Genomic DNA, 57,671 nt, shown 5'->3' with positions numbered 1-57,671 from the left:
GCGGTCCCGCCACCGTGGCCGCCGTTGAAGTGGAACACCGAGGCGCGGGGTGCGCGGTGACGGGCCAGTCGGACGAGGCGCTCGCGGCTCCAGGCGGCCAGGGCCGGCTCGTGCGGACCCCACCCGGTCGGATGCGCCCCGGCCAGATGTTCGGCGAGGATCTCCGCGGCCCTGCCCAGGGGCGGGGCGAAGGAGGCCCGGTGCGTCACCGACAGGTCCAGGACCAGCTGTGCGCCCATGGGTGAGTCGTCGAGGAAGCCGGGAGCGGGTTCGGGGGCGGACTCCGCGGGCGGGACGGGGATGTAGGCGTGGCGGGGATGCCAGGTGAGCGGCAGGCCGCTGATGCCGTCGAAGTGGCTTCCGTCCAAGGCTCTGACCACCCACCGGGCGAGCGGTTGGGCAAGCAGGGTGCGCAAGGGGTAGGTGATGCGTGCCTCTGCCGGGGTGAGCAACTGGAGCGCGTGTCCCTGGGCGCCATGGGCGGAGACCGCGTCGGTCAGCCAGGAGGAGAGGGAGGCGACCTCGCGGTCCTGCGCCACGACGAAGGCCTCTTCCGCGACGGTCTCCACGGCCGGGTGGGAGGTCTCGGTCCACAGGCCGAACTCGGCCCGGCCCGAGGTCCACACACTGCTGCCCGAAGCGGTGGCCAGGGCGTCGGCGACGCTGTGCGCGACTCGGCGCCCCTCCGCATCGGGGCGGGCCCGCAGTTCCACCCACCAGCAGGTTTCCGGCAGGCCCAGAGCCGCGTCCGAACCCAGCAGACGTGCGACCTCGTCACGGTCCTCCACCAGCTGTGCGGGTTCCGCGGTGAGCAGTACCTGCCGCTGTGCGTCGCGCAGCTGCACGACCGCGCCGCCTTCGAGGGAGCGCACCAAGAGGTCGGGGCCGGCGCTGTGCAGCGCGCGGGCCAGCACGAGCGCATCGGGTTCCTGGGCCACGAGTGCCACCACGTCGTAGCTCAACGCTTCTCCTCGTCGGGTGGGGGGTGAGGCGGGAGGCAGGTTCGGGGAAGACCTGAGCCACGGCACGATCCGGCCACAGCTCTTCGAGCCAACCACATCTGTCGCAGGAAGGCGTGCCGTGTCAAGCCCTCCCGTGCACACTCGGTGACCGAATGTCGCCAGATGTCGGCATAATGCGCGCAAAAGGTGAGAAGCCGCTTAAGCCCGTGGAGGGCTTCCCATAAGGGGGCCGGATGAAGTTCGAGCTGGTGGAACCCAGTTCCTGGCCGGAGCACGCACCGGAACAGGAAGAGGCCGCGGTCGCCCGACCCGCTCCGCCACGGCAGGCGCCCCCGGTGCTGTTCGAGGACGACACCGAACGCCTGCGCAGCCGCAGCGAAGACCTGGGCAAGCGCCTGACCAGGACTCTTGCCGCGCTGCAGCCGACCCTCGACCGGATGCACGCCGCGATCGCCCGCTCCGAGCAGGACCACATGGCCGGAACCGGCCATGAGACACGAGCCACAGCGCCCGAGAACTTCCGGGCCAACCGCTTCAGACAGTCAACCTCCGAAACAGTCACGCCTGGAGGCAGCAGATGAGCAGCTGGGACATCGACGCACCCTCTGTCGGAGGCGTACTCAACACCGTGATGGGACTGCTCGGTGACGGGAGCGGCGATGCCCTGGACGGATCCCTGACCACCGCAGGAAACGGGATCGTGACGGCCGCGTCCGCCTCCTGCAGCGGTCCCGTGCAGAGCGAGCTCTACGTGTTCCTGGAGAACTACGGCCTGCTCGCCGAGGAGATGGTCAACCGCGCCGGGTCGGCGCTGGAGGGCTGCGCCCTGGCAGTGGACGCCTACCTCACCGGCGATCTGGAGATGGCCGAGGAGGCGCAGAACAGCGCCACCGCCGGCGAGGTCGACCCCCTCAACGTTCCGGTCTGACCCCTCCCCCGTTCCCACCCCCTGCTTCCCACACGGAGTCGACGTGCCCCCCATCGATGTCATCCGTCCCGTGGACGACCCCCGCAGCCAGCAGGCACTGCCCATGGACTTCATGGTCCTGATCGTCCCCGACTGCATCCCCATACCCGGGACCTCGGTGGAGATCCTTCAGGGGGCCGCAGCGGACATGCGCACCGCAGGAGAGGAGATCTGCGAGGGCGGCGAGGGTATCGAGGCCACCTGGCAGGGGCTGCAACCCCACTACACGGCCCCCGAGTCCGAGGACCTGTTCGCCGCGATGGGCCCGGTGGCCACCAAGGGCGGCACCATCCAGGACGACTTCACCGCCGTCGCCGACGCCCTGGACACCTTCGCCGACGAGGCCGACACCGCCAAGACGAAGCTGCGATCCCTCAAGGAGGACGCCCGCGCCTTCGTGGAGGAGGTCGGCGACGACGAGAAGTGGAACGCCGACCTGGAGAACTTCCATCGGAACCGCCAGCTGATCCTGGAGGTGAACCGGGTCTGGGGCGCCTTCCAAGAGGCCGAGCGAGCCTGCGCCAACGCCATCGCAGCGGTGACCGGATCGGGCAACACCTACGTGGCCGCGGGTGAGGAGCCGCCGGACACAGGCGAGATCGCCTACGGCATCGACCCTGCCGACATCCCCGATTCCGTCTACGACCTGACCACCTTCGAGGGCTGGAAACAGGGTTTGGGAGACAGCTGGGAGCACCTGACCCACGCCGACTTCCCCTGGCCCGTGGACTGGGCCCGTGACGCCTACATGGTCCAGTGGGACTACTTCGGCCCCGGCATGCTCTGGGACACGGGCGTGGGCGCCGTGGCCGGCATCGGGCTGTGGCGTGAGGGCAGCGGCTGGGCGAGCAGTGTCGGCGAGGCGGCCGACAACTTCGTCGCTCACAAGACCGAGACCCTTCAGGGTTACGGAGCCCTCGCCGGCTTCTACGGCGAGGAAGGGTGGATGAACCCCTTCGACGCCGACGAGCGCTCGTGGGACACGTGGAAGGCGAACGCCGGACCGGTCTGGACAGAGGTCGCCCACGACCTTGTTCCTTGGCGTGAATGGGACGAGCGCCCGGCCTACACAGTCACGGCAGCGGCAGGAAACGTTGCCCTCACGGTCGTCGGCCTTCCTGTCCGAGGGGGCATGCTCGCGGCGAAGATCGGCAACCTGGCGAGCGGCGGTATCGACACGGGCGGCGCCGATCTCGGCGCACTCGAGATGCGGGGCCTGGACGGCGGAGGGCAGCGCCCGGTCACGTTCTGGGGTAACGGGACCGCAGCCGATCCGGGCTTCGACCTGTCCGGATACATCAGCCGGGCCCAGAGCGGCTTCGGCGGAACCATGTCGGAGATCAACGGCCGCCTGGGCGAGATCGACACCGGCGCGCTTGCGAACATCTCTGAGTGGTCCGCGAACAGGGGCCTCACCGGCGCGGGCACAGACAGCAGAGGTCCGGCACCGGAACCGGCCGGCGAAAGCTCCGTCTTCAACCCGACGCCGGGCAGGCAGGACGCTTCAGCTGGTTCCGGGGGTCGGGAGGACGAGCCCGCCTGGAGAGAAACGTCGTCCGTCACAGGTGAACGTTCCGAGCAGAACGCCGAACCGCAGGACTCCGGCAACGACATGGACCGCGGACTGGCCGAGCTCCTGGATTCCGAGAACGGGTCGTCCGCGCCCCTGGACGCACTCCCGCCGCGCGATGTGGCCGCTTCGGAGGTCAACGCCCCGGGTCGGCCCATCGAACTGTCCGAGGAAGCGATGGAGCGCACCACCCAGGAACTCCTGGAGGAGGTCGAGGCCTTCAAGGCCGACGCCCCCGAGCTGTGGGAACAGCTGCACCGGCATCAGGAAGCCCTGGTCGGCAGCGACGGCATGGAGATCAACGCGAGCGACAGCAACCGCGTCGATGCCCGCAGCAATCTCGACATCACCAACAGCGTCGGCGACGACAACACCAGCGCGGAAGTTCGCAGCACTACCCAACGGACCAACATTCCAGCAGATCGAGTCAGTGGTTCCGACAACCCAATACTTGGAAGACGCCATCTAACATTATCCGAGGCCGCTCAAACTGAACTCATAGATGCCGGAAGAACTGGACAAGACACACCACCTTTCAGTGGACTTGACCCTGAAACAATGGAACCGACCACTTTGGAGGATGGGAAAAAACCAGGAGAGGTCCAATTCGGACACACCGATGCATCGAGGCGCTGGTTTGACGACACAGGACTTGCACACATCGAAGGACCTGACCAAGCCGAGCATGCCCGCATCTATAATAGAATCCGGTCTACAGAGGGAGACACCCAGAAAATTGCTGATTACACAGGAATCAGACTCGAAGTTATAGATAGAATCAAAAATCATATATTTCTACGCGACCACGAGATCACAGTTTCCCCTGGCGACACCAGAATAGGAAGATTTACCCCGATGCCGCATATCGCCAAGTGGTGGCTAGAAGCCCAGGAGGGAAAAATTCCAGAAAACGAGAAAGGTGCATTTTTGAGATGGCTCACCCACGAGTCGGTCGAAAGTAAACTCATGGAATGGGGAATGCCATACCGATCAAGCAACAGCGCCGCTTTCGAATGGGATGAAATATGGGAGGAGGAAGTGCCCAAACCAACACCTGATCACTATGGCGCGCATGATTTATCTCCGTCTGAAAATCAGCAAGATCCCTACGGTCACTACCTCCCCGAATGGCGAGCCCCAGACATCTCACCAAATGCCGACCTATCAAACTCCGAAGAGATCGCTCAGATAATATTCGAAAGGTTCAATAAATGAGAGAATGGCATACAGGAATCGCAGAGAAGCTCAGCCGAGTCGAGTGGAGCAGCAGGAGCCAGCGCCGCCGCTCTCAGGCTCGCCTAGTCCAGGAATACCTAAGAAGGTCCGCCTTGTGGTCGCTGGAAATCGGAGGCGGGGGGTGGCCTTTCTTTGACATTGCTGAATCAATAGACCCTGGAATTAGGGCCACAGACGAAGCAATATCAGAGGCACTTGACATCCTTCCAAGTCTTTCTACCTTCTACGTTCGGCGCACGGTAGAGTGGTCGATACATTTTTCCGTTCTCCGAGACTCAAAGAAGGACATGCCGAACCTTCCTTGCCCATTCGAACCCCTACTAACAGTCTACTATAGAGGAGATTTTATAAACTACACCCCAGATGGGCTAATTGAAGTGGACGGCATCAATGTGCCCAGGGGAAACAAAAATCGATATGCGAAGATTAAGCCTTTCGAGCACATCTCCCCTGAGGCGCTTGAAAAGTTTGACAAGGAATACGAAGAGCGAAAATCACAGTGAGGCGGCTTCAGCAACTGAGAGGCGAAAGGAAATTGGTGGTAAATACGAAAAACTCGCCCATGGATGCACTTCTCGTCTTTATTGCCGATTTTCTTCTGGTTCCCGGCCGCTGAGATCAACTCAATATATTCATCTTTCGCAAAAAAGTCAACATAACACCCTACTTCCCTAGCTGCACTTCCCTCATCCCAGATACTAAAAATCCTGTTGCCGGGCGCAGGATCAAAGCGGCGCAGGGGCTGGACCAGGAAATTAAGTACGACGACTGGCGCAAACCAGGTGAACGAAGAAGGCCTTGACTATAACTACGACGAAAACTTGACCCTTTACAAGGGATCCCCCTTCACAGGACAAGCAGTGGAAAGGAATTCCAAAGGAAATATAGTAGAGCTGGCCACATACAAAAAAGGAATAGAGCACGGCCTCCAGAAGTCATGGCACCCTGAGGGGGACATCAAGTCCGAGGGTTTCACCAATTCTGGTATTGCTTGCGGAGTGTGGAAAAGCTGGTTCCCCAATGGGCAGATATCCGAAGAGACGGAGTTCGACGCATCGGGAAACAGGATCTACCTGAGGCAGTGGAACATCAGCGGTGAGATCACGAGAGAAGAGTACTTCCATGAACGCCTCGCTCCGCCCATCACCCCGGAGGAACAGTAGGATGACGCCAGCAAACCTTTGTCGATCAGGGCGTCCAAATTCCAATTTCCATTAAAACATCCGTGCAAATAGAGAAAAACAACATACAATGTTGGCAGACATCCCCAGACATGACCTGAGTATGCCTCACTACAGAAGTCGCATGGCCGAATTTCCCGAAGAGATCGAGGAACAGGTCTCCTGGTTGGTCAACAAACCGATGATGGCCGACATGGCTCTGCACAGCATCGGCCTGGAGGCACGCATCTGCCTGTCGGTGGACCCGACCGCTGGTGAATGGCTCACCTGGGAGGCCTGGACCACCTGGATGCAGGTCGCCGAGGCGCCCTTCGCGATGTGCTCCATCCCACCGGGCGAGACCGTCGAACGCATCATCAACCAGAAGCGCCGCACGCTGCGCTACCTGCCTCCGGGCCCCGAGTGCGACGCGGGCACCTGGCTGACCGCATTCTCCCTGGCTGTCACCTGCCGTGACGAGGACCGCGTCGCGTCCCTGTGCCAGATCACCCCCGCCTTCCTCAAGGAGGCAAGCGAGAAACGTGGAGGGGCCTACGACGAGTACATCTACTTCTTGATCGCGGCTGTCCAGGACTTTATCCTCAACCGGCCCACGCTGGGTGACAACCTCTACCAGGCCATAGATCTGTCCAGGCCCGAGAACGCCTCCATCAACGACGCGGAGGGGCTCAACTGCCTGGTCTTCCCGGTTATCGAGAGCCTCTATCGGCTCGCCCAAAAGGACACCGAGAAGTTCAACGAGGCCATGGAACAGGGCATCCGCCTCTTCCGTACCTACTACACCGCCAACGAAGAACGCTCCAAGGACAAGCAAGGGACCGTGCCCCTCCATCTGTTCGGGATAGCGTGCATGGCCTACGACCTCGCCCAGATCTTCCCCGACTTCAACCCCGATCTGGAATCCGGCTACCTGCCCAAGCACATCCTCAAACGATCCCGGCATGGAGAACTCGAGATCTGACCAGCCGATCAAGGGCGCTAAGACCAGCCACTTCTGAGCCAGGGCTATACCCCAGAACACACTGAAGTGATGTCGGTAATTATTCGCCGAGCAAGACGCCCCAATACGAACCCCCATAGAACTAAAGAAAGTACTACAAGATGCTGGCAGACATCCCCAGACATGACCTGAGTATGCCTCACTACAGAAGTCGCATGGCCAAATTCCCCGAGAAGATCGAAAAACAGGTCTCCTGGTTGGTCAACAAACCGATGATGGCCGACATGGCTCTGCACAGCATCGGCCTGGAGGCACGCATCTGCCTATCAGTGGACCCGACCGCTGGTGAATGGCTCACCTGGGAGGCCTGGACCACCTGGATGCAGGTCGCCGAAGCGCCCTTCGCGATGTGCTCCATCGCACCGGGTGAGACCGTCGAACGCATCATCAACCAGAAACGCCGCACGCTGCGCCACCTGCCCCCGGGCCCCGAGTGCGACGCGGGCACCTGGCTGACCGCATTCTCCCTGGCTGTCACCTGCCGTGACGAGAACCGCGTCGCGTCCCTGTGCCAGATCACCCCCGCCTTCCTCAAGGAAGCCAGCGAGAAACGTGGAGGGGCTTACGACGAATACATCTACCCCTTGATCGCGGCCGTCCAGGACTTCATCCTCAACCGGCCCACCCTGGGTGACAACCTCTACCAGGCCATGGACCTGTCCCGGCCCGAGAACGCCTCCATCAGCGACGCCGAGAGGCTCAACTGCCTGATCTTCCCGGTCATCGAAAGCCTCTATCGGCTCGCCCAAAAGGACACCGAGAAGTTCAACGAGGCCATGGAACAGGGCATCCGCCTCTTCCGTACCTACTACACCGCTGACGAAGAGCGTTCCAGGGACAAGCAAGGGGTCGTGCCCCTCCATCTGTTCGGGATAGCGTGCATGGCCTACGACCTGGCCCAGATCTTCCCCGACTTCAACCCCGACCTGGATTCCGGCTACCTGCCCAAGCACATCCTCAAACGATCCCGGCATGGAGAACTCGAAATCTGACCAGCCGACAGACGGAAGAAGAAGACCATGAACGCGCGCTTTCATCCGCTGTCCCGAACCACGGGAGAACGATGCCAGCGAGTCTTTTCCGAGCAGCACACTCGAATTGGGATTCCACTAAAAAGTCCGTGCAACCAGAGAAAAATATCGCAAGATGCCAGCATCCATTCCCAGACATGATGTAAGCCTTCCACACTACAGAAGGCGTTCGGAGAAATACCCGGAGGAGATCGAAAAGCAGGTCACCCGACTTGCCAAGATGCCGCCGACCGCCGGCATGGTCTTCGACAACATCGCGCTCATGACCAAGATTTATCTCGCTGTGGACCCCAGTGGCGCGCACCTGTACACCTGGGAGGCCTGGACGACGTGGATGCAGGTCGCCGAGGCGCCCTTCGCGATGTGCTCCATCGCGCCGGGTGAGACCGTCGAACGCATCATCAACCAGAAGCGCCGCACGCTGCGCCACCTGCCCCCGGGCCACACTTGCGATGCCGGTACCTGGCTGACCGCATTCTCCCTGGCTGTCTCCTGCCGTGACGAGAACCGCGTCGCGTCCCTCTGCCAGATCACCCCCGCCTTCCTCAGGGAAGCCAGCGAGAAACACGGCGGAGCCTACGACGAATACATCTACCCCTGGATCGCGGCCCTCCAGGACTTCATCCTCAACCGGCCCACGCTGGGTGACAACCTCTACCAGGCCATGGACCTGTCCAGGCCCGAGAACGCCTCCATCAGCGACGCCGAGAGCCTTAACCTTCTGGTCTTCCCGGTCATCGAAAGCCTCTATCGGCTCGCCCAACAGGACACCGAGAAGTTCAACGAGGCCATGGAACAGGGCACCCGCCTCTTCCGCGCCTACTACACCGCTGACGAAGAACGCTCCAGGGACACCAACGGTGCTGTGCCCCTTCAGCTGTTCGGGATAGCGTGCATGGCCTACGACCTGGCCCAGGTCGTCCCCGGCTTCAACCCCGACCTGGAATCCGGATACCTGCCCAAGCACATCCTCGAAAGGTCCCGGTACAGCGAAACCGAACTCTGACCATGTCTGCCCGGGTCCGGAAGTTCTTGGCCCCGAACGGGGCCTGTAGGGCCCCGCCGACACCAACCGGCCTCTAGGGTCGCAGGCATGGCCGGTACAGGAAGCGCGAGTACGCGCCTGGTGGTGATCCGGGGGAACTCCGGTTCGGGCAAGAGCAGCATCGCCCGAGCGCTGCGTGAAGCCTACGGCCGTGGCCTGGCCGTCATCGAACAGGACTATGTGCGCCGCGTCGTCCTCAAGGAGAAGGACCGGCCCGGAGCGGCCAACATCGGGCTCATCGACCTGATGGCCCGCCATGCTCTGGACGCCGGCTTCCATGTGGTGGTCGAAGGAATCCTGTACGCCGATCGGTACGGCGACATGCTCACCTCATTGATGCGCGACCACCGCGGCCTCTCGCGCTGCTACTACCTGGACATCCCCTTCGCGGTGACGTTGGAGCGGCACGCGACCAAGCCCGTGGCCGACGAGTTCGGGGAGGCGCAGATGCGCGAGTGGTGGCGTCCTCGTGACCTGCTTCCCGGAGGAGCCGAGACGGTGATCGACGAGCACAGCAGCATCGCCCAGGCTGTCGCGCGGATCCTCGACGACTGCTGCCTCACCGCGCTGCCTCCGGGGCAGAGCGGATAGTTCCGGCTCCTTGTGCCGCCCCCGCTGGAGGAGCAGGGTCGGTACGGGCTGAGGTGCCCCGGCGCAGGAAGCCGCGAACCGCCTCGTCCGGTGCTCACTCCTCCAGATCGGCCAGGGGGCGGCCGTTGCTCCGGGGCAGATCGACATCCTGGGAAGGGGACGGGGGCGGGATGACTGTCAGCTCCTCCAGGGTCTCGGGCACTTCCCCGTTGCGTGTGTCGCCGCCGGTGACCATCCTCTGCAGCCGCTCCACCTGGAGGCTCAGGTCGGCCAGGCGTGCCATGACGGCCTCGTGCTGGACCGCCTCCAGCTCCTGGTCCTCGTTCCAGCGCAGCTCGTTGACCTCCTGCTCCATGGAGGTCACGATCACGCCGATGACGAGGTTGAGCATGACGAACGTCGTCAGCGCGATGTAGCCGACGAAGAAGATCCATCCCATGGGGTAGTGCACCAGGACCGCGTCGGAGACGTCCGGCCAGTTCTCCGTGGTCAGGAGCAGGAACATCGTGTAGAGCGAGGTACCCAGGTCACCGAAGAACTCGGGGACGGCCCGGCCGAAGAGCTGGTGCGAGATGATCGCCGCCGTGTAGATGACCACGAGGAACAGTCCGACCACGGCCCCCATCCCCGGGACGGACCTGAACAGCGCCGTGATGATCATCCGCATCTGCGGGACGGCCGTCACTATGCGGAGCACCCGCAGTACCCGGAGGATCCTCAGCACCGAGAACTGCTCCGTCACGGGGATCACCGAGACGAGGACCACCAGGAAGTCGAACCAGTTCCAGGGGCTGCGGAAGAAGTCTCCCCTCTCCGCGTAGATCTTGAGGGTCATTTCGACTACGAAGATCCCGACGATCACGTGTTCCGCCATCAACAGATACGGAAGTGCGGAACCACCATAAGTAGCCCAACCTAAAACAACCGCATTGATCAGAATCACCGTGAGCATTCCGTTGGAGAACCAGTTGCTCTCCACCACCCGCTTGACTTGCTCACGCCCCAATTGCCCGAACACCTCCAGGTATGTACTTGTGATTCGGGCAGCAAGCACCCGAAGACACCGGAAACCGGCCTCCCCCCAGCGGCGCACAAGCCTTTCACAGAGGCTGCACAGGACCGCTGACCGCCCCCGCAGGAACCGCCGACCCCGGGCCGCAACACCCTGAAGAGGGCGTTTCCCCTGCCCCGGAACAGGAGCCCGATACAGCCGCGCGGAAGGCGACCGACTTCGTCCGTTCACTTCCTTTTTCGGATGGAGCCCGGCCTCTTTGCCTACGGTCCAAAAACCGCCCCCTCGGCAGGAATACCGCGCCCCATCGGCGTACAGAGTCTCTCAAGAAGTGGGATGCGGGCATCCGGGCGGGGGTTCGAGGGAGGCGCCGCGACGCTGGTATGTTCTCTGCTGGCCAGGCGGCCGACCGCCCGAGCCGTCGACAGCACCGGAGCCCGCGACCGAGGAAGAGGCAATGGCGGAGCTGAAGTACTTCACCGGGGCGATGAACTCGGGCAAGAGCACCATGGCGCTCCAGGAGCACCACTCCCGAGGCAGCGAGGGCGTGCTGTACACCAAGCAGGACCGGGCGGGCTCGGGGATCATCTCGTCCCGGTTGGGGCTGAAGTCGCCCGCCGTCGAGGTGACCGACCACCTGGACCTGTACGACGACGTCGCCGCCCGCAAAGCGCCGTACGTGATCTGCGACGAGGCCCAGTTCCTGTCACCGAAACAGGTGGGGCAGCTGGCCGGGGTCGTGGACGGCATGGGGATCGACGTGTACTGCTACGGGATCCTCACCGACTTCCAGGGAAGGCTGTTCCCGGGGTCGCAGAGGCTGGTGGAGCTGGCGGACAAGATCGAGGTCCTGCCGGTGTCGGCGCGGTGCTGGTGCGGGGGACGTGCGACGCACAACGCGCGGGTGGTGGACGGTGTGATGATCTACGAGGGCGAACAGGTCCACATCGGGGGCAACGAGTCGTACGCCACGCTGTGCCGCCACCACTTCATGGCCGGGGTTGCGTGAGTCCTAGCAGGAACCAATTATTTCCCTTTAAAACAGGCCACAAGATCAACGCGGAATGAGTCGGTAGAACCGACCATGAAGTCTTTCAATCAAGTCTCTTGACTGCCTTTCAAAGTCGATCTCAGGAACCATGCCCCCTTCAACATCCTCAGAGGATCCAGAGAAAGAGACAGAATAGACAGCGCTCCTTGTTTGCGCAACCACCATGTACCGACTCACAGAACCCTGAGCCACACCGTAGAAGTAATGAGCAGAGTCAGCCCACTTGCGTTGACCCTTACTTTCCACTGAGGAAAAACCATCTTCCGCCGAAGACGATACCTCAGAGAATATATCTTGAGCGCTTTGGTCACGGTCGCCATCAGGAGAATGTATGACTGCGCGGTAATCAAAGTCGAGGACCCATTCAGAGGTAACCCCGTACATAGGAGTCACAAGAAACGAACAAGCTCCTGAGACCATGCGCGCATCCCCGGCCTCATATCCAGACTCCAAGGCGTCATCAGAATGACTACTCGAAGCAACTTCAGAGATATTTATATCTGATATCTCCGTCAAGTAGTCATCACACAAGTTAAGGCCACCAGGCTCCAGACTTTCCCTTGGCTTCCCGCTTTGCTCAACACCTGCATGATACTCGGGCGAATCCACACCAGAGGAAGTCGTATTTACTAGGAGGCCAGCAATCATGACAATAACGCCGAATACGCCAAAGGCCGCCAACGTTCCACAGCCGAAGACGGCGGCCGCAGCCTTCCACCCGTGAAGCCCCTGCTTCTTCGGCCGCTGCTTCTGCTTGGTTTCCGCCTTGTCGTCAGCCACGGTTGTCCTGCGCCTCCAGCTGCGCCTTCACGTCCGGGTGCTCAAGCGGACGGGTGAACCCCGTGATGCTCGAACGATTGGGGTCATCGTACTCACGCACCGCGATCGGTCCACAGTTGGTGCACCAGGCCTCCACCATCAGCCCGTCACCGATCACCATTCCCACATGGCCGGGCCCGGGAGGCTCCCCCGACCGCGAGACGTTGAAGAACACCAGGTCACCGGGCTGTTCTTCTCCCGGCTCGACCTCGGGTCCGAATTTCCATTGATCCTGGGAGATCCGCGGAATGGTCACGCCGATACTCGCGTAGGCCTTCAGCATCAGCCCCGAGCAGTCGAACCCGTTCGGCCCGGTGCCGCCCCAGATGTAGGGCTTTCCCCGCTGGCTCAGCGCCCAGTCGACGACCGCCTGCGTGAGGTCGTCGGGGGCCCTGCCGATGGGAATGCCGTCCGCGTCCAACTCGCATGTCACGGACGTCTGAATGGCCCCCGATGTGTTGAACTGGCCGTCCGCATACTTTTCCGCCCATTCCAGCACGTCGTCCACGTACCACCAGGCGTGGTTGTAGCCGTAGATGGCTTTGCGGACGTCGTCCTCGATCCCGTGGGCAATCAGATAGTCGGCGGCTGCGGGAATGGCGTCGGCAGGGTCGTAGACGTTGACGATCCCGTCGCCGTTGCCGTCGACCCCGTATCCGTTCTCCGGGCGTTCCTCGACGGGCTGGACCGGTTCGCCACCCCAGCTGTTGCCGGCGGCCGAGCCGTCCAGGGCGCCGAACTGCATGGGGCCGGCCGCACCCCAGTCGTTGTGCCCCTCCTTGATCCCGGGGCCCTCCCAACGCCCGTGGTGGGACTCCACCTGGCCGACGCCGGCAAGGATGTTCCAGGGGATTCCCCGGTCCTCCCCCGTCTCCTTGTACAGCTCCAGGTAGTTCTCCGGGATGGAGTCCATCGCATAGCCGCTCGCGTCGGGCTGCTCGGAGGTGGTGCCCGGACCGCACACCAGCCCGCTCGTCATGAGCGTGCCCATCTGCTGGGTGGTGTTGGTGATCAGCGGGATCACGACCATCGCGCTCATGAACATCACCGCGACTCCGACGGCGGCAGCCACGCCGATCCACACACCCGCCCCGCCGCGGTCCCCTGTTCCCCGCAAGAGGGAGATCACCCCGTTCTCTCCTCTCCCAGCTGTCCGGCGTCGGCAGGCTGGAAGTCGTAGACCTTCCACGAACTACCGCTGCGGACGACCGTGATCGCGAACTCGCCGAGGTCCTCGTCGAACTCCTCGTTCGAGGTCTCGGTGATGGACTGCGCCGTCACCACGAAGGTGATCGAGTCGTCCCCGAAGCTCCTGATCTGCTCGATCTCGGCGCGGCCCTCGGCCACGGCCTCGGCCTCGGACATCTCGTCCCAGAAGGCACCGGCCCTGGAGCTCTCCAACACCTCGGAGTACTCGGCGGTGGCCAGCGCACGCAGCGAGGAGTAGTAGGTCTCGGGAGGCTCCGTGTAATCGATGGTCCCGTACGCCTCGGCAAAGCCCTGAGCCGTCGCTCCGGCCGTCTGCAGCTCCTCTTCGCTGAAGGGGAACCATTCCAGGACGTCCGCATCTCCGGCACCGGTGGTCGGGAGCGGGCTCGGCTCCACCGTGGAGAGGCCGTCGGGGACGGCGACAGGTCCGCTGTCCTGCTGCGGGGTCTCCGTGTCCTGGGCCGTCTCCTGCCGCTCCTGTTCCTCGTCCTCGTTCCCGCCACCGAGGCCGCCCACGCTGAGGTACACCCCGAAGGCGACCAGCACGGCGATGAGACCGATGAACACGAACCGCTGGACGCGTTCGTCAAGGGGGTTGGGCATTGCTCGGGGCCTTTGTCCGTCAGTCGTCGTTCAGCCAGAAGGGCACGTCGCGCTTCCGGTCCCTCTGAGGAGAACTACCACTCTCTCCCCAGAAAGGAGTGATGGGAGCATCCTTGTCACGGCTGCCGGAGCCGGTGAGCCAGCCGCCTTCCCCGTCACCGCGGCGGCTCTCGACCACCGGGCTGGGTCGGGCGGGACGGGCCGGAGCCGGGCGGTCGCGCCTCTCCCTGGGCGCGCCCCAGCGGGAGCCCTGCGCACCGAGGCTGCCCCTGGGCGGGGTGTCCTCGCGTCCGCCGAAGATGCCGCCTCCGCCACTGGGCTCGGGCCGTTCCGCGCTCGCGGCGCGGCTACCGCTCCCCGCGGACGGACTCGCGCTCTCGCGGCGCTCGGAACGGCTTCCGGAATCGGTCCCGAACACGGAGGCCCAGCCGGTATCACCGGTACCGGTGTAGCCGCCGCTCGGGCGAGGCGGAATCGAGCCGGCGCGGTTGAGGCTCGGGGCCTGGTCTCCGGAACGGGTTCCGACCCCTCCGCTGTTGGTTCGGGCGGTACTGCTGTTCTTGCCCTCTTGGCGGTTGACGTTGAGCGGAGGCGCGGTGCCGTTGTCCCGGACTCGTCCGTATCCGCTGACACCTCGCGTACGCACGGGCTCGCCCGCCTCGCCTGCGGCTTCCTCCGCGGCTCCGGCGGCAACACCTCCGGCGGCGGCACCGCCTGCCGGGACCCCGGCAGCGGTCGCCGCGATCGCAGCGCTGTTGCGTCGTCCCCAGTTCTGCATCTTGAGGTAGCCCACGGGCGGCAGCACGGCCGCGCTCTTGGCGAGCGCCTGGCTCTGGGCGGCGTCGCTGACGATGCGGGAGGTGAAGGTGTTCGCGTTGACCGAGGCGAACAGGTAGGCGAACGGCTTGCGGTAGACGAAGAGGGCCACCGTGAAGAGCGCGAGCAGGATCATCTGCAGGCCCCAGCCGAGGCTGGTGGACATGACCATGCCGTAGCACATGACCAGCAAGGAGATCAGAAGCACGATGAAGATCTGCTTGAGCAGGAAGCCGAGCATCAGCTCGACCCAGCGCAGCAGGACCATACGCCCGTAGCCGGGGTGGATGCCGATGAGCAGGAAGACCGGGGAGAGCAGGAAGAGCAGGAGGAAGGCGATCTTCAGCACGATGAGCGCCACGGACCCTGCGAGGATCAGGCCCCCGGCAAAGATCGACGCGAACAGAGCAAGTGTTGCCACCCCGAGTCGGCTCCCCTGGTCTTGGCCAGAGAACAAGGGGTAGACACTCGGATAAGTGGTTTCAACATCAGCAGCAATTTGACCGTAGGCTTCCTGCTTTTCCTCAACTAGGTCATTAGCATCCAGTTCTCCGTCACGTATCTGCTGTTGCTCGATTCGGCTAACGCCCTGAGCCGAGATTAGAGCCATAGCGTGGTCAATGGATGCGTCCTCGGCAATATCACCATTACCGAACTGCCCCGCCACCCACGGCTGGCACACCAGGCTCGACCACAGCATGTCCGCGTTCCGGCGGACCTGGAAGTCCGCCTCGGATTCCCAGTCGGCCCGCTCCGGTGCCTCCGCACCCGCCGGGCACGTCCCCGAGCCTCCTCCGTACGGGATCTGGCCCACCGTGCTGGTCACCAGCTGGCTTCCCGAGTTCACCAACCCGCTCGCCATGCCCATGACCTGTCCCGGGTTGACCATGATCCACAGCCCCAGGGCCGTGGCGCCCACCATCCACACCGACGACTCGAGGGTCAGCGTCATCCGCTTGCGGATGAGCCCGTACCAGCCCAGCCACAGCGCGCCCAGGATGACCACCGTCGGGATCAGCGGTCGCCAGACTCCTTCCCGCAGTGTCACCACGACGTTCTCGACCAGCTCGTTGAAGCTCGCCAGCAGCCCGTCCGACGTCGCGGCCTGGTACACCGTGATCGTCGACTGGTTGATGGTCTTGGACAGGTCCCACGCCGTGTTGGCCAGCGTCGCCTGGGCGCCGTTGCTCATCCCGTCGACGCAGGACTCGGTGATCATGTGCCACTGCTGTCCGGCGGTGCCGTACTGGCCGTACATGCTGGCGTCGGGCGGCAGGCCGTCGGGGGATCCCTCGATGGCCGACTGGGACTGCGGCGGGACCAGGAGCCCGTCGGATCCGCTGCCCGCCGACTCCGGCAGCGGTGCCGGCTCGCCCGGGCACAGGGGGTTGGCCTGGGCGCCGGTCAGTGGCAGCACGACGAGGCCCGTGAGCATGAGGAACGTCATCAGGAGGCGTCGCCATCCCCGCCGTCGGACGTGCTGATGCGTCATCTGCTGGCTCCTGCGTCGTGGTCCGTGCCCTGGTGGCCGATGGCAGACATCGGGGCCCCACCGATCGCCTGGACCACCCCTGCCGGCGGTAGGCCGAGCACGGGATCGCAGGCGACCACAAGGCCCCCGCATGTCTTTACCCCATCCTCCATGGTGCGCCAACACCGCTCCGGCGGGTGGATACAACGCAGTGACTTTTCCGGTTCGTACCCCAGAAGTGCCCCGACGTGGGGCGACAAAGGGGTTACGTATCCATGTTTCCGCAGGTAGTGGACATGAACGGTTGTCCACAACACCCAAAAGCGGCAAGGCCACAATTTGCTACCCACAAGGTGACTATGACGGGCATCACATCGCGAAGCAAGAGGGGAAGTGGACACTCAGCAGACAACCGGACAACTCACCGCGCAGGGTTTCCTCTTCTGAGTGCGCCCCGGTGCACGTTGTCGTAGGGCCGAAACCAGTACCGGAATCGCCTGCGGTTTCAGGGCTTCCGTGCTTCCGGGTGACTTTTTCCAGGCAGTGCGAGCGGCCCGTACCGCAGACCGTTCCACCGCTTCCCGGTGAGCGGGGCCATGCCCTCTTTCTCCCCTTCCTCCCCATCCGTTTCCCCGGCCCACGGGAGACGACGGAACGCGCCCTCTCCCGGTTGCCTTTGGCGGCTCTTTCCCCCGAAGAAGGGGCCTCCCCGGGCGCGCGCACGCCGTCCGGGGCGGCGCTCCCCGCCCGGGCAGCCGCGTCCGGGCGCGGTCCTTCCGCCGGCGGTCGGAAACTCCGTCCCCGCGTCGGCCTTTCCGAGGGTGACCGGACATGCCGGTACACGGGTTACAGCGGGTACGGAAAGGACCGCCCTGCCGGTTTTCTCGACTACATTGGCGGAAGCGTTCTTCCTTCCCCATCGAAGGGACTCCCCCTCCATGTCCTCCCCCAGCCGTTCCTCCGTCGGCCGCTACGAGCTGCGGGAACAGCTCGGTGCGGGCGGAATGGGCGCCGTCTGGCACGCCTGGGACCCCGCCCTGGAACGGGACGTCGCCGTCAAGGAGGTCTCCCTCCCCGAGCAGATGTCCGAGGAGGAGCGCGCGCAGGCGCGCGAGCGCACGCTGCGCGAGGCGCGGGCCACCGCCAGGATCCGGCACGGGTCGGTGGTGACCGTGCACGACGTGTTCGAGCACGAGGGCACCCCGTGGATCGTCATGGAGCTGCTCAGCGGTTCCTCCCTCCGGGACCGGGTGCAGGACGGCCCGCTGTCCGAGGAGGAGGTGGAGCGGATCGCGCGGGCGCTGCTGGGCGGTCTGTCCGCCGCGCACGGGGCGGGGGTCACGCACCGGGACGTCAAGCCGGCCAACGTCATGGCGACCGAGGACGGGCGGATCGTCCTGACCGACTTCGGGATCGCGGACATGGACGGCACCACCGCGCTGACCAAGACGGGTGTGTACGTCGGTTCGCCCGAGTACATGGCGCCCGAGCGGTTCGACGGTGAGCGGGCGCTGCCCGCCTCCGACCTGTGGAGCCTGGGGGTGACCCTGTGCCTCCTGCTGGAGGGGCGGTCCCCCTTCAAAAGGTCCACCGTCACGGGGACCGTGAACGCGGTCCTCGCCGGGCCGGTGCCGCCGAGGCTGTCGGTGCCCGAGGGGTCCCCGCTGCGGGAGCTGATCGGGGCGCTGCTCACCCGGGACGTGTCCGCGAGGCCCACTGCGGACGAGGCCCTGGAGATCCTGGAGCGTGCGGCGGAACACCGCAGCCCGGCGCCTGACGCCCGGGGAGCGGCGGCCGCGCTTCCGCCGGGGGCTCCCGCCCCGGGTACCTCCGCGGCCGCACTGCCTCCGGCACCGCTGCCCGGCACCCCCGCCTCCGGCACCCCCGCACCTGCGGGGCCCCCTCCCCCGCACGCTGCCCCGGGTGGAGCGCACACGGAGCACGGCGGGCCTGCTTTCGCGCCCCCTGGGGGTCCGGCTCCTCTGACGGCCGCCCCGGCCGGCGGCGGTGCCTTACCGGCGGCGGCCCCGCAGGGGATCCCCGCCCCGGGTGTCCCCGCATCCGGCGGGCCCCACACCGCATACGGCGCTCCTGGCGGACCGCACACCGCGCACACCGCCTACGACGCCTCCGTCCCGCCCGGGGCCTGGGCGCACGGGCGGGACGCTTCCACCGCACCTCCTCCCGGCGCTGCCGGCCGCATCGACCGGGCGCACCGGGCAGGGCGCCCCGCGTCGCGGCGGAACTCCCGTCCGGCGGGACGGATGTCCCTGCCGGTGACGGCCGCCGTCGTCATGCTCGGGGCCAACGCGCTCTACGTGGTCGTGCTCGTCGCCCTGTTCACGGCGGAGGCACTCGGCAGCGGGGAGGGCTGGGGATCGGTCGCGGTCCTGGGCGGGTGGGGGCTGTTCTCGGCGTTCGCCGCCTCCTGCATGGCGACGCGCTCACGCCTGCTGTACGGGGCCGTGGTCCTGGTGCAGCTGCTGGTGTCGGTCATGCTCGTGCTCGACATGTTCGTCATGCTGGTCCACGCGCCCGCGCAGCTGCCGTTCTACGCGGCGATCCTCCTGTTCCAGCTGGTGCTGGGCGGTCTCCTGACCGTCCCGAGGCGGGCGCGGGCCTACTTCGGCCTCGGCTGAGCCGGGGTCTCACCAGGCGGGCGGGCTCAGCTCACCGAGGTCGGCCAGGGCGGAGCGGCCCTCCGCGTCCAGGACGCGGACCACCTCCTCGGCCTCGGGGAGGGAGACGTGGCGGCCCGCGGCGCTTCCTCCGTCCGACAGCTCCTCCATCCACAGGCGCATCCCGCTCTCCCACATCATCTGCACCACCGCGCCGGTGTGCGCCGTGAAGACCGCGAACGTCCCCTCGACGGGGGTGAGCCGGTAGAGGAGGTCACGGGCCGCGGTGCCGTCCATCGGCTCGGGGGAGTCGACGGAGCCCTCGCCGGAGGCGTCGAAGTAGGTGACGTCGAGCACGCCGCCGCGATCGGGCGAGGCGGGCGGGGGCCAGGTCCCGCACACCGCCCAGCGGCCGAGGTGCTCCTCGACCCGGTCGCGGGGCAGGTCGGGGCCGCCGGCCACGCGCAGGAACCCGAAGTCGCGTTCGATGCGGGCCTCGGTACCGCCGGCGCCGGTGACGGCGGCCACCACTCCGGCCGGCAGCCAGGGCAGCACCATCCGGGCGAGGTCGGACACCGCGACCCGGCCCTCGTAGCGGGTGAGCCAGCCGGGGAGCCGGTAGGGGCCGGGGTTGGTGAAGGCGACCGTGAGGCGGGGCTCCGAGGGGTCCTCCGGCTCGGGGAAGGCGGCCAGGCGGCCGTGGCGGCGCCGGTCCCAGTCCATGGCGATCTCGAGCCTGCGGTCGGGGTCGCCGTCCCAGTGGACGGTGAGGCCGTGCGCGCGCAGGACCTCGGCGACCTCCTCGCCGACGGCGGCGCGGCGGAGCGGGTGGCGGGACTCGAAGCCCACCGCGAGGGCCCCGCCGGCGGCGGCCACCTCCGCGTCCTGCCAGTGGTAGAAGGCGTAGCCGCGCGCTCCGGCGGCCTCGGCCACGTCGCCCAGTTCCGCGCGGGCGCAGGTGGAGCAGCACCGGAACTCCTCGCGGGCGGTGATCCCGCAGGCGTCCAGGGCCCGGAAGGCGCGGGTGAGGCGCTCGGTGTCGGTGCGGGAGGGCCGGCGGCGGCCGCGCCGGGCGTGTCCGGCCAGGGCGGAGGCGACGAGTCCGGGCAGGGCGGCGCGGACGTCCTCGGGTTCGTCGGGGTCGGCGAGGTCGGCGAGGTCCCGCCGGGCCTGGTCGAGGAGCTCGACGTATCCGCCCCGGCCCGAGGCGACACGGGTCGCCAGGTTCCGGCGGAGGGTGGCGAGGAGGTCGGAGGCCGCTGGGTCCGGCGCGTCCGCGGCCGTTCGGGGCACGCGGCCGGACGGAGTCCCCCGGTCCGCGGGAGCGTTCGTCGTTCCGGGCTCGTTCATGGAGCCAATATCGCAGAGACCGGGGACGTCCGCGGGACGGCCGGTCCGGGACGCCGGGCGCCCGCGGAGCGTGCGTGCCCGGCCGCCTCAGCCGGCGGGGAGGGTGTACCCCGCCAGGAGGCCGACCCTCTCGTCCCGGACCCTGCGGGCCGCCTCGGCGCTCCGGGCGACTTCCCCGACCTCGGGCGACGGGGTGCCGAGGAACGCGGCGGAGGCCCGGTGCTCGGCGTACTCGGCGGTGGAGTCGGCCGCCTCCTGGCACTGCTCCCATTCGCGGTGGGCGGCCACCGCCTGCTCCACCAGGTCGCCGTACCCGGTGATCTCGGCGACGCGGCTCCGGACGGCCTCCTCGACGGCGTCCAGGTGTTCGCGCTGGGGCCGCAGGGCCTCGCGGACGCGGGCCGAGGAGGCCTTGTGCCGGCGGCGCAGGTGGTCGCGGCGCAGTTCCCGCTGGCGGGCCAGGAGCGAGGCGATGCGCCACTCCTGGTCCCGCAGGACGGCCAGGGCGCGGTCGGTGTCGAGGGAGTCCCCGCCGATCTCGCGCCCGGCCTCCTCGACCCGGTCGACGACGCGCTGGACCTCTGCCAGGAGCCGGCAGCCGGAGGGGCCGAGGTCGTCGGGAAGGACGACGCGGCCGGTGTGCTCGCCGAGGCGCTCCCGGAGGCTGCGCTGGACGCCGGAGGTGAGGGTGTCGGCCGTGACGAGGAGGACGAGGGCGCCGAACACCGCCCAGGGCACGGCGAGCGGGGGTTCGGGCGGCAGGGCGTCCAGGAGCCAGAGGGGTGCGGCGACGGCGGTGGTCGCGGCGGTGAGGGCCGCGGCGGCGCGGGCCGCGGGGTGGGCGTCCCGGCGCAGGGCGAGGGAGGCGGAATGGGCCAGGAGGCCGACCCCGGCCACGAACAGGCCGAGGTACCAGCCCGCGACGACGAGGGACAGGACGAGGGCGGTGCCGACCGCGAGGAGCTGGATCACGCCCTCGCGCAGCCGGGCGCTGCGGGTGACGGTCTCTCCGCTGGGCCATCTGAGGGGCGGGTCCGCGCCTTCCTCGGCCCCGCGCAGGAGTTCCTCCCGCAGCGGCGGGGGGAGGTGGGGGTCGACGACGGGTCGCGGCCGGTGGACGTCCTCACTCATGGGCGGTACCTCGTGAGTGTGCCGGTGGGGGGCGGTGCGGGGCCGGGAGGTCGGGGGATTCCCCGGCACTGTAGGGGTTCCCGCCGGGTGCCTCCTCGAACCCGTCTCTCGGACACACCGCCCCGCCGGGGCGCCGCCTCAGCCGTCGGAGGGGGCGGTGGCCAGGCCCGGGTCGCGGGGGCGCCTGCGGGTCGGGTTGGTGTCGAGCCAGCGCAGGAGGTCCTCGGAGACGAGGTCGACGGCGATGCGCGCGGCCCGGCCATCCAGGTCGCGGAAGAGGCACTCGCCGTTGCCGAGGTTGCGCAGCACCGCCAGGTGGTCCTCGGTGGGTTCCACGCCCAGCAGCGCCATGACGCTCTCTACCTCGTAGCGCTCGCTGGAGCGGAACGCGAACACCGAGGACAGGCAGTTGGTGACCTGTTCGTTGAGCAGGTCGCCCGCGTTCTGGGAGACGAGGATGAGGGCGGTGTTGCGGGAGCGGCCCATCCGGGAGACCTCGGGGACGAGCTTGGCGCCCTCGGGTGTGGAGGTGACCGCCCAGGCCTCGTCGAGGAAGATCGCCTTGGGCAGGCGCCGGTCGAGGCCGTTCATGAGGCGGCGGGCGAACTGCGACACCAGGTAGAGGAGGGCGACCGAGAGGCGCTGCTCGTAGGAGTAGTCGTCGCGGCCCACGCCCGAGTCGGGCAGGGTGAGGCCGCCGAGGGTGAACACGGTGGTCCAGCCCTCGGTGTCGATCTGCGCCTCGCCCTGGGGGTCGAAGCAGACGGAGGCCAGCCGCATCTCCGACATGGAGGAGAGCACGGCGCCGAGGTTGCGCGAGGCCGCGTCCTCGGCGGAGGAGAGGTGGTCGACGACCTTGGCCAGGGAGGGCCGGGGCTGGTTGGCGACGGCGGCCACGGCCTGGATCATGGCGGACTCGCGCTCCTCGCTCATGCGGGGCAGGAGCAGGCGCAGGGTCTCGGTGGCCATGGTCTTCTTGGCGGCCAGGTCGTCGCCGAACGCGAAGGGGTCGAGCAGGCCGGGCTCGGCCGAGCCCAGGGACATGATGCGGGCCTTGCGGCCGCGCCGCTGGAGGAGTTCGACCAGGGACTCGGCGTCTCCCTTGGGGTCGATGGCGGCGACGGTGACACCGCGCAGCGCCAGCTGGTAGATGAGCAGCAGAGCCAGGGTGGTCTTGCCGCCGCCGGGCTCGCCGGTGATGGCGATGGCGGTGGGGCGGTTGCGGGCCGCGGCGACCATGGGGTCGAAGTGGACGATGGAGCGGGTGCGGCCGATGGTCTCGCCGATGTAGGGGCCGATCCAGCCGCCGCCTCCGGCGTCGACGCGGTCGCCGACGTCGACGGTGGCGGTGGGCATGCCGCCCGCGATGGTCCGCAGCGGCTGGCGCTGGGCGTAGGCGCCGAGGCGGATGCGGTCGCCGGGCAGCGACTCGTTGAAGAGGGAGAACTGGTCGCCGGTGGAGTTGACGACGTCGATGCCGATGTCGCGGTAGTGCTCGATGACGGCCTCGACCTGCTGGCCGAGGAGGCGCTCGGTGGGGGCGGACACCATGAGGCGGTGCCAGCCGTAGACGAACGGCAGCCGCTCCTTGGTGATGCCGTGTTCGAGCATGCGGGCGGCGTCGATCTGCTCGGCGAGGGCGATGGGCGCCTCCACCCCGGCCTCGCGGATGTGGGCGTCCATGTCGCGGGCGTGGGCGAGCTTGCGGCCGACGTCCTTGGAGGCCTTGGCGGGCGGGATGAGCTTCATGCGCAGGGACATCTCCACCGGGAACGGCAGGGAGTCGGCGTGGTGCATCCACGGTTCGCCGTCGGGGAAGGGCATGAGGTCGGGGAAGCGGGCGAAGGACAGGAACGCGACGTAGGTGGAGCCGGAGGGTTGTTCGAGGCGGAGGAGGGAGCGGCCGTTGTGGATCGTGCCGTCGACGAGGGCCTCGATCTCGCCGCGTCCCCAGGTCCGGCGGCCAGCGGCGGAGGTGCGGGGTTCCTCGGAGGAGCCGGTGACGGCGTGGCGCAGGAGCCAGGCGATCTCGTCGGAGGTGGCGTGGCGGGCGTGCAGGGAGCTGGCGGCCAGTGCGCGGCCCAGCCGCTCGGACTGGTCGGTCCAGCGGGCGATCTCCTTGTCGTCGACGGCGTCGTCGTTGATGCCGAGGGCCTGCTCGGTGCGCTGGTAGGCCCCGAACAACTGGGAGAAGAGGCCGAGCCCGACACCGGAGCTGCGCAGCCCCAGGCGGACGCCGAGGTAGACCTCCTTGCTCCAGAAGTCCTTGGCCCACACGTGGCGGTAGGTCTCCTCCAGGTAGTCGAACCAGCCGGGGCCGGAGTCGGAGGTCGTGTCCAGGCGGGTGGCCCAGTCCGCGGCGGGGTAGGTGCGGTGGGCGACGCGCAGGTGGACCTCGGCGTCGTTCATGCGGATGGCGGCGAGCGCGATGGTGATGTTGGTGGCGAGGGCCTGGCGCTCCTCAGGGGTGGTGAACTCGTAGGAGACCGTCGGCAGCCGGAAGTAGGCCCAGGCCTCGCTGTCGCTGAACAGCACCCGGTCGTCGAAGTAGCGGACCGCGAGCCGGGTGGCGCCGCGGGTCCCCCATGTACCGGTCATCTCTCGTGCCTCCTGGTCGCGTCGCTTGGCGGACGGGCCCGATGTGCCGGGCGCGTCCGCGGCCATCCCCCATAGTGCGGTATGGGGCTGCGGCCGTAGAAGCGGACGGGGTTGCGGCGCGCCGGAAAGCGGTCGGCCCGCCCCTGGGCCGGGGCGGGCCGCGAGGGTCAGCAGCGCCTGCTGATCGTGTTCTGGATCGAGGACTTCTCCGAGGAGGTGACGGTGAGGCCGTAGCGGTACTTCACGTTGACCCAGGCCTTGACGTAGTCGCAGTGGATCGCCGTGTTGGGCGGCATCCACTGGGAGGGGTCCTTGTCCCCCTTGGAGCTGTTGACCGAGGCGGTGACGGCCCACAGCTGCGGGGAGCGGACGTCGTTGGCGAAGTCGCGGCGCTTGGCGGTGCTCCAGGAGGCGGCGCCGGTCTTCCACGCCTCGCTGAGCGGAACCATGTGGTCGACGCTGATCTGGGAGACGGCGCCGCCCCACCAGACGTTGTCGTAGGAGCTGTACCAGCGCCCGGAGGTGGGCTGGCAGCCGGAGTCCACCACCACGTCGTGCCCGTCGCGGAGCAGGACGTGCTGGCGGGCGGTGCAGGGGCTGTCGACGACGGCCCAGTGGGGGAAGAGGCTGCGGTCGTAGCCGGTCTGGGGTCCCTTGGCGCGGACCGTGAGGGAGGCGAGCTGGCTCTGGGCACCGGAGGTGCTGGGGATGCCCGGGGGCAGGACGTGGTCGGCCGCGGCGGGGGCCGACCAGCCGAGGGACACGGCGAGGACGAGGGCGCCGACCGCGGCCAGGGCGCGCCGGAGGCGGGGAAGCGGGGAATGCGTGCGGGGGACCGCGGTCCGGGGGGTGGACCTCACTGTTCTCTCCTCTGAGCGGGTGAGGGGACGTGGACCCCACAACCGTGCCGGTGCGGAAAGCCGCGCGCCAGTCCCGGCGGGGGAAAATTCCGCGAACAGGAAGCCGCGGACGTGTTTCCGCAGGCCAGTTGTGCACCGGACAATGACCCAGATGCGTGTGAATTAGCACACAGGAAAACCTGGCTGTCCCGCACTCCGCGTTTCGCGGCGACGGCCGCAGGCGGACGACCTGGGAAGTCTTACGCAGAGCGACGACATGTCCCACCCGGGGCGACCCTGCGCAGGTGAACCGATACATGGGTCGGAATTCCGGAAATGGGAAAAGGACGCGCCGCCGGCAACAGCCCCATAAAGTATGCCAGTCATACCCAGACGAACAAAGGATAAACATTATCGCCAAGTCCGATCGGGAATGGCCTCGGAAACGTTTGTTATGTTCATGTCCGGTAAGTCAGTTCCCCCGAAACGAGAGGATGGACCCCGCACAGGGGATCGGCCATGACGCTGCAGATGGATCTTCCGACTCTGGACGACTACCCCACCCGCAAGGCCACCGAGGCCGCCCTGCTGTACCGCAAGGACCCCACCGTCTGGGGAACCGCCGAGGACGGCCCCTTCACCGACCAGGAGCTGAGGGACTACGACGCGCGCGGCTACGCGCAGATCGAGGGCCTGGTCACCGACGACGAGGTGCGCACCTACTACGCGGAGCTGGAGCGCCTCGGCAACGACCCCGAGCTGCGCGGTGACGAGCGCCTGATCGTGGAACCCACCTCCGAGGAGGTTCGGTCGGTCTTCGAGGTGCACAAGATCAGCAAGGTGTTCTCCGAGCTCGTGAACGACCCGCGACTGGTCGAGCGCGCCCGGCAGATCCTCGGGTCCGACGTCTACGTCCACCAGAGCCGGGTCAACTACAAGCCCGGGTTCGGCGGAGGCTCCTTCACCTGGCACTCGGACTTCGAGACCTGGCACGCCGAGGACGGCATGCCGCGCATGCGGGCGGTCAGCTTCTCCATCGCCCTGACCGAGAACTTCTCGCACAACGGCCCGCTGATGATCATGCCGGGCTCGCACAAGACCTTCGTGTCGTGCATCGGTGAGACCCCCGAGGACTACTACAAGTCCTCGCTCAAGAGCCAGGACATCGGGGTCCCCGACCAGGGCGCGCTGACCTGCCTCGCCGACCGCCACGGAATCGACGTGCTGACCGGCCCGGCGGGCGGGATCACCATGTTCGACTCGAACTGCATGCACGGCTCGGGCGGCAACATCACGCCCTACCCGCGCTCCAACGTGTTCATCGTCTACAACAGCGTGGAGAACGCCTGCGGGACCCCGTTCGCGGCCTCGGCTCCGCGCCCCGAGTTCCTCTCCGCGCGCGACTTCACGCCGGTGGGCCGCTGAGGTCGCTCTCCGGGCGGGCGTTCCCGTCCGGACCGACGTGACCCTGCCCGTGGTGGCGCCGCCTTCCGGTGGCGCCACCACGGGCAGGACGGCAGCGGCCGGGTCCGCGGACCTTCCGGCCGCCGTGCCACCGTCTTCGGGCCCGGGGCGGCGCTGCGCCGCCCCGGGCCCTCCTCACTTCAGGAGCCGGCTGACCAGGAAGCCGCCGAGGGCGCCGTGGGCGCGCTGGGTGCTGGACCGCAGGGCGCCGACGTCGATCCTGGTGTAGGACGAGCCGAGGTGGTCGTCCCACGGGATGCGCACGACCGCCCGGCAGCGGCCCCGGGCCACCCGCTCGGCGGCGTCGACGTCCTTGAGGCTGCGCCTGCTGACGCCGTTGACCACGAGCACCGCGTTGGCGCGCAGAGCCGCGTGGCCGTTGCCGTCGAGCCAGTCGAAGGTCATGGAGACCGCGCGCTCGGCGTCGGCGTTGGCGGGCGCGACCAGGACGAGGCCGTCGGCGACGGGCAGGGCCCTGGCCACCCCCGTGGCCGCCGGATCCAGCAGGGTGATGCCGTAGAAGCCGCCGAGGAGATCGGTCAGCTGGGCGTAGTCGCGCTCGTCGAGGGTCTGGACGTAGGGGTCGTCCAGGGTCTGGACGACCTCCAGGCCGGTGGACGTGCGACTGGTGTAGGGCCGCATCTGGGCGTGCTCACCGACGGCGTCGGCGTTGGCCAGCAGCGCGGTGAGCGTCTCGGGGGCCTGTGCGCCGACCCGGCGCGACAGGCCGTTGGGGCCGGGGTTGACGTCGACGGCCACGACCCGCTCGTCGCGGTGGGCCGCCAGGGTGTGGCCGATCATCAGGGCGGTGACGGTCTGCCCCGCGCCGCCGGTGCAACCGAGCACGACGATGCTGCGCGGGCCCTCCAGCGGGGTGCGCAGGCGCTCGATGTGCTCGGCGGGCAGGTCGGAGCGCAGCGGGGCCGAGGAACCGCCGGTGACGACCCGGGCCAGGCGCCGCCAGCCGCGGGTGGCGCCGGAGTCGGCGCCGGCCTCCGCGGCGGGGGCGGCTCCCCTCTGGGAGGGAACACCGTTGGGGGTGTCGCCCAGGCTCTCCTGTTCGCCGGTGCCGTGGTCGAGCTCGAGTTCGGGCCGGGACTCGCGCCGGGGCGGCTCGGGTTCCTGGCCCGGGGCGGGCTGCCCGAAGAGCTGGCCGATCCTGCGGGCGTTCTGCGCGACGCGGTGGAAGACGCCGTCGTGCGGATCCCGGTCCTCGGGGCCGGTCCGCCCGGCCGGGGCCTCCTGGACCTCCTGGGTCTCCGGGGTCTCCGGGGCATCCCGGATGTCGGGGGCCTCGGGGACATCCCGGCTGTCCGGGGTCTCCGGGGCGTCCGCGGCGGTCCGCCCGGGTGCGGCGGCGGTCCGCTCCGCCTCCTCCCGGACGGCTCCCGAGGCCCGCATGCTCCAGCGCACGCGGCCCTCGTGCCCGTCCTCGGTCCGGGCCGGTTCCTCCGGCTCCCTCTCCGCGGACCCCTGCCGCCGGGGGTCGTCGCGCAGGGACGCGAGGCTGGGGTTGCCGCGCGGGTCGCGGCGGCGCGCCAGGGCAGCGGCCTCCGCCTCCTCGAGCTCGGCGGCGGTGCGGCGGCGGAAGGGGCCGTCCTCGTCCGGGAGCGCCTCGCGCGGCTCGTCGCGGACCTCGGCGAAGCTGGCGAGCTCGCCGGTGCCGTGGTCGAGCTGGGTGGGCGGTTTCGCCGGAAGCTCCTCGGCGGCCCGGCCCTCGCGCAGCTCGCCGGCGGGGATGACGGGGTTGCCGTGGTCACCGACCTTGGGCTGGTCGGGGTGGCGCCTCTTGCCGTCGTCGAACCACTCGGAGGGGTCCTTGGGCCCGTCGGTCCCGCGCTGCTCGGCGGGCACCGCGTCGGCGAACTTGGGGCGCGGCGGCGCGGGGGTGTCGGCGGTGATCAGGTGGCGGTCGAGCACGGACATGTGCTCGTTCCAGGTGGGGCCGTGGTCACGGCCCTCCTCGCGGGGGCGCAGCGGCAGGGACTCCTGCTCGCCGGTCCCGTGGTCCAGCTCGGGGGCGGGTCCGGAGGAGCCGGGTTCCGGGGAGCGGGAGGCACCGCTCCCGGCGGGGCCGGGCCCGGACGGAACGTCCTCGGACGCAGCGGACCCGGACGGGACCTCCTCGGACACCGCAGTCCCGGAGGGGACGTCCTCGGACGCAGCGGGCCCGGACGGGTCACGCTCGGCCGGTACGGGATCGGAGGCCTCGGACCCCGAGGCGGCAGGGGAGGCTCCGGAGTCGTCGGAACCGTCGCGGACGGGCCCGGCGGGGCCAGGCGCGTCGTGTTCGGCACCGTCGCGGGACGGCGCGGAGGGTCCGGGGGTGCCCGCGGACGCGCGGACAGGGCCGGGGGCTCCCGCCGCGCGCGGGCCGGGGCGCTCCGGGGCCGAGGCGTCGGAGGAGCCGGGCCGCTCCGGCTCCGGATCGGTGGAAGGACCGGGCCGCTCCGGGTCCGGCGCGGCGGAAGAACCGGAACGCTCCGGTTCCGAGGCGGCGGGGGGAAGCCACGGCACGGGTTCCGCGGGGGCCGCCGAGCGACCGGTGGCGGCGGCGTAGCGGGCGGCGTAGTCGGAGATGTCGTAGCCGGCCGGCTCGTCGCGGCGGGACTCCCCCAGTTCCCAGGGAGCGGCGTGGGGACGTCCTTCGGGGCGGCGGTGCACGGCGGGAGCCGCGTCCCGATCGGTGGAAGCCGCGTCCCGGGCGGCGGGAGCCTCGGCGGGAGCGGCGGCAGGCCTCTCCTCGGCGCGCGCCGGCGCCGAGCGGCGCAGTTCCTCCAGTTCGCGGGTGACGCGGAGGCCCTGGGTGCGGCCCCGCAGGCGCCGGGCCGGCGCCGAGTCGGCAGCGTCCTCCGCCTTCTCCGCAGGGGCCACGGCCTCCGCGACCTCCTCACGGTTGAGCGCTGAGGTGTCGCTGCCGCGGTAGGCCTGCTTCGAGGACAGTCCGACAGGGGTCTCGCCGGAGGAGGCGCGCAGGCTCGCGAACCACGCGTCGCTCTCGCGCTGCTCCTCCCCCTCGTCACCGGGCTCCTCGAAGCCGTCCCCGTCGCCGGGACGGCGCCCTTCTCCACCGCGCGGCGGAGGAGCCGATGCGGGCCGGTCATCGGCCCGGTCGAGCGCGTAGCCGAAGTAGTTGAGCACGCGGATGCCGATGCCGCGCCGGGCGGGGCGGACGGGGCGGTCCTCCTCCTCGTCGAGCGGAGATCCGCCGCCCGAGTACGCCGCCGCGTCGGGTTCGCGTTCGGCGAGGGCACTGGCGGCGCGGGCCGGGGCCGGGCGCCTGCCGGCATCGCGGCCCCCGGCGGTGCGCACCGGGCCGGGAGCGGCGGCACGGACCGGTGCGGGCATGTCCGCCACGGGCTCGGGGGCGGTGCGATCGGGGACGGTGTGCTCCGGTGCGGGGGCGGCGTCCTCCTGTCCGGTGGTCCCCGCCGCCGGCTCGGGGGTGACACGCTCCGGCTCGGGAGCGGGCCCGGCCACCGGCTCGGGAGCGATGCGCACGGGGCCAGGGACGTTCGGCGCGGGGGCCGCCGCGGGCTGCTCGGCCGCACGGCGCAGCGGGGGCGCCGACGCGGGAAGCGGACGCTCCGCGGGTACGGGGGCCTCGGCCTCCTGCGGCCGTACCTCCTCGACCGCCTCCCGTTCGGAACGCCGCCGGGGCAGGGGCCCCGCGGCCGGGTCGCGGTGCCACACGCGCACCGACACCCGCACCTCGGAGGGCTCGTACTCGGGGGCGAGGCGGGTGTAGACGCGGGCCTCGGCAAGGAAGCGCATCTGGGACAGCAGCAGTTCGGTGAGCCGCTTGCCCTCGATCACCGGCCGGGTGGCGAGCACGGTGATCACCCCGGGCGGCACCACCCACAGCACCAGGTGCCAGCCGTTGCCGAAGACGAACGGGGCGTTGAGGATGCCGAGCAGCATCGCCCAGAGCAGGAAAACGCCCATGGCGACGCCGAAGGTCCCCACCGGGAGCGGCATGGGCAGCCGGAAATCGTAGAGCTTGTACAGCCGCTTCTCGATACGCCAGATGTTGGTGTACGTGGGCAGATCCACGTTTCCGGCCTCCCTCGCCTATTCCGCCGTGACGCCCATCGCTCGTGCGAGAGCCACCGCGATGACCTCGATGATGCCGGGGACGTAGAAGACGATCCCGATGAAGATCGCCAGGATGATGAACTGTGCGAAGCGGGTGATCTCCCTCGTGAACAGGAAGAACACCGCGACGATGGACACGATGACGAGGAACAGCGGCCCGAAGAAGCCGCGCAGGAAGTCCGCGAGTCCACCGGTGTCGGGGGCGTTGTTGACCGAGTTGGCCGTCTCGGCGAGCGTGATGCTGCCGGCGGCGAGGGTGTCGGCCGCGGAGGACATCAGAGGGAGCATGTCAGGCGCCGCCCCTCGCTGTCGTTGCTGTCGTGCGCATGGTCCTTCTCGTCTCCTTGCCTACGGACCCGTCACTCGCCGAACGAGTTCGGGGCACCCTGGATGTCACGCACGTGCCACTCGCTGCCGGAGTCCACGACGGTGACCAGGTAGCTCTGCACCAGTTGCCCGGGGTCTCCCCCTTCGGGGGCGGGAACCGACCACCGGACCGTGGCGAGTACCTCTCGTACGTCATCATCCCCGTTCGAGGCCTGGGATGGCACCGTGATATCGGACAGTTCAGCAAATTCCAGGGTGTTCTGCGGAAGCGGCGCAATAGTGACACCCGATTCCACATAGCGGTCGAGGTGGTCGGGCTGCTGCGCATAGGCCCCGAAAAAGCCGCTCAGCACATCGCCGAGCTGCTCGGCCGTCGCCTGGTCGGTCTCGAAGGCCGCGCCCTCGGGCAGCGAGGCGCGCGGCGGAGCGGCCAGCAGGGCGGGGCGCCCCGAGACCACGAGGGAGCTTCCCTCGGCGTAGACGGGGACCTCCAGGCCCATGGTCCGGCCGTTGACGTCGGCGCGGACCACCACGACGGCGTTGTTGGCGTCCTTGATGTCCACGGCGGTGACGGTGAGGTTGTCGCCGGTGAGACTGCCCTCGGGGACATCGAACCCGGCCGCCTCGCCCTCGGGGACGAAGGCGGCCAGATCGGCCCGGCGGGCCTCGGGCTCGCCCGCGTTGAGGTAGGTCTCGGCGAACCTGAGCGCGAACGCGGCGGCGGAGGTCTCGGGGAAGGGATCCTCCTGGCTCTGCTCCGGTGCGCTCTCGGGAGGGGGCCCGGCGAATCCGTTCCTCAGGGGGAACCAGATGCCGTTGAAGACGACGACGATGATGAACGCCCACAGGACGGCGCGCCCCACACCGACCCACCAGCGGCCGCCCGCGCCGGCCCGGGGGCGGCGCCCGCGGGGAGAGTCCTGGTCCGCGTCACCGCGCTCACGCACGTCGGTGCCGCGCCATGACGAATTCGCCATCCCCGCCTCCTGCACACAGTTGCGCGCCGCCGGTACCGACGGCGTCTTGCGCCATGCCTTGTCTACCCCATCCCTATAGTGAGGCATTGTCGGGGTTGGGCGCCGCCATCACAGGTTGCGTTTCCCCTTCAACGGCACATTGCACCCAGCCACCAAAGTTCCCAAAGGGCACACAATCCGACAAGAAGGCAACGGACCCCCGGGGAAGAGCAGCAGGTCAGAGGCATAATGGTTTGCCCGAAAAGGTATTAATTACCGGTCGGCAAGTAAGATGTAGCCCCAAGGACGCTGTCGGCCTCCTCACCCCGGGCTGGAAGCCGCAGGAACGGCCCCGGAGAGGCGACAGGTCGGAAAACGCTCTCTATGATGGCGCGATGATCCCCCCGCGTACTCTTCCGCGAGTCCTGTTCGTTCTGTTCGTCGCCGTGACCGCGCTCCACCTCGCCGTGCTGCTGCTCGGGGCCCAGCCGTGGGACCGTCCCACGCAGGCGCTGCTGATGCCGGTCCTGGCCGCGTTCCTGCTGTCCGCCGTCCCCGCCCCGCGCGGGCGCCTCACCGGGCTCGTCCTGGTCGCCCTGGGGTTCTCGTGGCTGGGTGACACCGCTCCCGAGTTCGCGCCGGGGAACAGCGGCTTCCTGGTGATGGTCGGGTTCTTCCTGGTGGCCCAGGTCTTCTACATCGCCGCCTTCTGGCCCCTGCGGGCCGAGAGCGTGCTGTACCGGCGCCGGATGCTGCTGCTCCCCTACCTCGCGGCCGTGGCCGCCCTGGTGGTGCTGTGCGCCCCGGGCGCGGGAAGCCTGCTCGTGCCGGTGCTCGTGTACGGGCTGCTGCTGGGTGCCATGGCGGTCCTGTCCACCGGTGTGCACCCGTGGGCGGCCGCGGGCGGCGCCCTCTTCCTGATCTCCGACGGGCTCATCGCCCTCCGCGCCTTCGCCCCCGGGTTCGACCCTCCCCTGGGCGGCTTCTGGGTCATGCTCACCTACACCGCGGCCCAGGCCCTCCTCGTCCTGGGCCTCCTCGCTCGGCTGCGGGGCCGGACGGCGGGCATCGCTATGCTTACGCCGACCCGTGGTCGGCCGCCTGGAGAACCGACCCGGTGATCGACGACATGGAGACCGGAGAAGCATGGCGTTTGGCGAACTCGATTCCTCGTCCGGGGTGCCCCTGTACCGGCAGATCAAGGACATCCTGCGCACGGAGGTCACCGAGAGAACCGCCGACCCCCGCAAGCCGATGACCGAGGCGCAGCTGCTCCAGCGGTTCAAGGTGAGCCGGGCCCCCATCCGCCAGGCACTCAAGGAGCTCGCCGACGAGGGGTACGTCTACAGGAAGCAGGGCAAGGGGACCTTCCCGGTCACGGGCGCCCGGGTGCACCGGCCGGCCGACGTACGCGCCGGGGCCCTGTACCAGTACCTCTCCGAGAGCGGCCTGCACCCGGCCTCGAAGGTCTCCGGTGTCGAACGGGTGGAACCGCCCGCCCCGATCCGGCAGCGGTTGGGGATCGAGGCGCACGAGCGGCTCCTGCACTTCACCCGCCTGATCTCGGTCGAGGGCGAGCCCCTCGTCGAGGCCTCCGTCTACGTCCGCGCACCCGAGGACTTCGACCCCGCACCCGCGGACCTGGAGAGCCAGGGCTCCGCCTTCGTGCTGCTGGAGCGGGAGTTCGGCATCACGCTCGAACGGTCCGAGCACGAGGCCTGGGCGACGGCGGCGACCGCCGAGCACGCGGCGACCTTCGACGTGCGCGAGGGCAGCCCCCTGCTCGTCATCGAGACGGTCTTCTTCACGACGGGCGGCCTGCCGGCGGGATGGCGCTCCGCGGTGCACCGGGCCGAGGAGTTCAAGTACCGCTTCGTCACGCACCACTGAACCGGGGCCCGACCGCTGGAACTGTGTCCCATCTCACGCCCGGGAGCGTGAGGGGCCACTCGGACGGCCGCGCATAGACTCCGTGTTGCGCCCGACACATCCCCGGACGCCCCTTCCACCTTCCCACCTCGCCCTCCCCACCGGGAAGACTCTCCTTGACTTTGGTATGACAACATGTAAATCTAAGTCGAGAGTTAGGTAGGTCACATCCAGGAGGCGGCGGACTACGGCCCGTAAGGCGGATGTCGGGCTCCCCGGTGCACTGCCTCCTTTTCCCACTGCCGCCCGCACCGTGCCCGGCCGCGCACGAGCCGGACACCGCGGTGCGTGTTCCTCCACCGGCGTGGCGCCGAGCGGCGCGACGCTGACGAAAGGTAGTCCCGATGACGGACACAGCGACTGCCGGCGGCCCCACCGTCAACACTGTCCTCGGCCCCGTCCCCGCTCGCGAACTGGGAGTCACGGCGGTCCACGAGGCCCTGCTGTCGGTGGTCCCCGGTGCCGAGTACGCCCCCGAGGTCTCCATGGACCGCGCGGAGATCTTCGATGCGCTGGCCCGAAAGCTGAAGGACTTCCGCGACCACGGCGGAAAGACGGTCGTGGACAGCACGGGCATGTTCCACGGCCGCGACGTGCGGCTGTACGAGGCGCTCTCGCGCTCCACCGGCGTGCACATCGTCGCGTCGACGGGCATGGGCCCCGAGGAGATGCTCGGCGGTTACTTCCTGACACCGCAGACCAATCCCCCGACACCGTGGCCGGCCGAGAAGTTCGCCGACCTCTTCACCAAGGAGGTCACCGAGGGCATGGTGGTGCCGCGCGTGGAGAGGCGCGGCCCCGCCGGACTCGTGGCCACCGCCGCCGCCCGGGACGGCATGACCGCCACCGAGGAGAGCCTGTTCCGCGGTGCGGCCAGGACCGCCCTGGCCACCGGTGTCCCGGTGTCGATCCGATACGGGCGCGACGCGCTGCACGACCTCGACGTCGTCCTGGACGAGCGGCTCCCGGCCGACCGCGTCGTGGTCGGCGGCCTCGACCGCAGGGACGCGGTCGACACCGGCGCGCCCCTCGAGGTCGCCCGCCGCGGGGCCTTCGTCGCCCTGGACCACGTGGGCCTGGACGACGGCGGCACCCATGTCACCGACCGCGAGCGCGCCTCCCTCGTGCTCGACCTCGTCGAGGCCGGCTTCGGGCACCGGATCCTGCTCTCGGGCAACGCGATCGGCGTGGCCAAGGGCCACCCCGCCTACGACCTGCCGTTCAGCCACGTCCTCACGGCGTTCGTGCCGCTGCTCGCGTCGATGGGCCTCGGTGACGAGGAGGCCCGGCGCGTCCTGGCGGACAACCCGCAGGAACTGCTGGCCCTGCGCTGAGCACACGGCATCCATCGATTCTTCCGAACTTCTCGAGGTAAGAGCTTTGTCGAAGGTGAACACCGTCCTGGGGCCGGTCGCCCCGGAAGAGCTGGGAGTCGTGGCGGTCCACGAGCACATCGGGTACGGCATGCCCGGCTCGGAGCTGGACACGAGGTGGTGGAAGACCCCCGAGCAGCGGTACGAGGAGACCGTGCCCAAGCTGCGCCGGTTCCGCGAGTACGGAGGCGGGACCTTCGTCGACGCGACGGGTATCTGCAACGGCCGCGACGTCGATTACTACAAGTCGCTGTCCGAGAAGACCGGGGTCCACATCGTGGCCTGTACGGGCTTCGTCGGCGGCGACACCGCCCTGCCGTACTTCGCCCGGCAGAGCGTCGACCAGCTGACCCGGCTCTTCGTCCACGAGATCACTGTCGGCATCGGCGACACCGGCAGCCTCGCGGGGGTCATCAAGGTCGGTGTGAGCCGCGGCGGCCGCATGACCGAGCTGGACAAGCGCATCTACCGCGCCGCGGCCCGCGCCGCCGCGGCCACCGGGGTGCCGGTCCTGACCCACCTGGCGATCGACCCCGAACCCGCGGTGGCCGTCTTCAGGGAGGAGGGGCTCCCGCTGGACCGCGTGCTGTTCGGCCACGCCGACGACGGCCTGAACGCGCCGAAGACCCCGCACAGGTGGATCTTCGAGCAGGGCGGCCGCATCGGCTTCGACACCTTCGGCTACGAGACCGAGCTGGAGGACCCGCCGTTCTGGGCCCGCCCGCGCCAGGAGCGCCTGGACCACTTCCTCGGCCTCCTGAACGCCGGGTACCTCGACCAGCTCCTGGTCTCGGCCGACGCCAACTGCAGTCCGCTCGGCTGGCCCGGCGTCAAGGGGCACACCGTGAACTACATCTTCGAGGACCTCGTGCCCGACCTGCGCGGCGCCGGCGTCGACGACGCGACGATCACGGCACTGCTCGAGGACAACCCCGCCGATTTCCTGACGATCCGCGCCTGACCCTGGGCCGTCACCACCACCCATCCCCCGTGGCGCCGCTGTGCGCCGGTTGCGAGAAAGCGAAGAAAGCATGAAAGCCTCGGAACTCCAGAACCTCGACATCGCGATCGTCGGCGGCGGCTACGGCGGTGCCGCCGCGGCTGTGGCCCTCAGCCGGATCGGCGCCGACGTCCATGTCTACGAGCAGGCGACCGAGATCCGCGAGGTCGGCGCCGGCATCGGCCTGCGCCCGCCCACGCTGGAGCTGTTCCGCACGTGGGGCATCTTCGACGAGATGGCCGCCGTGAGCTCGCCGAGCGACTGCATGGAGATCCTCACCGCCACCGGCGAGCTCATCGTGCGGGAGGAGTGGCCGGGGATCCACGAGTACGCCCAGGAGAACAAGACCCGCCTGATCCACCGCGGGGACTTCGTCGACACCTTCCTGAAGCTCATCCCGGAGGACCGGATCCACCTCGGCCACCGGATGACGTCGGTCGAGGACAAGGGCGACCGCGCGACGGTCACCTTCGCCAACGGCACGGAGGTGTCGGCCGACCTGGTGATCGGTGCCGACGGCATCCGCTCCCTGGTGCGCAACCAGCTGTTCTCGGACAAGCCCCCGGTGTTCTCGGGTTCGCAGGCGTTCCGCGCCGTCATCTCCGCCGACGACGCGTACGGGATGGTCAAGGACGACAACTTCCGGCTCTACGTGGGCGACAACGGCGCGATGGTCTACTTCCTGCCGCTGCGCCACCGCAACCAGGTGTCGTTCGACATCACCGCCCTGTCGAACGACGACACGTGGGCCCCCGAGGTCACGGGGGACTACATCTCGGGGCTCCTGGACGGCTTCGACGAGCGGCTCCAGGCCATCGCACGGAACCTGGACATGGCCGCGGTGACGAGCCGCGGCGTCTACGACATCGACCCGATCGACCAGTGGCACTCGGACTCCGTGGTGCTCGTGGGCGACGCGGCGCACTCGATGCTGCACCACCAGGGGCAGGGCGCCAACCAGGCGATCCAGGACGCCGGCGGACTCGCGGACGCCCTGGTGGCGGCCGACTCCGTCAAGGACGCGCTGGTGCGGTTCCAGGCCGAGCGCATGCCCGTCGCGCACAAGCTCCAGCGCATCTCCCGGCAGCAGCCCGACATCAGCGGCAGCGTGGAGACCGCCTTCCCCGAGACGACCTCCCTCTGAGTCGTTCCCGGCGGGCGCCGCCCGCCACGGGCGGAATCCCGGTGCGTTCAGGACCTCCTGGCAGGGATTCCGTACCTTCGGACAGAGACCATGGCGCCGGCGGGCGCTCCGGTACCACAGGTGCCGGAGCCTCCGCCGGCGCCGTTCCACGACGGAAGGACACACATGACACTGCATCCGGAGATCGCCAAGGTCCTCGGCGGCCTGCCGCCCTCGGACGGTGCGCCGATCGACCCGGTGCGGGCGCGCGCGGCCGAACAGGCGCAGGTCCCGCCGCCCGAGGAGCGCCTGCCGCTCCACGCGGTCGAGGACACGACGGCGACGACACCCTCGGGCGAGGTGCCCGTGCGGATCTACACGCCCGCGGAGGCGGACTCCTACGGGCTCCTCGTCTACTTCCACGGCGGCGCGTTCTTCTCGGGCAGCCTGGACACGCACGACGGCATCGCCCGCTCCCTGGCCCGGGAGACCGGGCACAAGGTCGTCTCGGTCGGTTACAGCCTGGCCCCCGAGGCCGCCTACCCGACCGCCCTCCAGGAGTGCTACGGGGTGGTCCGGTGGGCCGCGGACAACGGGGAGAGCCTGGGGTGGGACGGCGGGAACCTCGCCGTCGCGGGTGACAGCTCGGGCGGCAACTTCGCGGCCGCCGTGACCGCGATGGCGCGCGACGACGGCTTCGACCGCATCTCGCACCAGGTCCTGCTCTACCCCTCCGTGGACCTGGACTTCGACACCGACCGCTACGCCTCGCTCCGGGACAACGCCGAGGGGTACGGCCTGGAGACCCGGGCGCTGAAGCCCCACAACGCCTTCTACATCGACAGCGGCGCGGACCCGGCGGACCCGCTGGTCTCGCCGATCAAGCGCGAGGACCTCTCGGGCCTGCCGCCCGCCCTGATCCTCACGGCCGAGTACGACCCCCTGCGCGACGAGGGCGAACTCTACGGCCGGCGGCTGCGGGAGGCCGGTGTCGAGGCGGAGGTGCGCCGCTACGGCGGTGCGACCCACGGGTTCCTCGCGCTCTTCTCCTGGATCCCGGAGTACCACGCGGCCTTCGCCGAGGTGAGCCGCTTCCTGGGACGGGGCTGACACGTCGGGCCCCGGGCCGGGAAGGTCTTCCCCGGCCCGGGGCCCGATGCCCCGGCGCGGTCACCGGAGGGGCGTGCCGGTGTCCGGCCGGCCCTTCACCGGTGTCCGCGTCAGGTCCGCCGGTCGAACGCGGCGTACTCGCGGGCGTAGCCGTGCAGCGTCGTGAAGAACGGGGAGGGTTCCAGCGTGGGGTCCCCCTCGTAGCCGAGCTCCTCGGCCACCCGGGCGAACGGCGAGTACACCGAGTCCGTCTCCTGCGGGCCGCCGACCAGGTGGCGGCGGGCGGCCGCGTCGATCCGGGCCTCCAGGTCCAGGCTCTCCCGCAGGGCCTTGCGCGCCTGCTCCCTGTCCAGCTCGACGCCGTAGGGCACGCCGTCCGCGCCCCGGTACGGGTGGCCCAGGTACAGGTGCCGCGGGCGGACCTCGTCGCGCAGGTACAGCAGACTCGAACGGTAGGCGGCGGGGTCCTCGTAGCCGGGAAAGCCGTTGGCGGCCCCGTGCACCTGCACGGCGTCGCCGACGAACACGGAGTCCTGCCCGTCCACGACGTAGGCGACGGATCCGGCCGTGTGGCCGGGCACACTGTGCACGGAGACGGTGACGTCCCCGCCGAGGGAGAGGGTCTCGCCTCCCTTCAGCAGCACGGACGGCTCCATCTCCCCGGAGATGACCTCGTCCGCCGCACGGGTCTGCGCCGCCTCGCCGTCCGGGTCGCGGAGGTACCGGTGCCGCACCTCCATGTACCGGTCCACGTGTGCGCGCCGCGAGCGCAGCAGGTGCGCGTCGGCCTCGTGGATCACGACCTTCGCGCGCCGTCCCGTGAGCTCCCACAGGGCGTACGCGCCGCCGAGGTGGTCGATGTGGCCGTGGGTCAGCAGGATCCAGCGGACCTCTTCGACGCTGCGGCCGAGCGCCTCGAGCGCGGGGACCATGCCCTCGGCGGGCGACGAGGTGATGCCGGTGTCGACGACGGCCGGTTCGGGGGCGTCGACGAAGAAGCTGTAGAGACCGAACCGCCCCCACGGCGACACCAGGGGGTGGATGTTCACGTCGTGCGCCATCGCTGTCGCTCCTCCGCCCGAAGGCCTCGCCCACTTTGGTATAATAATATACATACGTCGCGCACCGGAGAGCATGCCTGCCGGCGGGACACCCGATCGCTGAAAGGGAGCTGCGTACTCATGTCTGGTTTCGAGACCTGGAATGCCGGCGGGGAGACGATCACCATCCGCAAGGACCTCCGCGCCCCGATGCGGGACGGAATCACCCTCGCCGTCGACGTCTACCACGGCGCCGAGGACAAGCCGCGGCCCGCGCTCGTGGCCCTGAGCCCGTACGGCAAGGAGCTCCAGGCCCAGTCCCTCGTGCTCCCGCCGCAGCGGCGCCCCAGCCCGCTGTGGGACGGCTGCCTCGAGGCCGGCGACATCGCGCGCATCGTCAAGGAGGACTACACCCACGTCATCGCGGACCTGCGCGGGTCCGGCGCCTCCGAGGGCACCATGGTCGGCAACTACAACGCCGGCGGCTCGCCCCTGGGCCAGGACGTGTACGACCTCGTCGAATGGGTCGCGGAGCAGCCCTGGTGCGACGGCAACGTCGGCATGGTCGGCGTCTCGTACTTCGCGTCGATGCAGGTGCTCGGCGCCGCCGAGCGCCCGCCGCACCTGAAGGCCATCTTCTGCAGCGGCGGCCACTACGACTTCTACGAGACCTCCTACCACGGCGGCATCCTCTGGTTCATGCCGCGGGCCGCGCGCGAGGGCCGCGGCGGCGACTCCGGCATCGCCGTCGGGGACATCCGGTCGCGCATGCAGGAGGAGCTCTCCCCCGAGGAACTGGCCGAGCGCGTCGAGGCGCGGCTCGCCGACCCGGACGTCGCCAGGTGGCCCAACCTCGCCCACGTCCTCACGTACCCGAAGAACCGCGAGCTCTGGTACGACATCCTCCTCAACGAGCTCGACGGGGAGTACTACGAGGAGGGCAACCCCATCACGCACGCGCCGAAGATCGACATCCCGGTCTACGTGCAGATCAACTGGGGCCGCGGCTGGACCGTGGACGGCAGCATCGAGCTCTTCAAGGCCCTGAAGGGTCCCAAGAAGCTCGACCTGCTCCCCTACCCGCCCATGCAGGAGCGCCCGTTCCACGAGGTCCACGACGACATGTTCCGGTGGTACGACCACTGGCTCAAGGGCATCGACACCGGTGTGATGGACGAGCCCGCCGTCAGCGTCTTCGTCGAGGGGACCCGCGAGGAGGTGACCTCGGACCGGTGGCCGCTGGACGACGTCGAGTACCGGCCGCTCTACCTGCGCCCGCGCCGCAAGCTCTCGGTGAAGCCCGAGCCGCTGGGCACGGAGTACGCGGCCCCGGACGGCTTCTACCAGGCCCCGCTGACCGTGACGGACAAGGTCGAGGTGCTGTCCTGGTCCACCGAGCCCTTCCACGAGACGACGGAGATGATCGGCACCGGCGCCGCCCACCTGTTCGTGGAGATCGACACCGAGGACACGAACCTCATCCTGCGCCTGTGGGACACCGCACCCGACGGCAGCCGCCAGCTCGTCACCACCGGCTACCTCAAGGCCTCGCACCGCGAGCTCGACGAGCGCACCACCGAGGGCAACCCGTACCACCCGCACACCCGGGCCGTCCCGGTGGAGCCGGGCAAGGTCGAGGAGTACGTGGTGCGCCTCTACCCCTTCGCGAACGCCTTCAGGCCGGGGCACCGCCTGGAGGTGGAGCTCTCCTGCAACGAGCCCCTGGTCGACGCCCACAACTCCCTGCTGCCGCCGGAGGCCATGCACCTGCCGTCGGGCCGGGCGACGAGCCACAAGGTGTACCGCGACGCCGACCACGCCTCCCGGCTCGTGCTGCCGTTCACGACACGCAGGGCGGAGCGGAAGTAGCCGGGCACCCCATCCTCCGGGCGGCGAACGCCGCAGCACTGCGGCCGAAAGCGCCGGGCGGGGCCGTCCGGAGGAATCACGAGGGGCCGGACCCGTCGGGTCCGGCCCCTCGGCCGTACTCTGCGGTCCCGGCCCGGAACGTGTCGCGGGCGGGTCACACGTTGAAGCGGAACTCCACCACGTCGCCGTCGGCCATCACGTAGTCCTTGCCCTCGATGCGGACCTTGCCCGCGGCGCGGGCGGCCTGCATGTCGCCGGCCTCGGTCAGGTCGTCGAAGGAGACGACCTCGGCCTTGATGAAGCCGCGCTGGAAGTCGGTGTGGATGACGCCGGCGGCCTCCGGGGCGGTGGCACCCTTCCTGATGGTCCAGGCGCGGGCCTCCTTCGGCCCGGCGGTCAGGTAGGTCTGCAGGCCCAGGGTGTCGAACCCCACGCGGGCCAGCTGGGCCAGGCCCGACTCGGCCTGCCCCATGGACTCCAGCAGCTCCTGCGCCTCGTCCTCGTCCAGTTCGGCCAGCTCCGCCTCGATCTTGGCGTCGAGGAAGATCGCCTCGGCCGGGGCGACCAGGTCCTGGAGCTTGGCGCGCAGGGCCTCGTCGGCGAGCTCGTCGGTGTCGAGGTTGAACACGTAGATGAACGGCTTGACCGTGAGCAGGCTCAGTTCCCGCAGCCGGGAGGTATCCACGCCCTCGGCCGCGTACAGGGAGGTGCCGCCGTCCAGGATCTCCTGGGCCTCGCGGGCGGCCTGCAGGATCTCCTGGGAGGCCTTGTCCTTGGCGTTGCGCTTGGCGTCCTTCTCCAGGCGGGGCACCGCCTTCTCCAGGGTCTGGAGGTCGGCCAGGATCAGCTCGGTGTTGATCGTCTCGATGTCGCGGGAGGGCTCCACCCCGCCGTCGACGTGCGTGACGTCGGGGTCGTCGAAGACCCGGATGACCTGGCAGATCGCGTCGCTCTCGCGGATGTTGGCGAGGAACTTGTTGCCCAGGCCCTCACCCGTGGAGGCGCCGCGCACGATGCCGGCGATGTCGACGAAGTCGACCGTCGCCGGGAGGATCTTGGCCGAGCCGAAGATCTCGGCGAGCCTGCCGAGGCGGGCATCGGGTACGCCGACGACCCCGACGTTGGGCTCGATGGTCGCGAACGGGTAGTTCGCGGCCAGGGCGTCGTTCTTGGTCAGCGCGTTGAAGAGGGTGGACTTGCCGACGTTGGGCAGTCCCACGATCCCGATAGACAGACTCACAGCCCAGAGTCTACGCGCACGCGGGGGGCGGGCCCGTCCGCGGGTGAAAAACCCAGCTCCTGAGGCAAACACAGTGCACAAGGGGCACTACTCAAAGTAAGTTCGTGTGCACGTCGCCGGGAACGGAGCGGTGATCGGCTGTGCCCCCAGTGCCGCCCGGCCGGTCCCGTCGGCTCCCGCCGACCAGCCACGGCCGCGGCCCCTCGGGGCGACACCGACGAGGGACGCACCACGCGGAGGCGGGGAGGGCGAGGGGACGCCCGCTCCCGGCCGCGGCCCCGTCGTTCCTTGGGGGGAAGAGATGGTCACCGACCAACTGTGGGCGCTCGTGCGCCGCTATCCGATGGTGAGTTACGCCGCCAGGCACATCCGCGGCCGCCTGCCCAGGAGCCTGGGCGGGGTGGACGCCTCCAGGATCCCGCCGTGGAACCGCCATTTCACGTTCGCGCTGCCCCGCCTGGAGTCGGACACCCGCCGGGCCGGTCCCGACAGCCTCACGCTGTCGCTCCCGGGCTACCTGACCGCGCCCCGGCGCCTGGCCGCGTGGGGGCTGGCCCGGCACGAGCCCGCCAGCGTGTCCTGTTTCATGGCGGCCCTGGACCACATCGGCCCCGGAGCGGTCCTGGACGTCGGCTCCGGGATCGGTGTGTACGCGGCCCTCGCCGCGGCGCGCACCCGCCGCCCCGTGTTCGCGTTCGAGCCGACCCCGGAGCTGGCCTCGGCCGCACGGGCGGTGTCCGTCGCCGGCGACCTGGGGTTCACGGTGGAGGAGCTGGCCCTGAGCAACCACAACGGCACCGCGTGGCTGAAGCGGTCCCGGCACAACGACATGTGCAACACGATCGTGCGCTCGGCGCGGCACGACCTGGGCCGCATCCAGGTGCGGGCGGCCACCCTGGCGCGGTGGAACGACTCCGCGGGGACCTTTCCGAGTTTCCTGAAGATCGACACGGCGGGCACCGAGCCGGAGGTGGTGGCGGGCAGCCTGGAGGTCCTGCGGCGGTACCGGCCGTGGACGATGCTGAAGATACGCCCGGAGAGGGGGGCGGAGGAGCGGCTGATGGCCCTGCTGGAACCCCTGGAGTACACGTGGTACCCGATCACGGGCGAGCCTCCCTACGAGCCCCGGCCGGAGGTGTCCGGCCTCGCCTCCCCCGCCTGGGAGCGGATGTGGCTCTTCACCCCCGAACCCGTTCCCGAGGGGTACTGGGACTCCGTGCGGCAGTGGCGCCGTGCCCTGGACGCCTGCTGCTGAGACGGGTTCCTCCCGCCGAGGTGGGCCCCCGCTGTCCGGTTGCGGACACGGGGCGCCCAATTTGTCGCAATTGTCGGCTCGTGTCCTGCGTGGCGGAATTCCTCGGGGCACCTCGGGCTGGCACCATGGCGCGGTGACTTCTTCCACCGCCGGTCCGCCCGGAGCCGGCGACTCCTCCGGAAGGACCTGATGGAAGCCCTCTCCCTCGTACTGGTGCTCCTCGTCGGCCTTGCGGTCGGCACCGCGGTCGGATGGCTCCTGGCGAGCGGGCGCAGCGCCGAGGCGCGCGCGGACGCACGCGCGGCCCAGGAGCGCGCGGTGTTCATGGAGGAGCAGCTCGCCGACAGGTTCCGCGCCCTGTCCGCGCAGGCCCTGGACCAGACCGGACAGAGGTTCCTGGAACTGGCCGAGGGGCGGCTGCGGGCCGTGGGTGCCCAGACGGGCAGCGACCTGGACGAGCGGCGGCGGGCCGTGGAGCGCATGGTGGAGCCGCTGACCGAGATGCTGAACAGGGTCGAGCTCCGGCTGCGCGAGGCCGACGCGGGCCGGGCCGCGGCACACGCCGAGCTGGCCCGCCAGGTGGAGTACGTTCGCGAGGGCTCCGAGCGGCTGCGCGACCAGACCCAGGCCCTCGTCACGGCTCTGCGCCGTCCGGAGGCGCGCGGCCGCTGGGGCGAGATGCAGCTGCGCCGGGTGGCGGAGCTGGCCGGGATGGCGGACCGCTGCGACTTCGACGAGCAGGTGGCGTCCGCCGACGGCGGCCGGCGTCCGGACATGGTGGTGCGCCTGGCGGGCGGCAAGAACATCGTGGTGGACTCCAAGGTGCCGCTGGCGGCCTACCTCGACGCGGTGGAGTCACAGGACGAGGCAGCGGCGCGCGAGCGGCTGCGGGCCCACGCGCGGCAGCTGCGCACGCACGTGGACCAGCTGGCGGCCAAGTCGTACTGGGCCTCGTTCACGCCCGCGCCCGAGTTCGTGGTGCTGTTCGTCCCGGGCGAGGCGTTCCTCGCCCCGGCCCTGGAGCACGACCCGGGACTGCTGGAGCACGCGATGGCGCGCCGGGTCCACATCGCGACACCGACGACGCTGATCTCGCTGCTGAGGACGGCCCACTACGCGTGGCAGCAGGAGGCCCTGAGCGAGAACGCGCGGGCCGTGTTCGACCTGGGCAAGCAGCTGCACGAGCGGCTGTCCACCCTGGTCGGACACGTGGAGGGGCTGGGCCGGGCGCTGGGCACGACCGTGTCCGCCTACAACAGGACCGTGGGGTCGCTGGAGAGCCGGGTCCTGGTGACGGCACGCCGGTTCGGGGAACTGGGCCTGGTGGACGGCGAGCTGGAGACTCCCCGGGGTGTGGAGGAGCACCCGCGCACCGTGACGGCTCCCGAGTTCGCGGTCGGGGGAACGGTCGGGGGAAACGGCACCGACCTGGACGGAATTCGGTACATGGACAACGGTGAGGGCAGTACGACCTGAAATGCGATCGCTCCTTCCCCGTTCTCCGCGAACCGGAGGGCCCCGTGCCGGTGTCCCAGGGGGAGAGAGGCTTCGGTGCGGAAAGGGCAAGTGGCCGAAATGGCGACACGGTCCCCGCAAGAGTCATCAAATTTTCGCAACAGGTGACACACTTATCACCGTGAGTAATACAGTTGGGAGGCCAACGGCCATGCCCCCGCACAGGACGGACGGCCCCCGCCGGCCGCCGGTGCGACCCGGCGGCCGGAGCCGGGAGATGCCGAACAGCAGGAAGCGGCCGGGAGGTCCGGGCGGCCCCGTCCCGCGAGGAGGGCCCGTCCCGCGAGGGGGAACCGCCCGAGGAGGGCGCGCCACCCCTCGGAGGAGTGCGCCCCGCCTGACCGGCAGGGGCGGGGTCCTGGCCATCGCGCTGCTCAGCCTCGCGGGGACGCTGGTCGCCCACTGGACCGGATCGACCGCCCTTCCCGGCGCGGTCTTCACCCTCGCCTGCCTGCTGAGCGCGCTGCTGGTGCGGCCCAGTGACCTGCTGTCGCTGGCGGTCAGCCCGCCCATGGCGTTCTTCACCGCCGCGGTGATCGCGGAGTGCGCCTTCGCCCTGGGCAGCGAGGGCTTCGCCCTGACCCTCCTGCTGGGGGTGGCCTCGCGGCTGACCCAGGCCGCGCCCTGGTTGTTCCTGGGCACCGCGCTGGTCCTGGTCATCGGCCTCTTCCGAGGCCTGCCGCGCAACATCCGCGACCTGGGGGACCAGGTCAACGGCCGCAGGTGAGTGCGGTCAGAAGGGCGTGTCCCCGGGCTCGGGGGTGCCGTCCGCGCGCTCGTCCATGGCGGCGGCCAGCTTGGCGCGGGCGCCCTCCAGCCACTGCTCGCAGATGCGGGCGAGCTCCTCGCCCCGCTCCCACAGGGCCAGGGAGTCCTTCAGGCTGAGGCCTCCCGACTCCAGCTGCCGCACGACGTTGTTGAGCTCCTCCCGGCTCTCCTCGTAGGAGAGCTCCGGCTCCGCGCTCGGGGCCCCGGCTGCCTTGTCGGCCATCTCTACTTCTCCTCGGTGTCGTCGGTGCTCTGGGTGGCGTCCACGGTGGCGGTCAGGCTGTCCTCGGCGAAGCGCAGCCGCAGGGTCTCCCCCGCGTCGGGCTCGGCCGCCGAGCGCACCACCGAGCCGTCGGCCCGCTGCACGATCGCGTACCCGCGGGCCAGGGTGGTGGCCGGGGAGAGCGCGTGCAGCCGGGCGCGGGTGTGGCGCAGGTCGTCGGAGGCCCGGTCCAGGGACACGGTGAGACTGCGGCGGGCGCGCTCGCGCATGTCCAGGACCTGCTCGGCGAGCCGCTCGACCTCGCGCACCGGACTGGCCAGCACCGGGCGGGACCGGATCGCCGACAGCCAGGCGGACTCGCGGTCCAGGCCGCCCCGCAGGACCCGGCGGCCGCGGTCGCGCAGCTGGCGGATGATCTCGAGCTGCTCCCCGACGTCGGGGACGGTCCGCTTCGCGGCGTCGGTGGGGGTGGAGGCGCGCACGTCGGCGACGTGGTCGAGCAGCGGCGCGTCCTGCTCGTGCCCGATCGCGCTCACCACCGGCGTGGCGGCCGCGGCGACCGCGCGCACCAGGGCCTCGTCGGAGAAGGGCAGCAGGTCCTCCAGGGAGCCGCCGCCCCGGGCGATGACGATGACGTCGACGTCCGGGTGGGAGTCCAGGTCCTTGAGCGCCTCCGTCACCTCGCGGACGGCGCGGTCGCCCTGGACCGCGACCTGGCGCACCTCGAAGCGCACGGCGGGCCAGCGGCGGCGGCTGTTCTCCAGCACGTCGCGCTCGGCCGCGGAGTCGCGCCCGCAGATGAGGCCGACCGTGTTCGGCAGGAACGGGAGCGGCCGCTTGCGCTCGGCCGCGAAGAGCCCCTCGGCGGTCAGGGTGCGGCGCAGCTGCTCCAGCCGGGCGAGCAGTTCGCCGAGGCCGACGTGGCGGATCTCCAGCGCACGCAGCGAGAAGGTGCCGCGCACCTCGTAGAAGTCGGGTTTGGCGTGGACGACGACGCGTGCCCCCGCCTCGGGCGGCGGGCTCTGGGCGTCCAGGACCGAGGTCTGGCAGACCACCCGCACGGACACGTTGGCCACGGGGTCGCGCAGAGTGATGTAGGCCATGCGGCCGCGCCGGTTCAACTCGGCGATCTGGCCCTCGACCCAGATCTTGCCGAGGCGGCCGATCCAGCCGCCGACGGCGCCGAGGACGGCGCGTACCGGCTGCGGTGTCTCGGGGGAACTCTCCATGCCCATGGCACCCGAGCCTAGGCCAGGGCGAGGACAGTCCGGTGGACGTGCGCCCTGTGCGACGGGAGCCGCCGTCCGGGCACGCCTTCCGAGAAGGCGGTGTCCGTCGGCGGCTCCCCTGACCGCTGCGTGTACGTCCGGCCCCCGGGGCCGTGCCGTCAGGCGTCGGCCTCCAGCTTGGCGATGCGGTTGTCGTACATGCGGATGAACTCGGGCCGAGCCGCGTGGGCGACCTCGTAGGCGCGCAGGTCGCGCACCTGCCCGATGGTGAGCTTGCGCAGGCGGGCGCGGACCGACGGCAGGGTGAGCTCGTCGTAGGTGGGGACGGGCAGGTCCTCCAGGGCGGGGGCGTTGTCCTTGCGGACCTTCTCGAGGAGGTCGGTGCTGGCGACCTGGGTCTTGGCCTCGGCCACCGCGAGCTCCTCGGCGATGGCGGTGCCCTCCTCCGCGAGTTCGGCGGTGGCGGGGACGGGAGCGTCCTGCTCGCGCTCCTCGGCGGCGGGGGCGCTCTCGGCGGCCGGAGCGGCCTCCACGGCCTCGGCGGCGGCAGGCGCGGTCTCCTCGGTGGTGACCGGGGCGGGTGCGGGCTCCTCGGCAGCGGCCGGAGCGGCCTCCACGGGCGCCTCCGCCTCGGGCTTCACCTCGGTCGCGGAGGGGGAGGCCTCCTCAGCGGCGGGCGCGGACTCCTCGGCGGCGGCCGGGGCGGGCTCCACGGGCGCCTCGGTGGCGGTCGGAGCACTCGCGGACGGGGCCTCGGTGGTGGACGGGGCCTCGGCGGCCGGCGCGGTCTCCTCGCCGGCGGCCGGGGCGGGTGCGGGCTCCTCGGCGGCAGCCGGAGCGGCCTCCACGGGCGCCTCCGCCTCGGGCTTCACCTCGGTCGCGGAGGGGGACGGGGCCTCGGCGGCGGCCGGGGCCCCCGCTGCGGGTGGTGTCTCTGCCGGGGACGGGGTGCTCGAGCTCTCCGCTCTCGCAGCGGCGGCCGGGGTCTCGGGGGCGGAGACGGAGGCCGTCTCCTTCTGCTTGCGCCCGAAGATCCCCTTGACCATGGAGATCAGCTTCGTGGCGACGGTCGGGTTCGACATGGGTCGGGGGCTCCTGATTGCTCTAGGCGGGCGGGGCGGAACGCGTCCGGCGAACCAGTCGGGGCCGAGTCGTCGGCGAACCGCTTATAACACATGGCGATCGTGAACCAGGATAGAGGAGGGAGGAAGGCCCTGAGCAGGGGACAGGTGAACGATTTCGCCACTTCGCAGCGGAACTGGAGCCAGTTCGTTGCGGTAGCGTCGGCACCGGGTCCGAAATATCCTTTCCGCTCTTCATGCGGGCCGCGCCCGCCCGAACAGCGGCGCACCGAGACATGACACCTAGGATGTATGGCATGACTGCGATGACGACTGCCACGAAGCAACGCCGTGTGCTCCTCGCCAACCCCCGGGGTTACTGCGCCGGTGTGGACCGCGCGGTCATCACCGTCGAGAAGGCACTGGAACAGTACGGCGCTCCCATCTACGTCCGCAAGCAGATCGTGCACAACACGCACGTCGTGCGGACCCTGGAGGAGCGCGGCGCCATCTTCGTCGAGGAGACCGAGGAGGTGCCCGAGGGCGCCATCGTCGTGTTCTCGGCGCACGGTGTCTCCCCCGCGGTACACGAAGAGGCCTCCCAGCGCCGGCTCAAGACCATCGACGCGACCTGTCCCCTGGTGACCAAGGTCCACAAGGAGGCCCAGCGCTTCGCGGCCGAGGACCGCGACATCATCCTCATCGGCCACATCGGCCACGAGGAGGTCGAGGGCACCAGCGGTGAGGCCCCCGAGCACATCCAGATCGTCGAGAGCCCCGAGGAGGTCGACAAGGTCCAGGTCCGCGACCCCGACAACGTGTCGTGGCTCTCCCAGACGACCCTGTCGGTGGACGAGACCAACCAGACCGTCGACGCCCTGCGCAAGAAGTTCCCGAACCTGCTCGACCCGCCGAGCGACGACATCTGCTACGCCACCTCCAACCGCCAGGACGCGGTCAAGGCGATGGCGCCCGAGTGCGAGCTGGTCATCGTGGTCGGTTCCGACAACTCGTCGAACTCCGTCCGCCTGGTCGAGGTCGCGCTCGACGCCGGCGCCGACGCCGCCCACCTGATCGACAACGCCGGGCTCATGGACGAGGCCTGGCTGGAGGGGGTCACCACCGTCGGTGTGACCAGCGGCGCATCGGTGCCCGACATCCTCGTCCAGGAGCTGCTGTCGCGGCTGGCGGAGCACGGCTACGACACCGTCACCCCGGTGACCACGGCGGACGAGACCCTGACGTTCTCCCTGCCCAAGGAACTGCGCCGCGACCTGCGCGCCGAGTAGGCGCGGCTCCCGGCGGAGCACCCGCGAAGGCGCGGCACATGGACCGCTCCCCGGCGGTCGGACCGGAAGATGCGGTCCCACCGGCCGGGGAGCGGTTCCCGAAGGCGAACGCCCTCCCCGCAGGGGAGGGCGTTGGCGCGGTCCGGCCGGAGGCGGCCCCGAGCAGGGCGCGCCCGGCGGTGGCGGTCAGGACTCCGCGCTCTCCCCGGTGAGCTCCAGCCCGTTCGCGAAGTGGGCCAGCTCGTCGAGATCGGCCGGGCCCGCGACCACGAGGGTCCGGTCCTCCTCACGCAGCACCAAGGCGCTCCAGTCCGCGGACGTGAGGTGCTCCCACTCGCGCGTGCCGACGGAGACGTTCCCCGCCGGCTCGGCGCCCCGGGCGCGCTCGGCCACGACGTCGTCGGGGTCCCCGTCGCTCTGGGTGAACATCACGTGGCTGTCCTCGGCGGTGGCGAACCCCACGCTCCACTCGACCGGTCCGTCGACGGCCACGGTGGTGCTGGTGGGGGTCCAGCCCTGCTCCTCCAGCTGCGGGGAGGGGGCCGCGACCGGGTAGTCCGCGGCTTCCTCGACCACTCGCAGGTCCGGCCGGTAGTCCACGGACGGGATGTGCTCGCCCGAGCGCGTGGCGACCACGAACGCCATGGCCAGGACGATGGCGACGATGATCCCCAGGGAGACGGCGTAGTTCTTGAAGGTCGCGTTGGACCGGCTGTACTTACTCATGACCGTTCCAGCTTGCCCCAGGTCCCGCACCTCCCCGACCCGGGGTGGGCCGAAGACGCCGGCTACCGCCGCGGCTGGAGGCGGCCGAGGAGCCCGGTGATGTCATCGGCGAGCCTGCGCGCGTCGGCGTCGTCGCGGCGGACCACCTCGGCCACGGCCAGGAGCATCGCACCGCTCACCACGATCAGCAGGGCCTCGTCGACCGGCTCGTCCGCCTTGCGGTAGAGGGCGACGTTGCGGTCCGTCCACGTGGTGACCCGCTCGCGCAGCTGGTGCTCGAACCCGGGCGGTCCGTCGCCGCTGAAGAACAGCCGCGTGGTGTCGCGCTCCTCGATGCACCCCACGAGATAGGCGTGGGCCGCGAGGTTCATCAGCCGGGTGGGGTCGGTCTCGCCCGCCGCCCGCGCGTCCACGACCGCCTGCCGGGTCCGCTCCTGCTGGCGCTGCTGGAACTCCTCGTAGAGGGCGAAGTAGAGGTCGGCCTTGCCGGTGAAGTGGTGGTACAGACTGCCGACACTGGCCCCGGCCACGGCCACGACCTCGCTCACCCCGGCCTTGGCGAACCCCACGGTCCGGAAGACCTGGGCCGCCGCCTTGAGCAAGGCGCTGCGGGTCGCCGCGCCGCGCGGGGAGACCCGCACCGCCCTGTCCGTCTTGTCCACTGCCATGCGCCTCAACTCCAGTCCCGGTCACGCCAGACTAGACCTCCCTCGTCCGACAGGACACGGAAAAGTACCCGTCGAGGGGGCAGATCACATCGGGTGACTACCCTAGAGCGTGTTGCCCGCCCTTGGTCCCGACGGAAGGTGCCATCTCGATGCCGCAGCCCACCAACCCCCCAGTGCCCGACCGCAACCTCGCACTCGAGCTGGTCCGCGTCACGGAGACCGCGGCCCTGGCCTCGGCCCGGTGGGTCGGCAAGGGGGACAAGATCGGGGCCGACGGCGCCGCCGTGCGCGGAATGCGCCACATGATCAGCACCGTGTCCATGGACGGGACCGTCGTCATCGGCGAGGGCGAGAAGGACAACGCGCCGATGCTCTACAACGGCGAGCGCGTGGGAGACGGCGGCGGACAGGAGTGGGACGTGGCGGTCGACCCGATCGACGGCACCACACTGACCGCCATGGGCATGCCCAACGCGATCTCGGTCATCGCGATGAGCCCGCGGGGCTCCATGTTCGACCCGTCGGCGGTGTTCTACATGGAGAAGCTGGCGGTGGGCCCGGAGGCCGCCGACGTGGTGGACATCTCGGCGCCGGTCGCCGACAACATCCGCGCGGTGGCCCGCGCCAAGGGCAAGTCGCCGCAGGACGTGACCGTGGTGATCCTGGACCGCCCCCGCCACAAGCAGATCGTGCAGGACGTCCGCGACGCGGGCGCGCGCATCAAGTTCATCCGCGACGGCGACGTGGCGGGCGCCATCATGGCCGCCCGGCCCGAGACCGGCGTGGACCTGCTGCTGGGCATCGGAGGCACCCCCGAGGGCATCATCACGGCGTGCGCCATGAAGTGCCTGGGCGGTGTCATCCAGGGCAAGCTGTGGCCCAAGGACGAGGAGGAGCGCCGGCAGGCAACGGAGGCCGGGCACGACCTGGACCGCGTGCTGTACACGGACGACCTGGTCTCCTCCGACGACGTGTTCTTCGCCGCGACCGGCATCACCGACGGCGAGCTGGTCGGCGGTGTGCGCTACGAGTCGTCGCGGGCCATCACCGACTCGCTGGTCATGCGCGGCCGCAGCGGCACCGTCCGCAAGGTGCTGAGCGAGCACCGCATGAGCAAGCTGTCCTCCTACAGCGGGGTGGACCTCACCTCCGCCTCCTGACCGGAGCGCCGGCGGCCCGTCCCCGGTTTCCGCCGGCGCCTCGCACGGTCGGGGCGCCGGGGTCCTCCCTGCCCACCGACCACACCACGAACACGGGCGCGAACCATATCCGGACCTGCCGGCATCAGACCAGGTGTCGAGCACGCGGCCGCCGCGCCCGTGAGATCCTGCCGGAGGTCCGATGTCCTTCCCTCAACACCCTCAGCAGCCCCAGTGGCAGCCGCAGCAGCCAGGGCTGCCCGGTCAGGGCCCGCCTCCTCCGCAGGGAGCCGTGCCCGCACCGCCGCACGGTGCGCCGATGCCCCCGTACCAGGGCGCTCCGGGAGTTCCCGGTTCCCCCTACCCGGGGCAGCCCGGGGTTCCGGGCGGTCCCGGAGGTCCGGTCGGTCCCGGCCACTTCGGCGGCCCGGTCCCGCCCGGCGGCGGAGGTGCCCGGCGCAACAAGTGGATGATCCCGGCCGCGGCCGGCCTGGCCGTCGCGCTGATGGGCGGAACGGTGTGGGCCACCGTGTCGCTGGTCGGCTTCGGCGGCCCGCAGCCCGAGGAGGTGCTCCCCGGCAACTCCGTCGCTTTCGCCAAGATCGACCTGGCCATCAACGGCGCCCAGGCCGTGGACCTGCTCACCTTCGTCGAGCGCATGCCCGAGGAGCTGTCCGAGGACTTGGACAACCCCGACGGCGACACCGAGGGCCTGTTCGCCGACATGTTCGAGGAGGCGTTCCCCGACGCGGACAAGGGCAACATCGAGGAGTGGATCGGACAGAGCGCGGGCATCGCGCTGTGGCCCGCCCAGGGCGACGCCCAGGTCGAGGACGGCTCCGGCATGGCGATGGGCATCGCCCTGGCCGTGGAGGACGAGCGGCTCGCCGACGAGGCCTTCCGCAACATCTCGGCCGAGTACGGCGAGGTCTTCCACGAGACGATGAACGACTTCGTCGTCTTCAGCTCCTCCGAGGCCGCCCTGGCCGATCTGCACACCCAGACGGAGACGCACGGCCCGCTGGCCGACGCCGAGGTGTTCTCCGAGGACATCGGCAGCGTGCCGGACGGCAGCATCATGGCCGGCTGGGCCGACTTCGGCGCCCTGATGCAGATCGAGAGCATCGCCGACGAGCTGGCCGGCGACCTGGCCACGCAGACCGGTACGGTCTCCGGCCGCGCGACGGCCTCCGTCCGGGTCGACGGCGACTACCTCGAGGCCAGGATGGACGCCTTCGCCTTCGAGGTGGACCAGGCCGACCTGTCGTGGCTGGCGGAGAGCCCGGGCCAGAGCGTCGCGGCGATGGAGGACCTGCCGGACAACACGGTGATGGCCCTCGGCGCGAACGGCCTCGACCAGGCCCTCATCGACGCCTACCGCAACGACGAGATCCCGTTCTTCACCAGCTCGGGCCAGAAGCAGGAGTTCGAGCGCGAGTTCAACTCCATGGGCATCTCGATGCCGGAGGGCTTCTCCGACCTGCTGGGCTCGTCGACGGCGTTCGGCATCACCCAGATCAGCATGGACGACTTCTTCGGGTACGGCAGCGGCGGCGACGTCTCCTTCGAGTACCGTGCGATCGGCGGCAGCCAGGAGGCCCTGAGCGACTTCGTCGAGTACGTGTCCGCCTCGGACCCCTACTCCACCCCTCCGGGAGTCTCCTCGGAGGGTGACGCCGCGGTGGTGGCCCTGGGCAGCAGCTCGACCGGCCGCCTGGGTGACGACCCCGTCTTCCAGCAGACCATGCAGGAGATGGACGCCGCCGTGATGGCGGGGTTCTTCGACCTGCGGCAGGTGCTGACGGACGCCGACGTGCAGGCCCCCGACCAGTGGGGCGCCCTGGGCATGGCGATGAGCGTCACCGACGAGGGGCAGCGCAGCAGCATCGAGCTGCGGTGGGCGCCCAGCAACGGCTCCTGACGGCGGTTCCGACGCCGGTGGCGGCGCGGCGGGCGTTGCCCGCCGCGCCGTCGGCGTCTCAGCTGACGACCCGGCGCCGCATCCGGTGCGAGGCCAGGAACCACATGAGCGCGGTGAAGGCGAGCAGCACCCCGACGTGGGCCAGTACCCGACCGGCTCCGATCCCGCCGAAGACCGCGCCGCGGACGAGCTCGACCGCGTGGTAGAGCGGGTTGGCCGAGGCCAGGAGCTGGACCCAGGACGGCAGCTCGGTGACCGGGAAGAAGGTGCCCGCCACGAGGAACAGCGGGGTGAACAGACCGCTGAAGACGTAGTCCATGGAGCGCACCGAACTGATCACCGCGGAGATCCAGATCCCGAACAGGGCGAAGGCGAACCCGGCCAGGAACGCGATGAACGGGACCAGCAGCGCCCCGGGACCGGGCCGCAGCCCGAAGGCGATCGCGACCAGCAGCGGCACGCAGCCGTACACGCCCGAGCGCAGCGCCAGCCACAGCGCCTCCCCGGTGACGACCTCGCGCACGTCGACGGGGGCCGCGAGAATTCCCTCGTAGGTGTGCAGGAAGCGTCGTTTGATGAAGGTGTTGATGACCGCGGGCATCATCGACTGGAACATCACCGACACCGCGACGATGCCGGTGCCGAGGAAGTCGATGTAGCTGTACCCGGCCAGGGTGCCCACGAGGGCGCCCATGCCGAACCCGAAGCAGAGCAGGTAGAGAGTGGGTTCGACCACCGCGGCGAACGTGGTGGAGCGCCACGACTGGGTGTAGAGGATCCATTCGCGGGCGACGACGCCCAGGACGGCTCCGGGCTCGAAGCGTCCGGGGCGGGTGTGCTCGGCCGGCCGGGCGTCCCGCCGGTTCTGGTTCATGAGGTCAGCCATGGGTCTCCTGTGTTTGCTTCGGGGCCTCCGCTTCGCTTCGGCCCCTGTTCGGGCGCCTTTCGGGCGCGGTTCTTCGTCGCTACGCTCACACGCTCGTTCCTCGCGTGTTCGCTCCACTCCTGCAGAACCCCGCCGGCGCCCTCACGGCACACCCCCTGGGGCTCGGGTGGGCTTGCGGGGAACCGGCGCTTCGCTCCGGTCTGCTTGTTGCCCGCCGCCACCCTCCTGTGCTTGCTTGGGGCCTGCCGGCGCCCTCGGCGGGGTGGGCGGTCAGTCGAAGCTTTCTCCGGTGAGGGTGACGAAGACGTCCTCGAGGGTGCTGTCACGGCGCTGGGGAACGGGCAGGCGGGAGCGGAGGCTCTCGGGGATCTCCTCGGCGCGGAGGACGGACACCGTGGTTCCGGTGCGGCGGGTGGGGAGGCCGTGGTTGCGGACGAGCTGCTCCAGGGCGTCGGCGCCGCCGTCGCCCGGGGTGTACTCCTCGACGTTCCGACCCGCGTACTTGGCGACGAGGTCGGCCGGCGTGCCGCGTTCGACCACCTTCCCCGCCGCCATGAGCGCCACCTCGTCGGAGAGGCGCTCGGCCTCCTCGATGTAGTGGGTGGACATCAGGACGGTGGCGCCCTCCTGGCGGAGCGCGTCGATGACGCCCCACAGGTCCTGGCGCACCTGCGGGTCGAGCCCGACGGTGGGTTCGTCCATGAGGACGAGTTCGGGGCGGTGCATGAGGGCGCGGACGATGAGCAGGCGCCTGCGCATACCGCCGGAGAGGTCCTCGACGAGGCTGTCACCGCGGCCTTCGAGCTGGGCGAGCCGCAGGGCACGCGCGATCGCCTCACCGCGCAGGCGGCGCGGCACCCGGTACAGGAAGGTGAACATCCGCAGGTTCTGCTCGACGGTGAGCTCCTCGTCGAGGTTGTCGTGCTGGGGCACGACGCCCATGCGGGCGCGGGCCCACTTGGACTCCTCGGGGATCCGGTGGCCGAGGATGCTGATCTCCCCCTCGTCGGCCACGGACTGGGCCGTGAGCATCCTCATCGTGGTGGACTTCCCTGCGCCGTTGGGCCCCAGAAGGCCCAGGACGATCCCGCGCGGCACCTCCAGGTCGAGTCCGTCGACGGCGGTGAACGGACCGAAGCGCTTGACGACTCCGCGCAGGAGCAGGGCCGGTGCGACCGGGTCGCCACCCGACTCCGCGGCGGGGGGACGAAGGCCCGGTTTCGAAGCAGTCATAGGGTCACGTTAGGCAGTCGACGCGGCCGTTGGCCAAATGTTTTTCGGAGGCGCGGCCCACTGCTCTGTATTTGCGGACAGAGTTGATAAAAGGGACGCCGCGCACCGGGTTCGGCCGAGGTGGGAGCTGTCCGGAGCTTTGCGCTTCGGTACTCGATTTTTCTTTGTCCGGCACATCTGTAATAGTCACTTGCCCCGCCTTTCGGCCATCCGGAAGGCCGCCCCGGCCGGAGAAGAAACCCCTTGCGCCCGGCCGGGGCGATTCCGGCCCCGCCGATTCGACCCGGCGGCGGTCCGGCCCGGCGGAGGGGCGGCCCCGTAGTCTGGGCCCTGTGAGCGAGGAAGTGTCCCCCCACCGTCTGCGCGCCTCCGACAGCGACAGGGAGCGCGTCCTGAAGGTTCTGCGCGAGGCCGCCTCCGACGGCCGCATCGACCTGGAGGAGTTCGACGAGCGCTGCTCCGTCGTCCAGTCGGCCAGAACGCTGGGCGAGCTCCCGGCCGTCACTGCCGACCTCCTGCCCCTGGAGGAGCAGCCTCTGCGCCTCGACCACCAGCCCGCCCTCGGCCTGTTCGGCAGTGCTTCCCGCCGGGGCCGCTGGGTCGCCTACCCCCGGGACCTGGTCCTGGCGCTCGCCGGGCGCGTCGACGTGGACATGCGCGAGGCCCTCCTGATGCGCAACCACCACCGGATGACGGTCACGGCGGTCCTCGGCCGGGTCGAGATCGACGTACCCGAGGGGGTGGAGGTGCGGGTCAACGGCTGGTCCTTCCTGGGCATGCGCACCACCACCGCCCGCCGCTCGACGCTGCCTGACCCTCCGGTGCTGGAGATCGACGGCTTCTCGCTCTTCGGCGTCGTCCGGATCCGGGCCCCGAAGAAGCGGCGCTTCCCCGCGCTGCGGCGCCGCGAGCGCCGCCGCGGCATCGGTTCCTGAACCGTCCCTCCCCCGGGGAAAGCGGGCTCCACCTGGGAGGATGGGGGCATGACACGGGTTACACCGCCAACCGGGGGTGAGATGGCGGTGTGCCGGTGTGCGTCTGGCAGGCTTTGAGTCACAGGTTTTCCCAGGAGAGATGGGTAGCAATGAGCGAGTTCCGTATCGAGCACGACTCGATGGGTGAGGTCAAGGTT

At 69.7% G+C, this 57,671-nt stretch carries 49 protein-coding genes (2 of these 49 cut by a window edge); 27 read left to right on the top strand and 22 right to left on the bottom strand.

The genetic code is table 11. From position 1 onward, the window contains the following. Positions 1–962: the 5' portion of a DUF6177 family protein gene (locus FHS13_RS11005; RefSeq protein ID WP_184291192.1), read on the bottom strand. 430 nt of this gene lie to the left of the window's left edge; the window shows 962 of its 1,392 coding nt (coding positions 1–962); the start codon lies at positions 960–962; the stop codon falls past the left edge of the window. A 233-nt stretch (positions 963–1,195) separates the two neighbouring features. On the opposite strand from FHS13_RS11005, the gene FHS13_RS11000 reads away from it, so the two are divergent. From FHS13_RS11000 to FHS13_RS10960, 9 genes are all read left to right on the top strand, one after another. After that, positions 1,196–1,543, top strand: a complete 348-nt coding sequence (locus FHS13_RS11000; protein ID WP_184291190.1) for a hypothetical protein — start codon at positions 1,196–1,198, stop codon at positions 1,541–1,543. Beyond that, positions 1,540–1,890: a DUF6507 family protein gene (locus tag FHS13_RS10995; RefSeq protein WP_184291188.1), complete on the top strand. Its 351-nt coding sequence runs from the start codon at positions 1,540–1,542 to the stop codon at positions 1,888–1,890. The genes FHS13_RS11000 and FHS13_RS10995 overlap by 4 nt, the downstream gene beginning before the upstream one ends. A 103-nt stretch (positions 1,891–1,993) precedes the next feature. Then, positions 1,994–4,714, top strand: a complete 2,721-nt coding sequence (locus FHS13_RS10990) for an amidohydrolase family protein (protein WP_184291186.1) — start codon at positions 1,994–1,996, stop codon at positions 4,712–4,714. Next, the gene (locus FHS13_RS10985) at positions 4,711–5,238 is read left to right on the top strand and encodes a hypothetical protein (RefSeq protein ID WP_184291185.1); all 528 of its coding nucleotides are present in this window, start codon (positions 4,711–4,713) and stop codon (positions 5,236–5,238) included. Before FHS13_RS10990 ends, FHS13_RS10985 begins: the two co-directional genes overlap by 4 nt. Before the next feature lie 279 nt (positions 5,239–5,517). After that, complete coding sequence (locus FHS13_RS10980; protein ID WP_184291183.1) at positions 5,518–5,898, top strand: toxin-antitoxin system YwqK family antitoxin; 381 nt, start codon at positions 5,518–5,520, stop codon at positions 5,896–5,898. 142 nt (positions 5,899–6,040) lie between these two features. After that, complete coding sequence (locus FHS13_RS10975) at positions 6,041–6,877, top strand: immunity 49 family protein (RefSeq protein WP_184291181.1); 837 nt, start codon at positions 6,041–6,043, stop codon at positions 6,875–6,877. 194 nt (positions 6,878–7,071) lie between these two features. Beyond that, a complete protein-coding gene (locus FHS13_RS10970) occupies positions 7,072–7,908 on the top strand; it encodes an immunity 49 family protein (protein WP_184291179.1) in 837 nt (278 codons plus the stop codon). Between the two features lie 259 nt (positions 7,909–8,167). Beyond that, the gene (locus FHS13_RS10965; protein ID WP_246405159.1) at positions 8,168–8,953 is read left to right on the top strand and encodes an immunity 49 family protein; all 786 of its coding nucleotides are present in this window, start codon (positions 8,168–8,170) and stop codon (positions 8,951–8,953) included. An 87-nt stretch (positions 8,954–9,040) separates the two neighbouring features. After that, positions 9,041–9,583 (top strand): kinase, encoded by a 543-nt coding sequence (locus FHS13_RS10960; RefSeq protein ID WP_184291175.1) that lies wholly within the window; start codon positions 9,041–9,043, stop codon positions 9,581–9,583. A gap of 94 nt (positions 9,584–9,677) precedes the next feature. Here the strand turns inward: FHS13_RS10960 and FHS13_RS10955 are convergent, their stop codons facing one another. Next, the gene (locus FHS13_RS10955) at positions 9,678–10,535 is read right to left on the bottom strand and encodes an ion transporter (RefSeq protein WP_246405181.1); all 858 of its coding nucleotides are present in this window, start codon (positions 10,533–10,535) and stop codon (positions 9,678–9,680) included. 517 nt (positions 10,536–11,052) lie between these two features. Here FHS13_RS10955 and FHS13_RS10950 point away from each other — a divergent pair. After that, positions 11,053–11,604 carry a thymidine kinase gene (locus FHS13_RS10950; RefSeq protein WP_184291172.1) on the top strand — a complete coding sequence of 184 codons (552 nt, stop codon included), beginning with the start codon at positions 11,053–11,055 and terminating at the stop codon, positions 11,602–11,604. A gap of 45 nt (positions 11,605–11,649) precedes the next feature. Here FHS13_RS10950 and FHS13_RS10945 read toward each other — a convergent pair whose 3' ends face one another. From FHS13_RS10945 to FHS13_RS10930, 4 genes are read right to left on the bottom strand one after another with little or no spacing between them, the layout of a single operon-like run. Further along, positions 11,650–12,426, bottom strand: a complete 777-nt coding sequence (locus tag FHS13_RS10945) for a hypothetical protein (protein WP_184291170.1) — start codon at positions 12,424–12,426, stop codon at positions 11,650–11,652. Then, the gene (locus FHS13_RS10940; RefSeq protein WP_184291168.1) at positions 12,419–13,594 is read right to left on the bottom strand and encodes an NlpC/P60 family protein; all 1,176 of its coding nucleotides are present in this window, start codon (positions 13,592–13,594) and stop codon (positions 12,419–12,421) included. The genes FHS13_RS10945 and FHS13_RS10940 overlap by 8 nt, the downstream gene beginning before the upstream one ends. Then, the gene (locus tag FHS13_RS10935; RefSeq protein ID WP_184291166.1) at positions 13,591–14,277 is read right to left on the bottom strand and encodes a hypothetical protein; all 687 of its coding nucleotides are present in this window, start codon (positions 14,275–14,277) and stop codon (positions 13,591–13,593) included. The genes FHS13_RS10940 and FHS13_RS10935 overlap by 4 nt, the downstream gene beginning before the upstream one ends. Positions 14,278–14,296: 19 nt before the next feature. Beyond that, positions 14,297–16,585, bottom strand: coding sequence for a TrbL/VirB6 family protein (locus FHS13_RS10930; RefSeq protein WP_184291164.1), 2,289 nt, complete (start codon positions 16,583–16,585; stop codon positions 14,297–14,299). Between the two features lie 917 nt (positions 16,586–17,502). Here FHS13_RS10930 and FHS13_RS10925 point away from each other — a divergent pair. Next, positions 17,503–19,203 (top strand): serine/threonine-protein kinase, encoded by a 1,701-nt coding sequence (locus FHS13_RS10925; RefSeq protein WP_184291162.1) that lies wholly within the window; start codon positions 17,503–17,505, stop codon positions 19,201–19,203. 9 nt (positions 19,204–19,212) lie between these two features. On the opposite strand, the gene FHS13_RS10920 is transcribed toward FHS13_RS10925, so the two are convergent. The 4 genes from FHS13_RS10920 to FHS13_RS10905 form a co-directional block, all read right to left on the bottom strand. Continuing rightward, positions 19,213–20,475 carry a DUF6891 domain-containing protein gene (locus FHS13_RS10920; RefSeq protein WP_343064981.1) on the bottom strand — a complete coding sequence of 421 codons (1,263 nt, stop codon included), beginning with the start codon at positions 20,473–20,475 and terminating at the stop codon, positions 19,213–19,215. A 144-nt stretch (positions 20,476–20,619) separates the two neighbouring features. Further along, entirely contained in the window at positions 20,620–21,663 is a 1,044-nt protein-coding gene (locus FHS13_RS10915; RefSeq protein WP_184291160.1) for a hypothetical protein, read from the bottom strand. Between the two features lie 138 nt (positions 21,664–21,801). Beyond that, a complete protein-coding gene (locus FHS13_RS10910; protein ID WP_184291158.1) occupies positions 21,802–24,261 on the bottom strand; it encodes an ATP-binding protein in 2,460 nt (819 codons plus the stop codon). Positions 24,262–24,428: 167 nt separating this feature from the next. Beyond that, entirely contained in the window at positions 24,429–25,121 is a 693-nt protein-coding gene (locus FHS13_RS10905) for a GmrSD restriction endonuclease domain-containing protein (RefSeq protein ID WP_184291156.1), read from the bottom strand. A gap of 498 nt (positions 25,122–25,619) precedes the next feature. On the opposite strand from FHS13_RS10905, the gene thpD reads away from it, so the two are divergent. Continuing rightward, entirely contained in the window at positions 25,620–26,525 is a 906-nt protein-coding gene (thpD, locus tag FHS13_RS10900) for an ectoine hydroxylase (protein ID WP_184291154.1), read from the top strand. Between the two features lie 174 nt (positions 26,526–26,699). Here thpD and FHS13_RS21725 read toward each other — a convergent pair whose 3' ends face one another. The 3 genes from FHS13_RS21725 to FHS13_RS10885 form a co-directional block, all read right to left on the bottom strand. Continuing rightward, positions 26,700–30,617, bottom strand: coding sequence for a TcpE family conjugal transfer membrane protein (locus tag FHS13_RS21725; RefSeq protein ID WP_184291152.1), 3,918 nt, complete (start codon positions 30,615–30,617; stop codon positions 26,700–26,702). Between the two features lie 18 nt (positions 30,618–30,635). Next, a complete protein-coding gene (locus FHS13_RS10890) occupies positions 30,636–30,947 on the bottom strand; it encodes a hypothetical protein (RefSeq protein WP_184291150.1) in 312 nt (103 codons plus the stop codon). Between the two features lie 71 nt (positions 30,948–31,018). After that, positions 31,019–31,963, bottom strand: a complete 945-nt coding sequence (locus tag FHS13_RS10885) for a conjugal transfer protein (RefSeq protein WP_184291148.1) — start codon at positions 31,961–31,963, stop codon at positions 31,019–31,021. Between the two features lie 374 nt (positions 31,964–32,337). Here FHS13_RS10885 and FHS13_RS10880 point away from each other — a divergent pair, with 374 nt between their 5' ends. The 6 genes from FHS13_RS10880 (at position 32,338) to FHS13_RS10855 (ending at position 38,477) form a co-directional block, all read left to right on the top strand. Further along, positions 32,338–33,063, top strand: coding sequence for a lysoplasmalogenase (locus FHS13_RS10880; RefSeq protein ID WP_184291146.1), 726 nt, complete (start codon positions 32,338–32,340; stop codon positions 33,061–33,063). Positions 33,064–33,088: 25 nt separating this feature from the next. After that, positions 33,089–33,832, top strand: coding sequence for a GntR family transcriptional regulator (locus FHS13_RS10875; protein WP_184291144.1), 744 nt, complete (start codon positions 33,089–33,091; stop codon positions 33,830–33,832). 383 nt (positions 33,833–34,215) lie between these two features. Beyond that, on the top strand, positions 34,216–35,205 hold the full coding sequence (locus FHS13_RS10870) for a phosphotriesterase family protein (RefSeq protein WP_184291142.1): 990 nt from the start codon (positions 34,216–34,218) through the stop codon (positions 35,203–35,205). Between the two features lie 55 nt (positions 35,206–35,260). Then, the gene (locus tag FHS13_RS10865; RefSeq protein ID WP_343064998.1) at positions 35,261–36,205 is read left to right on the top strand and encodes a phosphotriesterase family protein; all 945 of its coding nucleotides are present in this window, start codon (positions 35,261–35,263) and stop codon (positions 36,203–36,205) included. 70 nt (positions 36,206–36,275) lie between these two features. Continuing rightward, positions 36,276–37,388, top strand: a complete 1,113-nt coding sequence (locus FHS13_RS10860) for an FAD-dependent oxidoreductase (protein ID WP_184291138.1) — start codon at positions 36,276–36,278, stop codon at positions 37,386–37,388. Between the two features lie 165 nt (positions 37,389–37,553). Continuing rightward, positions 37,554–38,477, top strand: coding sequence for an alpha/beta hydrolase (locus FHS13_RS10855; RefSeq protein ID WP_184291136.1), 924 nt, complete (start codon positions 37,554–37,556; stop codon positions 38,475–38,477). Positions 38,478–38,587: 110 nt separating this feature from the next. Here the strand turns inward: FHS13_RS10855 and FHS13_RS10850 are convergent, their stop codons facing one another. Continuing rightward, positions 38,588–39,538, bottom strand: coding sequence for an MBL fold metallo-hydrolase (locus tag FHS13_RS10850; RefSeq protein ID WP_184291134.1), 951 nt, complete (start codon positions 39,536–39,538; stop codon positions 38,588–38,590). 120 nt (positions 39,539–39,658) lie between these two features. Here FHS13_RS10850 and FHS13_RS10845 point away from each other — a divergent pair, with 120 nt between their 5' ends. Then, positions 39,659–41,386: a CocE/NonD family hydrolase gene (locus tag FHS13_RS10845; protein ID WP_184291132.1), complete on the top strand. Its 1,728-nt coding sequence runs from the start codon at positions 39,659–39,661 to the stop codon at positions 41,384–41,386. Between the two features lie 154 nt (positions 41,387–41,540). On the opposite strand, the gene ychF is transcribed toward FHS13_RS10845, so the two are convergent. After that, positions 41,541–42,626 (bottom strand): redox-regulated ATPase YchF, encoded by a 1,086-nt coding sequence (ychF, locus tag FHS13_RS10840; RefSeq protein ID WP_184291130.1) that lies wholly within the window; start codon positions 42,624–42,626, stop codon positions 41,541–41,543. Positions 42,627–42,927: 301 nt separating this feature from the next. Here ychF and FHS13_RS10835 point away from each other — a divergent pair, with 301 nt between their 5' ends. The 3 genes from FHS13_RS10835 (at position 42,928) to FHS13_RS10825 (ending at position 46,123) form a co-directional block, all read left to right on the top strand. Further along, entirely contained in the window at positions 42,928–43,881 is a 954-nt protein-coding gene (locus tag FHS13_RS10835) for an FkbM family methyltransferase (RefSeq protein WP_184291128.1), read from the top strand. 189 nt (positions 43,882–44,070) lie between these two features. After that, positions 44,071–45,357 carry a DNA recombination protein RmuC gene (locus FHS13_RS10830; protein ID WP_184291126.1) on the top strand — a complete coding sequence of 429 codons (1,287 nt, stop codon included), beginning with the start codon at positions 44,071–44,073 and terminating at the stop codon, positions 45,355–45,357. Positions 45,358–45,547: 190 nt separating this feature from the next. Then, the gene (locus FHS13_RS10825; RefSeq protein ID WP_184291124.1) at positions 45,548–46,123 is read left to right on the top strand and encodes a DUF6542 domain-containing protein; all 576 of its coding nucleotides are present in this window, start codon (positions 45,548–45,550) and stop codon (positions 46,121–46,123) included. 6 nt (positions 46,124–46,129) lie between these two features. On the opposite strand, the gene FHS13_RS10820 is transcribed toward FHS13_RS10825, so the two are convergent. From FHS13_RS10820 to FHS13_RS21870, 3 genes are all read right to left on the bottom strand, one after another. Then, positions 46,130–46,387, bottom strand: a complete 258-nt coding sequence (locus FHS13_RS10820; RefSeq protein ID WP_184291122.1) for an exodeoxyribonuclease VII small subunit — start codon at positions 46,385–46,387, stop codon at positions 46,130–46,132. 2 nt (positions 46,388–46,389) lie between these two features. Beyond that, positions 46,390–47,622, bottom strand: a complete 1,233-nt coding sequence (gene xseA / locus FHS13_RS10815) for an exodeoxyribonuclease VII large subunit (protein ID WP_184291120.1) — start codon at positions 47,620–47,622, stop codon at positions 46,390–46,392. Between the two features lie 152 nt (positions 47,623–47,774). Further along, positions 47,775–48,698, bottom strand: coding sequence for a hypothetical protein (locus tag FHS13_RS21870; RefSeq protein ID WP_184291118.1), 924 nt, complete (start codon positions 48,696–48,698; stop codon positions 47,775–47,777). A gap of 296 nt (positions 48,699–48,994) precedes the next feature. Between FHS13_RS21870 and FHS13_RS10805 the strand changes: the two genes are divergently transcribed. Then, entirely contained in the window at positions 48,995–49,966 is a 972-nt protein-coding gene (locus tag FHS13_RS10805) for a 4-hydroxy-3-methylbut-2-enyl diphosphate reductase (RefSeq protein ID WP_184291116.1), read from the top strand. A 186-nt stretch (positions 49,967–50,152) separates the two neighbouring features. Here FHS13_RS10805 and FHS13_RS10800 read toward each other — a convergent pair whose 3' ends face one another. Both FHS13_RS10800 and FHS13_RS10795 read right to left on the bottom strand, forming a co-directional pair. Further along, a complete protein-coding gene (locus FHS13_RS10800) occupies positions 50,153–50,692 on the bottom strand; it encodes a DUF4245 domain-containing protein (protein WP_184291114.1) in 540 nt (179 codons plus the stop codon). Between the two features lie 62 nt (positions 50,693–50,754). Then, a complete protein-coding gene (locus FHS13_RS10795) occupies positions 50,755–51,354 on the bottom strand; it encodes a TetR family transcriptional regulator (RefSeq protein WP_184291603.1) in 600 nt (199 codons plus the stop codon). A gap of 155 nt (positions 51,355–51,509) precedes the next feature. On the opposite strand from FHS13_RS10795, the gene glpX reads away from it, so the two are divergent. Both glpX and FHS13_RS10785 read left to right on the top strand, forming a co-directional pair. Next, positions 51,510–52,520: a class II fructose-bisphosphatase gene (glpX, locus tag FHS13_RS10790; protein ID WP_184291112.1), complete on the top strand. Its 1,011-nt coding sequence runs from the start codon at positions 51,510–51,512 to the stop codon at positions 52,518–52,520. Positions 52,521–52,818: 298 nt separating this feature from the next. Continuing rightward, entirely contained in the window at positions 52,819–54,420 is a 1,602-nt protein-coding gene (locus FHS13_RS10785) for a hypothetical protein (protein ID WP_343064980.1), read from the top strand. A 58-nt stretch (positions 54,421–54,478) separates the two neighbouring features. Here FHS13_RS10785 and FHS13_RS10780 read toward each other — a convergent pair whose 3' ends face one another. Then, positions 54,479–55,306: an ABC transporter permease gene (locus FHS13_RS10780; RefSeq protein ID WP_246405157.1), complete on the bottom strand. Its 828-nt coding sequence runs from the start codon at positions 55,304–55,306 to the stop codon at positions 54,479–54,481. A gap of 270 nt (positions 55,307–55,576) precedes the next feature. After that, entirely contained in the window at positions 55,577–56,539 is a 963-nt protein-coding gene (locus FHS13_RS10775; RefSeq protein WP_184291108.1) for an ABC transporter ATP-binding protein, read from the bottom strand. A gap of 344 nt (positions 56,540–56,883) precedes the next feature. Between FHS13_RS10775 and FHS13_RS10770 the strand changes: the two genes are divergently transcribed. Then, entirely contained in the window at positions 56,884–57,474 is a 591-nt protein-coding gene (locus FHS13_RS10770; RefSeq protein ID WP_184291599.1) for a DUF1707 domain-containing protein, read from the top strand. A gap of 149 nt (positions 57,475–57,623) precedes the next feature. Continuing rightward, positions 57,624–57,671, top strand: partial view of a class II fumarate hydratase gene (locus FHS13_RS10765; protein WP_184291106.1) — the 5' end (the start) only. Its footprint extends 1,341 nt past the window's final position; 48 of the gene's 1,389 nt are visible here — the first part of the coding sequence; the start codon lies at positions 57,624–57,626; its stop codon lies beyond the right edge, outside the window.

The organism is Nocardiopsis algeriensis (assembly GCF_014203695.1).
GTDB classification, from domain to species: Bacteria; Actinomycetota; Actinomycetes; order Streptosporangiales; family Streptosporangiaceae; genus Nocardiopsis; species Nocardiopsis algeriensis.
This window is presented reverse-complemented; position numbering and strand designations above follow the sequence as displayed.

Coding starts and splice junctions, on each gene's coding strand:
- FHS13_RS10930 (WP_184291164.1), bottom strand. CDS start 16,585: ATGACGCATCAGCACGTCCGACGGCGGGGATGGCGACGCCTCCTGATG.
- FHS13_RS10850 (WP_184291134.1), bottom strand. CDS start 39,538: ATGGCGCACGACGTGAACATCCACCCCCTGGTGTCGCCGTGGGGGCGG.
- glpX (WP_184291112.1), top strand. CDS start 51,510: ATGCCGCAGCCCACCAACCCCCCAGTGCCCGACCGCAACCTCGCACTC.
- FHS13_RS10855 (WP_184291136.1), top strand. CDS start 37,554: ATGACACTGCATCCGGAGATCGCCAAGGTCCTCGGCGGCCTGCCGCCC.
- FHS13_RS10775 (WP_184291108.1), bottom strand. CDS start 56,539: ATGACTGCTTCGAAACCGGGCCTTCGTCCCCCCGCCGCGGAGTCGGGT.
- FHS13_RS10880 (WP_184291146.1), top strand. CDS start 32,338: ATGATCCCCCCGCGTACTCTTCCGCGAGTCCTGTTCGTTCTGTTCGTC.
- FHS13_RS10965 (WP_246405159.1), top strand. CDS start 8,168: ATGCCGCCGACCGCCGGCATGGTCTTCGACAACATCGCGCTCATGACC.
- FHS13_RS10835 (WP_184291128.1), top strand. CDS start 42,928: ATGGTCACCGACCAACTGTGGGCGCTCGTGCGCCGCTATCCGATGGTG.
- FHS13_RS10935 (WP_184291166.1), bottom strand. CDS start 14,277: ATGCCCAACCCCCTTGACGAACGCGTCCAGCGGTTCGTGTTCATCGGT.
- FHS13_RS10845 (WP_184291132.1), top strand. CDS start 39,659: ATGTCTGGTTTCGAGACCTGGAATGCCGGCGGGGAGACGATCACCATC.
- FHS13_RS10950 (WP_184291172.1), top strand. CDS start 11,053: ATGGCGGAGCTGAAGTACTTCACCGGGGCGATGAACTCGGGCAAGAGC.
- FHS13_RS10875 (WP_184291144.1), top strand. CDS start 33,089: ATGGCGTTTGGCGAACTCGATTCCTCGTCCGGGGTGCCCCTGTACCGG.
- FHS13_RS10820 (WP_184291122.1), bottom strand. CDS start 46,387: ATGGCCGACAAGGCAGCCGGGGCCCCGAGCGCGGAGCCGGAGCTCTCC.
- FHS13_RS10870 (WP_184291142.1), top strand. CDS start 34,216: ATGACGGACACAGCGACTGCCGGCGGCCCCACCGTCAACACTGTCCTC.
- FHS13_RS10985 (WP_184291185.1), top strand. CDS start 4,711: ATGAGAGAATGGCATACAGGAATCGCAGAGAAGCTCAGCCGAGTCGAG.
- FHS13_RS10975 (WP_184291181.1), top strand. CDS start 6,041: ATGGCCGAATTTCCCGAAGAGATCGAGGAACAGGTCTCCTGGTTGGTC.
- FHS13_RS10780 (WP_246405157.1), bottom strand. CDS start 55,306: ATGGCTGACCTCATGAACCAGAACCGGCGGGACGCCCGGCCGGCCGAG.
- xseA (WP_184291120.1), bottom strand. CDS start 47,622: ATGGGCATGGAGAGTTCCCCCGAGACACCGCAGCCGGTACGCGCCGTC.
- FHS13_RS10990 (WP_184291186.1), top strand. CDS start 1,994: ATGGACTTCATGGTCCTGATCGTCCCCGACTGCATCCCCATACCCGGG.
- FHS13_RS10825 (WP_184291124.1), top strand. CDS start 45,548: ATGCCCCCGCACAGGACGGACGGCCCCCGCCGGCCGCCGGTGCGACCC.
- FHS13_RS10910 (WP_184291158.1), bottom strand. CDS start 24,261: ATGACCGGTACATGGGGGACCCGCGGCGCCACCCGGCTCGCGGTCCGC.
- FHS13_RS10995 (WP_184291188.1), top strand. CDS start 1,540: ATGAGCAGCTGGGACATCGACGCACCCTCTGTCGGAGGCGTACTCAAC.
- FHS13_RS10925 (WP_184291162.1), top strand. CDS start 17,503: ATGTCCTCCCCCAGCCGTTCCTCCGTCGGCCGCTACGAGCTGCGGGAA.
- thpD (WP_184291154.1), top strand. CDS start 25,620: ATGACGCTGCAGATGGATCTTCCGACTCTGGACGACTACCCCACCCGC.
- FHS13_RS10805 (WP_184291116.1), top strand. CDS start 48,995: ATGACTGCGATGACGACTGCCACGAAGCAACGCCGTGTGCTCCTCGCC.
- FHS13_RS10890 (WP_184291150.1), bottom strand. CDS start 30,947: ATGCTCCCTCTGATGTCCTCCGCGGCCGACACCCTCGCCGCCGGCAGC.
- FHS13_RS10955 (WP_246405181.1), bottom strand. CDS start 10,535: ATGCTCACGGTGATTCTGATCAATGCGGTTGTTTTAGGTTGGGCTACT.
- FHS13_RS10960 (WP_184291175.1), top strand. CDS start 9,041: ATGGCCGGTACAGGAAGCGCGAGTACGCGCCTGGTGGTGATCCGGGGG.
- FHS13_RS10800 (WP_184291114.1), bottom strand. CDS start 50,692: ATGAGTAAGTACAGCCGGTCCAACGCGACCTTCAAGAACTACGCCGTC.
- FHS13_RS21870 (WP_184291118.1), bottom strand. CDS start 48,698: ATGTCGAACCCGACCGTCGCCACGAAGCTGATCTCCATGGTCAAGGGG.
- FHS13_RS10970 (WP_184291179.1), top strand. CDS start 7,072: ATGGCCAAATTCCCCGAGAAGATCGAAAAACAGGTCTCCTGGTTGGTC.
- FHS13_RS11000 (WP_184291190.1), top strand. CDS start 1,196: ATGAAGTTCGAGCTGGTGGAACCCAGTTCCTGGCCGGAGCACGCACCG.
- FHS13_RS10915 (WP_184291160.1), bottom strand. CDS start 21,663: ATGAGTGAGGACGTCCACCGGCCGCGACCCGTCGTCGACCCCCACCTC.
- FHS13_RS10830 (WP_184291126.1), top strand. CDS start 44,071: ATGGAAGCCCTCTCCCTCGTACTGGTGCTCCTCGTCGGCCTTGCGGTC.
- FHS13_RS10785 (WP_343064980.1), top strand. CDS start 52,819: ATGCCCCCGTACCAGGGCGCTCCGGGAGTTCCCGGTTCCCCCTACCCG.
- FHS13_RS10885 (WP_184291148.1), bottom strand. CDS start 31,963: ATGGCGAATTCGTCATGGCGCGGCACCGACGTGCGTGAGCGCGGTGAC.
- FHS13_RS10860 (WP_184291138.1), top strand. CDS start 36,276: ATGAAAGCCTCGGAACTCCAGAACCTCGACATCGCGATCGTCGGCGGC.